Annotated in this window: 55 protein-coding genes (2 of these 55 cut by a window edge); 32 read left to right on the top strand and 23 right to left on the bottom strand. The window is 64.9% G+C overall.

What is annotated here, in order from left to right:
- The 3 genes in view from pyrR to NVV93_RS01570 are tightly spaced (at most 11 nt apart) and all read left to right on the top strand, a layout consistent with a single transcriptional unit that may run on beyond the window.
- Positions 1 to 113 carry the end of a bifunctional pyr operon transcriptional regulator/uracil phosphoribosyltransferase PyrR gene (gene pyrR, locus NVV93_RS01580; RefSeq protein ID WP_258252715.1) on the top strand. It extends 403 nt beyond the left edge of the window, so only the last 113 of its 516 coding nucleotides appear in the window; its start codon lies beyond the left edge, outside the window; its stop codon occupies positions 111 to 113.
- An 11-nt stretch (positions 114 to 124) separates the two neighbouring features.
- The gene (locus tag NVV93_RS01575) at positions 125 to 1,138 is read left to right on the top strand and encodes an aspartate carbamoyltransferase catalytic subunit (protein WP_258252714.1); all 1,014 of its coding nucleotides are present in this window, start codon (positions 125 to 127) and stop codon (positions 1,136 to 1,138) included.
- Positions 1,138 to 2,409 carry a dihydroorotase gene (locus NVV93_RS01570; protein ID WP_258252713.1) on the top strand — a complete coding sequence of 424 codons (1,272 nt, stop codon included), beginning with the start codon at positions 1,138 to 1,140 and terminating at the stop codon, positions 2,407 to 2,409. Before NVV93_RS01575 ends, NVV93_RS01570 begins: the two co-directional genes overlap by 1 nt.
- Before the next feature lie 237 nt (positions 2,410 to 2,646).
- Here NVV93_RS01570 and NVV93_RS01565 read toward each other — a convergent pair whose 3' ends face one another.
- From NVV93_RS01565 to NVV93_RS01555, 3 genes are all read right to left on the bottom strand, one after another.
- On the bottom strand, positions 2,647 to 3,834 hold the full coding sequence (locus NVV93_RS01565) for a cystathionine gamma-synthase (RefSeq protein WP_258252712.1): 1,188 nt from the start codon (positions 3,832 to 3,834) through the stop codon (positions 2,647 to 2,649).
- Positions 3,831 to 5,207, bottom strand: a complete 1,377-nt coding sequence (locus NVV93_RS01560) for a cystathionine beta-synthase (RefSeq protein WP_258252711.1) — start codon at positions 5,205 to 5,207, stop codon at positions 3,831 to 3,833. The genes NVV93_RS01565 and NVV93_RS01560 overlap by 4 nt, the downstream gene beginning before the upstream one ends.
- Positions 5,208 to 5,427: 220 nt before the next feature.
- Positions 5,428 to 5,829, bottom strand: coding sequence for a TM2 domain-containing protein (locus NVV93_RS01555; protein WP_258252710.1), 402 nt, complete (start codon positions 5,827 to 5,829; stop codon positions 5,428 to 5,430).
- Between the two features lie 285 nt (positions 5,830 to 6,114).
- On the opposite strand from NVV93_RS01555, the gene NVV93_RS01550 reads away from it, so the two are divergent.
- Positions 6,115 to 6,714, top strand: a complete 600-nt coding sequence (locus NVV93_RS01550) for a C40 family peptidase (protein ID WP_258254260.1) — start codon at positions 6,115 to 6,117, stop codon at positions 6,712 to 6,714.
- A gap of 46 nt (positions 6,715 to 6,760) precedes the next feature.
- On the opposite strand, the gene NVV93_RS01545 is transcribed toward NVV93_RS01550, so the two are convergent.
- Positions 6,761 to 7,906 (bottom strand): PilT/PilU family type 4a pilus ATPase, encoded by a 1,146-nt coding sequence (locus NVV93_RS01545; RefSeq protein WP_258252709.1) that lies wholly within the window; start codon positions 7,904 to 7,906, stop codon positions 6,761 to 6,763.
- A gap of 62 nt (positions 7,907 to 7,968) precedes the next feature.
- Positions 7,969 to 9,003: a type IV pilus twitching motility protein PilT gene (pilT, locus tag NVV93_RS01540; protein WP_258252708.1), complete on the bottom strand. Its 1,035-nt coding sequence runs from the start codon at positions 9,001 to 9,003 to the stop codon at positions 7,969 to 7,971.
- Between the two features lie 63 nt (positions 9,004 to 9,066).
- On the opposite strand from pilT, the gene NVV93_RS01535 reads away from it, so the two are divergent.
- From NVV93_RS01535 to NVV93_RS01480, 12 genes are all read left to right on the top strand, one after another.
- The gene (locus NVV93_RS01535; protein ID WP_258252707.1) at positions 9,067 to 9,774 is read left to right on the top strand and encodes a YggS family pyridoxal phosphate-dependent enzyme; all 708 of its coding nucleotides are present in this window, start codon (positions 9,067 to 9,069) and stop codon (positions 9,772 to 9,774) included.
- Between the two features lie 11 nt (positions 9,775 to 9,785).
- The gene (gene proC, locus NVV93_RS01530; RefSeq protein ID WP_258252706.1) at positions 9,786 to 10,607 is read left to right on the top strand and encodes a pyrroline-5-carboxylate reductase; all 822 of its coding nucleotides are present in this window, start codon (positions 9,786 to 9,788) and stop codon (positions 10,605 to 10,607) included.
- Between the two features lie 10 nt (positions 10,608 to 10,617).
- On the top strand, positions 10,618 to 11,211 hold the full coding sequence (locus NVV93_RS01525; RefSeq protein ID WP_258252705.1) for a YggT family protein: 594 nt from the start codon (positions 10,618 to 10,620) through the stop codon (positions 11,209 to 11,211).
- 22 nt (positions 11,212 to 11,233) lie between these two features.
- On the top strand, positions 11,234 to 11,527 hold the full coding sequence (locus NVV93_RS01520) for a DUF167 domain-containing protein (RefSeq protein WP_258252704.1): 294 nt from the start codon (positions 11,234 to 11,236) through the stop codon (positions 11,525 to 11,527).
- Positions 11,528 to 11,685: 158 nt separating this feature from the next.
- Entirely contained in the window at positions 11,686 to 13,665 is a 1,980-nt protein-coding gene (locus NVV93_RS01515; protein WP_258252703.1) for a dynamin-like GTPase family protein, read from the top strand.
- A gap of 118 nt (positions 13,666 to 13,783) precedes the next feature.
- A complete protein-coding gene (locus tag NVV93_RS01510; protein WP_258252702.1) occupies positions 13,784 to 14,923 on the top strand; it encodes a homoserine O-acetyltransferase in 1,140 nt (379 codons plus the stop codon).
- A 2-nt stretch (positions 14,924 to 14,925) separates the two neighbouring features.
- Positions 14,926 to 15,546 (top strand): methionine biosynthesis protein MetW, encoded by a 621-nt coding sequence (gene metW, locus NVV93_RS01505; protein ID WP_258252701.1) that lies wholly within the window; start codon positions 14,926 to 14,928, stop codon positions 15,544 to 15,546.
- 23 nt (positions 15,547 to 15,569) lie between these two features.
- Positions 15,570 to 15,989 (top strand): DUF4426 domain-containing protein, encoded by a 420-nt coding sequence (locus tag NVV93_RS01500; protein ID WP_258252700.1) that lies wholly within the window; start codon positions 15,570 to 15,572, stop codon positions 15,987 to 15,989.
- Positions 15,986 to 16,582: an RdgB/HAM1 family non-canonical purine NTP pyrophosphatase gene (gene rdgB / locus NVV93_RS01495; RefSeq protein ID WP_258252699.1), complete on the top strand. Its 597-nt coding sequence runs from the start codon at positions 15,986 to 15,988 to the stop codon at positions 16,580 to 16,582. Before NVV93_RS01500 ends, rdgB begins: the two co-directional genes overlap by 4 nt.
- Positions 16,579 to 17,808 (top strand): radical SAM family heme chaperone HemW, encoded by a 1,230-nt coding sequence (gene hemW / locus NVV93_RS01490; protein WP_258252698.1) that lies wholly within the window; start codon positions 16,579 to 16,581, stop codon positions 17,806 to 17,808. The genes rdgB and hemW overlap by 4 nt, the downstream gene beginning before the upstream one ends.
- A gap of 8 nt (positions 17,809 to 17,816) precedes the next feature.
- On the top strand, positions 17,817 to 18,140 hold the full coding sequence (locus tag NVV93_RS01485; protein ID WP_258252697.1) for a DUF3392 domain-containing protein: 324 nt from the start codon (positions 17,817 to 17,819) through the stop codon (positions 18,138 to 18,140).
- A 42-nt stretch (positions 18,141 to 18,182) separates the two neighbouring features.
- A complete protein-coding gene (locus NVV93_RS01480) occupies positions 18,183 to 18,437 on the top strand; it encodes a hypothetical protein (protein ID WP_258252696.1) in 255 nt (84 codons plus the stop codon).
- A 73-nt stretch (positions 18,438 to 18,510) separates the two neighbouring features.
- Here the strand turns inward: NVV93_RS01480 and NVV93_RS01475 are convergent, their stop codons facing one another.
- From NVV93_RS01475 to NVV93_RS01455, 5 genes are all read right to left on the bottom strand, one after another.
- A complete protein-coding gene (locus NVV93_RS01475) occupies positions 18,511 to 19,851 on the bottom strand; it encodes a DUF1329 domain-containing protein (RefSeq protein WP_258252695.1) in 1,341 nt (446 codons plus the stop codon).
- A 230-nt stretch (positions 19,852 to 20,081) separates the two neighbouring features.
- Positions 20,082 to 20,753: a tRNA (guanosine(46)-N7)-methyltransferase TrmB gene (gene trmB / locus NVV93_RS01470; protein ID WP_258254259.1), complete on the bottom strand. Its 672-nt coding sequence runs from the start codon at positions 20,751 to 20,753 to the stop codon at positions 20,082 to 20,084.
- A 133-nt stretch (positions 20,754 to 20,886) separates the two neighbouring features.
- Positions 20,887 to 21,681 carry a thiazole synthase gene (locus NVV93_RS01465; RefSeq protein WP_258252694.1) on the bottom strand — a complete coding sequence of 265 codons (795 nt, stop codon included), beginning with the start codon at positions 21,679 to 21,681 and terminating at the stop codon, positions 20,887 to 20,889.
- A 224-nt stretch (positions 21,682 to 21,905) separates the two neighbouring features.
- Positions 21,906 to 22,106, bottom strand: coding sequence for a sulfur carrier protein ThiS (thiS, locus tag NVV93_RS01460; protein ID WP_258252693.1), 201 nt, complete (start codon positions 22,104 to 22,106; stop codon positions 21,906 to 21,908).
- A gap of 109 nt (positions 22,107 to 22,215) precedes the next feature.
- Positions 22,216 to 22,590 (bottom strand): DUF423 domain-containing protein, encoded by a 375-nt coding sequence (locus tag NVV93_RS01455; RefSeq protein WP_258252692.1) that lies wholly within the window; start codon positions 22,588 to 22,590, stop codon positions 22,216 to 22,218.
- Between the two features lie 83 nt (positions 22,591 to 22,673).
- Here NVV93_RS01455 and mtgA point away from each other — a divergent pair, with 83 nt between their 5' ends.
- A complete protein-coding gene (gene mtgA, locus NVV93_RS01450; RefSeq protein WP_258252691.1) occupies positions 22,674 to 23,405 on the top strand; it encodes a monofunctional biosynthetic peptidoglycan transglycosylase in 732 nt (243 codons plus the stop codon).
- On the opposite strand, the gene NVV93_RS01445 is transcribed toward mtgA, so the two are convergent.
- From NVV93_RS01445 to ftsY, 5 genes are all read right to left on the bottom strand, one after another.
- A complete protein-coding gene (locus NVV93_RS01445; RefSeq protein ID WP_258252690.1) occupies positions 23,402 to 24,004 on the bottom strand; it encodes a hypothetical protein in 603 nt (200 codons plus the stop codon). The genes mtgA and NVV93_RS01445 overlap by 4 nt on opposite strands.
- Positions 24,005 to 24,065: 61 nt before the next feature.
- Positions 24,066 to 24,923 carry an RNA polymerase sigma factor RpoH gene (gene rpoH / locus NVV93_RS01440; protein ID WP_258252689.1) on the bottom strand — a complete coding sequence of 286 codons (858 nt, stop codon included), beginning with the start codon at positions 24,921 to 24,923 and terminating at the stop codon, positions 24,066 to 24,068.
- Positions 24,924 to 25,028: 105 nt separating this feature from the next.
- Positions 25,029 to 26,042: a permease-like cell division protein FtsX gene (gene ftsX, locus NVV93_RS01435; RefSeq protein ID WP_258252688.1), complete on the bottom strand. Its 1,014-nt coding sequence runs from the start codon at positions 26,040 to 26,042 to the stop codon at positions 25,029 to 25,031.
- The gene (gene ftsE / locus NVV93_RS01430) at positions 26,042 to 26,710 is read right to left on the bottom strand and encodes a cell division ATP-binding protein FtsE (RefSeq protein WP_258252687.1); all 669 of its coding nucleotides are present in this window, start codon (positions 26,708 to 26,710) and stop codon (positions 26,042 to 26,044) included. Before ftsE ends, ftsX begins: the two co-directional genes overlap by 1 nt.
- The gene (ftsY, locus tag NVV93_RS01425; RefSeq protein ID WP_258252686.1) at positions 26,707 to 28,137 is read right to left on the bottom strand and encodes a signal recognition particle-docking protein FtsY; all 1,431 of its coding nucleotides are present in this window, start codon (positions 28,135 to 28,137) and stop codon (positions 26,707 to 26,709) included. The genes ftsE and ftsY overlap by 4 nt, the downstream gene beginning before the upstream one ends.
- Positions 28,138 to 28,408: 271 nt before the next feature.
- On the opposite strand from ftsY, the gene NVV93_RS01420 reads away from it, so the two are divergent.
- Genes NVV93_RS01420 through rsmD form a run of 3 tightly spaced genes read left to right on the top strand, consistent with a single transcriptional unit; the run spans position 28,409 to position 31,888 of the window.
- Entirely contained in the window at positions 28,409 to 29,764 is a 1,356-nt protein-coding gene (locus tag NVV93_RS01420) for a pitrilysin family protein (RefSeq protein WP_258252685.1), read from the top strand.
- Positions 29,757 to 31,292: a pitrilysin family protein gene (locus NVV93_RS01415; RefSeq protein ID WP_258252684.1), complete on the top strand. Its 1,536-nt coding sequence runs from the start codon at positions 29,757 to 29,759 to the stop codon at positions 31,290 to 31,292. Before NVV93_RS01420 ends, NVV93_RS01415 begins: the two co-directional genes overlap by 8 nt.
- Positions 31,292 to 31,888, top strand: a complete 597-nt coding sequence (rsmD, locus tag NVV93_RS01410) for a 16S rRNA (guanine(966)-N(2))-methyltransferase RsmD (RefSeq protein WP_258252683.1) — start codon at positions 31,292 to 31,294, stop codon at positions 31,886 to 31,888. Before NVV93_RS01415 ends, rsmD begins: the two co-directional genes overlap by 1 nt.
- Before the next feature lie 87 nt (positions 31,889 to 31,975).
- On the opposite strand, the gene NVV93_RS01405 is transcribed toward rsmD, so the two are convergent.
- The gene (locus NVV93_RS01405; RefSeq protein WP_258252682.1) at positions 31,976 to 32,914 is read right to left on the bottom strand and encodes a UDP-glucuronic acid decarboxylase family protein; all 939 of its coding nucleotides are present in this window, start codon (positions 32,912 to 32,914) and stop codon (positions 31,976 to 31,978) included.
- 18 nt (positions 32,915 to 32,932) lie between these two features.
- Between NVV93_RS01405 and NVV93_RS01400 the strand changes: the two genes are divergently transcribed.
- The 3 genes from NVV93_RS01400 to NVV93_RS01390 all read left to right on the top strand — a co-directional run bounded on the left by NVV93_RS01400 (position 32,933) and on the right by NVV93_RS01390 (position 36,094).
- A complete protein-coding gene (locus tag NVV93_RS01400; RefSeq protein ID WP_258252681.1) occupies positions 32,933 to 33,862 on the top strand; it encodes a glycosyltransferase family 2 protein in 930 nt (309 codons plus the stop codon).
- On the top strand, positions 33,859 to 35,025 hold the full coding sequence (locus NVV93_RS01395; protein WP_258252680.1) for a nucleotide sugar dehydrogenase: 1,167 nt from the start codon (positions 33,859 to 33,861) through the stop codon (positions 35,023 to 35,025). The genes NVV93_RS01400 and NVV93_RS01395 overlap by 4 nt, the downstream gene beginning before the upstream one ends.
- Before the next feature lie 73 nt (positions 35,026 to 35,098).
- Complete coding sequence (locus NVV93_RS01390; RefSeq protein ID WP_258252679.1) at positions 35,099 to 36,094, top strand: hydrolase; 996 nt, start codon at positions 35,099 to 35,101, stop codon at positions 36,092 to 36,094.
- A gap of 99 nt (positions 36,095 to 36,193) precedes the next feature.
- Here NVV93_RS01390 and NVV93_RS01385 read toward each other — a convergent pair whose 3' ends face one another.
- Positions 36,194 to 36,877 carry a TetR/AcrR family transcriptional regulator gene (locus NVV93_RS01385; protein ID WP_258252678.1) on the bottom strand — a complete coding sequence of 228 codons (684 nt, stop codon included), beginning with the start codon at positions 36,875 to 36,877 and terminating at the stop codon, positions 36,194 to 36,196.
- Positions 36,878 to 37,098: 221 nt separating this feature from the next.
- Here NVV93_RS01385 and NVV93_RS01380 point away from each other — a divergent pair, with 221 nt between their 5' ends.
- From NVV93_RS01380 to ggt, 6 genes are all read left to right on the top strand, one after another.
- Positions 37,099 to 38,544 (top strand): coniferyl aldehyde dehydrogenase, encoded by a 1,446-nt coding sequence (locus tag NVV93_RS01380; protein WP_258252677.1) that lies wholly within the window; start codon positions 37,099 to 37,101, stop codon positions 38,542 to 38,544.
- Positions 38,545 to 38,599: 55 nt separating this feature from the next.
- The gene (locus NVV93_RS01375; RefSeq protein WP_258252676.1) at positions 38,600 to 39,145 is read left to right on the top strand and encodes a twin-arginine translocation pathway signal protein; all 546 of its coding nucleotides are present in this window, start codon (positions 38,600 to 38,602) and stop codon (positions 39,143 to 39,145) included.
- A 46-nt stretch (positions 39,146 to 39,191) separates the two neighbouring features.
- Positions 39,192 to 40,784 (top strand): GMC family oxidoreductase, encoded by a 1,593-nt coding sequence (locus NVV93_RS01370; protein ID WP_258252675.1) that lies wholly within the window; start codon positions 39,192 to 39,194, stop codon positions 40,782 to 40,784.
- Between the two features lie 173 nt (positions 40,785 to 40,957).
- Positions 40,958 to 41,437, top strand: coding sequence for a pantetheine-phosphate adenylyltransferase (gene coaD / locus NVV93_RS01365; protein WP_258252674.1), 480 nt, complete (start codon positions 40,958 to 40,960; stop codon positions 41,435 to 41,437).
- Between the two features lie 245 nt (positions 41,438 to 41,682).
- The gene (locus NVV93_RS01360; RefSeq protein WP_258252673.1) at positions 41,683 to 41,934 is read left to right on the top strand and encodes a YfhL family 4Fe-4S dicluster ferredoxin; all 252 of its coding nucleotides are present in this window, start codon (positions 41,683 to 41,685) and stop codon (positions 41,932 to 41,934) included.
- 94 nt (positions 41,935 to 42,028) lie between these two features.
- Complete coding sequence (gene ggt / locus NVV93_RS01355) at positions 42,029 to 43,750, top strand: gamma-glutamyltransferase (protein ID WP_258252672.1); 1,722 nt, start codon at positions 42,029 to 42,031, stop codon at positions 43,748 to 43,750.
- A gap of 56 nt (positions 43,751 to 43,806) precedes the next feature.
- Here ggt and NVV93_RS01350 read toward each other — a convergent pair whose 3' ends face one another.
- From NVV93_RS01350 to NVV93_RS01335, 4 genes are all read right to left on the bottom strand, one after another.
- Entirely contained in the window at positions 43,807 to 45,660 is a 1,854-nt protein-coding gene (locus NVV93_RS01350) for a Na/Pi cotransporter family protein (protein WP_258252671.1), read from the bottom strand.
- Positions 45,661 to 45,864: 204 nt separating this feature from the next.
- On the bottom strand, positions 45,865 to 46,209 hold the full coding sequence (locus NVV93_RS01345; protein WP_258252670.1) for a multidrug transporter: 345 nt from the start codon (positions 46,207 to 46,209) through the stop codon (positions 45,865 to 45,867).
- 139 nt (positions 46,210 to 46,348) lie between these two features.
- Positions 46,349 to 47,161 carry a bifunctional DNA-formamidopyrimidine glycosylase/DNA-(apurinic or apyrimidinic site) lyase gene (mutM, locus tag NVV93_RS01340; protein ID WP_258252669.1) on the bottom strand — a complete coding sequence of 271 codons (813 nt, stop codon included), beginning with the start codon at positions 47,159 to 47,161 and terminating at the stop codon, positions 46,349 to 46,351.
- A 156-nt stretch (positions 47,162 to 47,317) separates the two neighbouring features.
- Positions 47,318 to 48,130 (bottom strand): HDOD domain-containing protein, encoded by an 813-nt coding sequence (locus tag NVV93_RS01335; RefSeq protein ID WP_258254258.1) that lies wholly within the window; start codon positions 48,128 to 48,130, stop codon positions 47,318 to 47,320.
- Between the two features lie 401 nt (positions 48,131 to 48,531).
- On the opposite strand from NVV93_RS01335, the gene NVV93_RS01330 reads away from it, so the two are divergent.
- On the top strand, positions 48,532 to 49,728 hold the full coding sequence (locus NVV93_RS01330; RefSeq protein WP_258252668.1) for a class I SAM-dependent rRNA methyltransferase: 1,197 nt from the start codon (positions 48,532 to 48,534) through the stop codon (positions 49,726 to 49,728).
- A gap of 239 nt (positions 49,729 to 49,967) precedes the next feature.
- Here the strand turns inward: NVV93_RS01330 and NVV93_RS01325 are convergent, their stop codons facing one another.
- Positions 49,968 to 51,320 carry a sigma-54 dependent transcriptional regulator gene (locus NVV93_RS01325; protein WP_309137391.1) on the bottom strand — a complete coding sequence of 451 codons (1,353 nt, stop codon included), beginning with the start codon at positions 51,318 to 51,320 and terminating at the stop codon, positions 49,968 to 49,970.
- Between the two features lie 8 nt (positions 51,321 to 51,328).
- Positions 51,329 to 53,164, bottom strand: coding sequence for an ATP-binding protein (locus tag NVV93_RS01320; protein WP_258252666.1), 1,836 nt, complete (start codon positions 53,162 to 53,164; stop codon positions 51,329 to 51,331).
- 251 nt (positions 53,165 to 53,415) lie between these two features.
- On the opposite strand from NVV93_RS01320, the gene NVV93_RS01315 reads away from it, so the two are divergent.
- The gene (locus NVV93_RS01315; protein WP_258252665.1) at positions 53,416 to 54,753 is read left to right on the top strand and encodes a dicarboxylate/amino acid:cation symporter; all 1,338 of its coding nucleotides are present in this window, start codon (positions 53,416 to 53,418) and stop codon (positions 54,751 to 54,753) included.
- A gap of 481 nt (positions 54,754 to 55,234) precedes the next feature.
- Positions 55,235 to 55,706, top strand: the beginning of a protein-coding gene (gene ilvD, locus NVV93_RS01310; protein WP_258252664.1) for a dihydroxy-acid dehydratase. The gene runs 1,367 nt beyond the window's last position; 472 of the gene's 1,839 nt are visible here — the first part of the coding sequence; its start codon is at positions 55,235 to 55,237; its stop codon lies beyond the right edge, outside the window.

Raw genomic sequence — 55,706 nt, 5'->3', positions numbered from 1 at the left:
GTCCCGATGTCGTCGGCGCCACGCTGTCGCTGGCGGCCAACGAACGGATAAAATTGCTCGGCCCCGCCCCCCTCGGCCTCGAGCTGCAAACCCTCGCCTCCGCCGCCCACTGAGAACCATCGCGATGACGCCGAATGCCGCCAAGCGCCAGCTGCAGCTCAACGACCAGGGCCAGCTGCGCCATTTTCTGACGCTCGACGGGTTACCCCGCGAGCTGCTCACCGAATTGCTCGATACCGCCGACTCGTTTCTCGAGGTCGGCGCCCGCGCGGTGAAAAAAGTCCCGCTGCTGCGCGGCAAGACCGTGTGCAACGTGTTCTTCGAAAACTCCACGCGCACCCGCACCACCTTCGAGCTGGCCGCCCAGCGGCTGTCCGCCGACGTGATCACGCTGAACGTATCGACCTCCTCGACCAGCAAGGGCGAGACCCTGTTCGACACCTTGCGCAACCTCGAAGCGATGGCCGCCGACATGTTCGTGGTGCGCCACGCCGACTCCGGCGCCGCGCACTTCATTGCCGAACACGTCTGCCCCAACGTGGCGATCATCAACGGCGGCGACGGCCGCCACGCGCACCCGACCCAGGGCATGCTCGACATGCTGACCATTCGCCGCCACAAAGGCGGCTTCGAGAATCTCTCGGTGGCGATCGTCGGCGACATCCTGCATTCGCGGGTGGCGCGCTCGAACATGCTGGCGCTGAAGACCCTTGGCTGCCCGGACATCCGCGTCATCGCGCCAAAATCGCTGCTGCCCATCGGCCTCGAGCAGCAGTACGGCGTACGCGTGTTCACCGATGCCGACCAAGGCCTCAAGGACGTCGACGTGGTGATCATGCTGCGCCTGCAGCGCGAGCGCATGCAGGGCGGCCTGCTGCCCAGCGAAGGCGAGTTCTATCGCCTCTACGGCCTAACCACGCAACGCCTGAAACACGCCAAACCGGATGCTCTGGTGATGCACCCGGGGCCAATCAACCGCGGCGTGGAGATCGAGTCGGCGGTCGCCGATGGGCCGCAGTCGGTGATCCTCAACCAGGTCACCTACGGCATCGCGGTGCGCATGGCGGTGCTGTCAATGGCCATGAGCGGGCAGACCGCGCAGCGCCAACTGAATCAAGAAGCCGAGGAGTCGAACTGATGCGCACCCATATCGTCGGCGCTCGCGTTATCGACCCGAGCAGCGGTCTCGACCAGGTCGCCGACCTTTATATTCAGGACGCCAAGATCGCCGCCATCGGCCAGGCGCCGGCCGGTTTCGTCGCCGAACGGACGCTCGACGCCCAGGGCTTGGTCGCCGCACCGGGCCTCGTCGACCTCAGCGTCGCCCTGCGCGAGCCGGGCTATAGCCGCAAAGGCAGCATCGCCAGCGAAACCCTGGCCGCCGCTGCTGGCGGTATCACCAGCCTGTGCTGCCCGCCGCTGACCAAGCCGATTCTGGATACCCCGGCGGTCGCCGAGTTGATCCTCGACCGCGCCCGCGAAGCCGGCCACACCAAGGTCTACCCCATCGGCGCGCTGACCAAAGGCCTGGCTGGCGAGCAGCTCGCCGAGCTGGTCGCCTTGCGCGATGCCGGTTGCGTGGCCTTCGGCAACGGCCTCACCCAGTTCGACACCAATCGCACCCTGCGTCGCGCGCTGGAGTACGCGGCGACCTTCGACCTGACGGTGGTGTTCCACTCGCAGGATCGCGCGCTGGCCGAAGGTGGCCTCGCCCATGAAGGCCCGACCGCCAGCTTCCTCGGCCTCGCCGGGATTCCGGAGAGCGCCGAGACTGTGGCCCTGGCCCGTGACCTGCTGCTGGTCGAACAGGCCGGCGTACGTGCCCACTTCAGCCAGCTGACCAGCGCGCGCGGCGCCGAACTGATCGCCCAGGCGCAGGCCCGTGGTCTGCCGGTGACCGCCGATGTGGCGCTGTATCAGCTGATCCTCACCGACGAGGCGCTGGTCGACTTCTCCAGCCTCTATCACGTGCAGCCGCCGCTGCGCAGCGCCGCCGACCGCGAAGGCCTGCGCCAGGCGCTGAAGAGCGGGGTGATCACGGCCATCGCCAGCCATCACCAGCCCCACGAGCCGGATGCCAAGCTGGCGCCGTTTGGCGCCACCGAGCCGGGCATCAGCAGCGTCGAGTTGCTCCTGCCGCTGGCCATGACCCTGGTGCAGGACGGCCTGCTCGATCTGCCGACCCTGCTCGCCCGCCTCAGCCACGGCCCAGCCCAAGCCTTGCGCTTGCCGGCCGGCCAATTGGCGGTTGGCCAACCGGCGGATCTGGTGCTGTTCGATCCCGCGGCCTCGACCCTGGCCGGCGAGACCTGGTACTCCAAAGGCGGCAACTGCCCGTTCCTCGATCACTGCCTGCCGGCCGCCGTGCGCTATACCGTGGTCGACGGGCATATCAGCTATCAGACCTGACGGCTCGCCGACGTAGGGGCGAACTCATTGGCGATGGGAGAGATACGCACGCCCATCCGCGAATGAATTCGCTCCTACAACGCTCTTCAGATCTACATCGCCAAGAATTCACCCCACCATCCGTAAGGCGGACCGGAGCGCCGGCCGCTCAGGAGCGCAGCGAACAGTCCGCCACGACCGCCGCGATCGGTGTACTACTGCGCGAGTACGCCCTACGTTGACCTCTTCGCGAACCCGTCAGATCTGCGCCAGCGCCTGGGCCAGGTCGGCACGCAAGTCTTCGACATCCTCGACGCCCACCGACAGGCGCACCAGCGCATCGCCGATGCCGAGCTGCGCGCGGGTTTCGGCCGGGATGCTGGCGTGGGTCATGATCGCCGGATGCTCGATCAGGCTTTCCACCCCGCCGAGGCTCTCGGCCAGGGCGAAGATCCGCACGCTTTCGAGGAAGCGCTTGGCGCCAGCCAAGTCGCTGCGCAAATCGACGGAAATCATTCCGCCAAAGCCGTGCATCTGCCACTGCGCCAAGGTGTGCTGCGGGTGCGAGGGCAACCCGGGGTAATACACCCGCGCCACCTGCGGCTGCCGCTCCAGCCACTGCGCCAACTCCAGGGCGTTTTCGCAATGCCGCTGCATACGTAACGCCAGGGTCTTCACTCCGCGCAGGGTGAGGAAGCTGTCGAACGGCCCGGCGATGGCGCCGACGGCGTTCTGCAGGAAGCCCAGACGCTCGCGCAACTCGGCATTGCGCACCTCGCCGCCGACGATAGCGATACCTCCGATCACGTCGGAATGGCCATTCAGGTATTTGGTGGTCGAATGCACCACCACATCGAAACCCAACTCCAGCGGCCGCTGAATCCAAGGGCTGGCGAACGTGTTGTCGGCCACCGCAATGATCCCGCGGTCCCGGCAGACCCGTGCGACCTCCGCCAAATCGGTCAGGCGCAGCAAGGGATTGCTCGGCGTCTCGACCCAGACCATCCGCGTGTCCGGCTGCAATGCCGCCTCCAGCGCAGCGGGGTCGGCCAGGTCGACGAAGCTGAAGCGCTGCCCGGCGCTGCGCCGGCGCACGCGCTCGAACAGGCGGTAGGTGCCGCCGTACAGGTCGTTGCCGGAAACGATATGCGCGCCGGCATCCAACAGCTCCAGCACCGTAGCGATCGCCGCCAGCCCGGAGGCGAAGGCGAAGGCCTGCGCCCCGCCCTCCAGGTCCGCCACGCAACGCTCCAGCGCCCAGCGCGTGGGGTTGTGCGAGCGCCCATAGTCGAGGCCCTTGTGCACCCCAGGGCTCTGCTGGGCATAGGTGGAATTGGCGTAGATCGGCGGCATCAGCGCGCCGGTCGAGGGGTCCGGCGCCTGGCCGGCGTGGATCACCCGGGTGGCGAAGGCACGCGGCGCGGCGCTGTCATCGTGCTGGCTCATGTGAGGGATCTCCGCAAATGATTGAGCATGTCGACGCGGGTAATCAGCCCATGGAAGCCCGAGGCGTCGGCGATGATCGCCACCAGCCCGCGGTCGAGCTCCGCTTCCAGTTCGGCCAGGCTGGCGCCGGGCGGCAGGGTCTCCAGCTTGTCGGTCATCGCGCTGGCCACGGTCATGCGGAAGTGCGAAGCGTCTGCGTGCACGCCGAGCAGAATATCGGACTCGTCGATCACGCCGACCAGCCGTTGTCCGTCCACCAGTACCGGCAGTTGCGACACGTCGGTCAAGCGCATGCGCTGGAAGGCGGTGAGCAGGGTGTCGTCCGGGCCGACGCTGATCACCCGGCCATCCTCGAAGCGCCGCGCGATCAGGTCGCGCAGGTCGCCGTAGCGCCTGCGCGCAAGCAGGCCCTGATCGGTCATCCATTGGTCGTTGTAGACCTTGGACAGGTAGCGGGTGCCGGTGTCGCAGACGAAGCTGACCACCCGCTTGGGCTCGGTTTGCTCGCGGCAGTAGCGCAGTGCCGCCGCCAGCAAGGTGCCGGTCGAGGAGCCGCCGAGGATGCCTTCGGCGCGCAGCAGCTGGCGGGCATGCTCGAAGCTTTCCTCGTCGCTGATCGAATAGGCCTGACGCACGCTGGAGAGGTCGGCGATGGACGGGATGAAGTCCTCGCCGATGCCCTCCACCGCCCAGGAGCCGGGCGTGCCGAGGCTGCCGCTGCGGCTGTATTCGGCGACCACCGAGCCGACCGGATCGGCCAGCACCATCGCCAGGTCCGGCTGTACGCGGCGAAAGAAGCGGGTCAAGCCGGTCAGGGTGCCGGCCGAACCGACGCCGACGACGATGGCGTCGAGGTGATGCTGAGTCTGCGCCCAGATCTCCGGGGCGGTGCTGCACTCGTGGGCCAGCGGGTTGGCCGGGTTGTTGAACTGGTCGGCGAAGAACGCCTCGGGAATCTCCGCGGCCAGCCGCGCCGCAACGTCCTGGTAGTAGTCGGGATGGCCCTTGCCGACGTCGGAGCGGGTGATATGCACCTCGGCGCCCATCGCCTTGAGGTGCAGGACCTTCTCGGTGGACATCTTGTCCGGCACCACCAGCACCACCCGGTAGCCCTTGGCGCGGCCGACCAGGGCCAGGCCGAGGCCGGTGTTGCCGGCAGTGGCTTCGACGATGGTGCCGCCGGGACGCAGGCGGCCGTCGCGCTCGGCGGTATCGATCATCGCCAGGCCGATGCGGTCCTTGATCGAGCCGCCGGGGTTCTGCGATTCGAGCTTGAGAAACAGCGTGCACAGGCCGGTATCGAAGCGGCTGATGCGCACCAGCGGCGTGTTGCCGATCAGTTCGAGTACGGCAGGGCGGGAGTCGTTCGGCATGTCGTCACCTCGCTGCGGGAATCCGCATGGATGAACAGCAATCTGCGGCGAGCCACTGTGCGGCCTTCGCGAGCAACTCTTCGGGCGCAGGGGAGCCTCGCTTGGACCATAGGCGGGGGCTGCGTCGCTCGCAACCGTGGCCAGCCAGCCGGTCACACCGCGCGCGCCGCCCTGGAACGACAAAGCCCGCCAAGTGGCGGGCTCGAGCCGTGCAGGGCGATCAGGCGCGCTGGGCGTTGCGCACCGAGACCTGATCGTTGAGGGTCCAGAAGTCGTAGAGAACGCCGATGAAGAACAGTCCACCGGTAAACAGGTAAATGATTCCGCTGATCCATTTCCCCTGATACATACGGTGCACGCCGAAGATGCCGAGAAAGGTCAGCAGGATCCAGGCGACGTTGTAGTCAGTCGGCCCAGCGGTGAAGCGCAGTTCCGCCTCGCGATCCATCGCCGGGATCAGGAACAGGTCGATGATCCAGCCGACGAACAGCAGACCGAGGGTAAAAAACCAGATCGTTCCGGTCACCGGCTTGCCGTAATAGAAGCGGTGCGCGCCGAGAAATCCGAAGATCCACAACAGATAACCAATGACCTTGCTGTGGGTGTCCTGCCGCATATCCATGCTTACCTCCTGTCGGGTGAATGCTGCGCAACTGGTGAAACTCTAACCCACCAGCGGCCGGCCCCAAACAGAAAACCACCCCTGACGCCGACCCGCGAGTACGCGTCACACGGGAATTAGCGGGCTTTATTCGACCTTAGGTCATCTCCCTTTAAATCTCAAAAAAAGCAGGAATTTGTCTCTGGCGAGTGGTCAGCAGATAGGGTTTTGGACCGACTAGTGGTCAAAAAATGCGCAAAAAAGCTGATATAAAGTCCGGCGCTATCAACGATGAGCCCTGCCAAAATGCGTTTGATGTACATGATATGGCTAGCCATTTGCCTTTCCTTGCCGCTTGCCGCGCAAGCGAGCAACCGCTATCAACCCCTGCCTGCCGGCGCCACCGGCCAAACCGCCAAGTCCGGCGCTGTCAGCGTGCCGCGGGTGTACAGCGCCTTCGCACAACCCGATTCACTGGCCGCCGCCCATAGCAGCAAAGTGCTCAGCCGCGCGGTGAACATGCTCGGCACGCCCTACCGCTGGGGCGGCAGCAGCCCGAAACGGGGCTTCGACTGCAGCGGCCTGGTCAAATACGCCTTCGGCACCATCGACGAAATCGATCTGCCGCGCACCTCGAATGCCATGGCCCGTAGCGAAGGTCAGAGAATCGCGCGCAACGAACTGGAGCCCGGCGACCTGTTGTTCTTCAACATCAAGAGCCGACGGATCAACCACGTGGCCATCTACCTGGGTAACGACCGCTTCATCCACGCCCCGCGGCGCGGCAAGAAGGTCAGCATCGGCGATCTCAACAAGCCCTACTGGAAGCGCCACTACGCGCTGGCCAAGCGCGTACTGCCAGAGCACGCTCCCGCCAAGGAGCCGCTGCGCCTCAGTCAACGCTGAATCGAGCAGACCATGAAAAACGGCGCCCGCGGGCGCCGTTTTTCATTCAACTAAACCGCCGTCCCGGATCATCTTCGCTGACTTCCAGGCTCAGCCCCTGACTGACGCTGGTCAGGTGCTCGCCATCGGTTTCCGAGCCGAGCTTGATCATCAGGCGCAGGTCGTTGGCCGAGTCGGCATACAGCAAGGCATCTTCGTAGGTGATCTCGCCCTGGCTGTAGAGGTTGTACAGCGCTTGGTCGAAGGTCTGCATGCCCAGCTCGGTGGAGCGCTTCATCAACGCTTTGAGTTCGTGCACCTCGCCTTTCTTGATCAGATCGGCGGCCAGCGGGGTGTTGATCAACACCTCGATCACCGCGCGACGGCCTTTACCGTCCGGGGTCGGAATCAGCTGCTGGGCGACGATCGCCTTGAGGTTCAACGACAAATCCATCCACACCTGCTGCTGCCGATCGGCGGGGAAGAAGTTGATGATCCGGTCGAGCGCCTGGTTGGCGTTGTTGGCGTGCAAAGTGGCCAGGCACAGGTGGCCAGTTTCGGCGAAGGCCACCGCGTGGTCCATGGTCTCGCGGGTACGCACCTCGCCGATCAGGATCACGTCCGGCGCCTGGCGCAGGGTGTTCTTCAGCGCCACTTCGAAGGACTCGGTGTCGATACCCACTTCGCGCTGGGTGACGATGCAGCTCTGATGCTGGTGGATGTATTCGATCGGGTCTTCGATGGAGATGATGTGGCCGCTGCTGTTCTTGTTGCGGTAGCCGATCATCGCCGCCAGCGAGGTGGACTTGCCGGTGCCGGTGGCGCCGACGAACAGCACCAGGCCGCGCTTGGTCAGCGCCAGCTTCTTGAGAATTTCCGGCAGTTTGAGTTCGTCGAGCGTCGGGATGTTGGTCTCGATGCGGCGCAGCACCATGCCCACCAAGTTGCGCTGATAAAACGCGCTGACCCGGAAACGGCCGATCCCGCGCGCGCTGATGGCGAAGTTGCACTCGTGGTTCTCGGCGAAGTCGCGGCGCTGCTGTTCGTTCATCACGCCGAGCACGGTTTCGCGAGTCTGCTCCGGTGACATGGCGTTCTTGGTCACCGGCATGATCTTGCCATTGACCTTCATCGACGGCGGGACACCGGCGGTAATGAACAGGTCGGAACCGCCCTTTTCCACCATCAGACGCAGCAGCTTTTCAAATTCCATGGGTTCTCTCGCCTATCGTGCGACGTGCTGCCTTGACCGACGCGGAGCGCCGGCCACTGCGATCAGAAGTTTTCCGGGTTTTTGGATTTTTCGCGGGCATTCTCGCGGCTGACCAGGCCCTTGGCGACCAGGCCCTTGAGGCACATGTCGAGGGTCTGCATGCCCAGCGAGCCGCCGGTCTGGATCGCCGAATACATCTGCGCCACCTTGTCCTCGCGGATCAGGTTACGGATCGCCGGGGTGCCGATCATGATTTCGTGGGCCGCCACCCGGCCACCGCCGACCTTCTTCAGCAGAGTCTGCGAGATCACCGATTGCAGCGACTCGGAGAGCATCGAGCGAACCATGGATTTCTCTTCCGCCGGGAACACGTCGACCACCCGGTCGATGGTCTTGGCCGCGGAGGTGGTGTGCAGGGTGCCGAATACCAAGTGCCCGGTCTCCGCGGCGGTCAGCGCCAGGCGGATGGTTTCCAGGTCGCGCATCTCGCCGACCAGGATGATGTCCGGGTCTTCCCGCAGGGCCGAACGCAAGGCCTCGGAGAAGCCCAGGGTATCGCGGTGCACTTCGCGCTGGTTAACCAGACACTTCTTCGACTCGTGAACGAATTCGATCGGGTCTTCGATGGTCAGAATGTGGTGGTATTTAGTGCTGTTGAGGTGGTCGAGCATCGCCGCCAGGGTGGTCGATTTACCCGAGCCGGTCGGCCCGGTGACCAGCACCAGACCGCGCGGAACGTCGGTGATCTTCTTGAACACCTCACCCATGCCGAGGTCTTCCATGCTTAGCACTTTGGACGGAATGGTCCGGAATACTGCGCCGGCGCCGCGATTCTGATTGAACGCGTTGACCCGGAAACGCGCCACGCCAGGCACTTCGAAGGAGAAGTCGGTCTCGAGGAATTCCTCGTAATCCTTGCGCTGCTTGTCGTTCATGATGTCGTAGATCAGCGCGTGTACTTGCTTGTGATCCATCGCCGGCAGGTTGATCCGCCGCACATCGCCATCGACGCGAATCATCGGCGGCAAGCCTGCCGAGAGGTGCAGGTCTGAAGCGCCTTGCTTGGCACTGAAGGCCAGCAGCTCGGTGATATCCATGGAACTCCCCAAATACAAGCAAGCAGGTAGAATGCCGCAGACCCTTAGCGGCGGGCGCAAGTAATGTCCACGATAGCGAAGAATATTGCAAAGATCGGTGAGCGTATTCGTGAGGCGGCGCATGCCTGCGGGCGCCCGGCGGAGGCCATCGGCCTGCTCGCGGTGAGCAAGACCAAACCATCGGCAGACATCCGCGCAGCCCATGCGGCAGGTGTGTGTGACTTCGGCGAAAACTACCTGCAGGAAGCGCTGGTCAAGCAAGCGGAGCTGGCCGACTTATCCTTGATTTGGCATTTCATCGGCCCCATTCAGTCAAACAAATGCAAGACAATCGCCGAGCATTTCGCCTGGGTGCATTCGGTGGACCGGCTGAAAATCGCCGAGCGCCTGTCCAGCCTGCGCCCGGCGCAATTGCCGGCATTGAACATCTGTCTGCAAGTCAATGTCAGCGGTGAGGCGAGCAAGTCCGGCTGCACGCCAGAGGAACTGCCGCAGCTCGCCGCGGCCGTCAGCCGACTGCCCGGCTTGAAGCTACGCGGTTTGATGGCGATCCCCGAACCGACCGAGGAGCACAGTGCGCAGCATGCCGCCTTCGCTCGGGTGCGCGGACTGGCCGAGCAGCTGCAGGCCGAACAACAGATTGAACTCGACACCCTCTCGATGGGCATGAGCCACGACCTCGAAGCCGCCATCGCCGAGGGCGCCACCTGGGTACGCATCGGCACCGCCCTGTTTGGCGCCCGCGGCTACCCGGCGTCCACCTCTATATAAGGAAGCTAGTTATGAGCCAACCCCGCATCGCCTTCATCGGCGCCGGCAACATGGCCGCCAGCCTGATCGGCGGCCTGCGTGCCCAGGGCCTGGAGGCCGACGCCATCCGCGCCAGCGAGCCGAATACCGAGCAGCGCGCGCGCATTGCCGCCGAGCACGGCATCCAGGTGTTCGCCGACAACGCCGAGGCCACCCAAGGCGCCGAGATCATCGTCCTGTCGGTCAAGCCGCAGGTTATGAAAGCGGTGTGCCAGGCTCTGGCGCCGAGTCTGTCCGGCAACCCGCTGATCGTCTCGATCGCCGCCGGCATCAGCTGCGCCAGCCTGGAAAACTGGCTGGGCACCTCGCGCGCCATCGTGCGCTGCATGCCCAACACCCCGGCACTGCTGCGCGAAGGAGTCAGCGGCTTGTACGCCAACGCGGCGGTATCCAGCGTCCAGCGCGAGCAGGCCGAACAGCTGCTGTCCGCCGTCGGCCTGGCGCTGTGGCTGGATGAGGAACAGCTGATCGATGCCGTCACCGCCGTCTCCGGCAGTGGCCCGGCGTATTTCTTCCTGCTGATCGAGGCGATGACCGCCGCCGGTGAACAGCTCGGTCTGCCGCGCGACACTGCGGCCAAACTGACCCTGCAGACTGCCTTGGGCGCCGCGCGCATGGCGGTGGCCAGCGATGTCGACGCCGCCGAACTGCGCCGCCGGGTGACCTCACCAGCCGGTACCACCGAGGCGGCGATCAAAACCTTCCAGGCCGGCGGTTTCGAAACCCTGGTCAAACACGCACTGGACGCCGCCGCACACCGCTCGGCGGAGCTGGCCGAGCAGTTGGGCCAATAAGGAGCTAAGCATGACCGGACTGAATACTGCACTTATCTACATCATCCAGACCCTCGGCAGCCTGTACCTGCTGATCGTGCTGCTGCGTTTCATCCTGCAACTGGTGCGCGCCGACTTCTATAACCCGCTCAGCCAGTTCATCGTCAAGGCCACCCAGCCGTTGCTCAAGCCGTTGCGCCGCGTGGTGCCGGGCTTCGCCGGTCTGGATCTGGCCTCGCTGGTGCTGGCGATTCTGGTCCAGCTGCTGCTGATGGTGGTGACCCTGACCCTGATGGGTTACGGCGTGGCCGGCTACATCTTGCAGGTGCTGATCTGGTCGATCATCGGCGTCACCTCGCTGTTTCTCAAAGTGTTCTTCTTCGCCCTGATCGTCAGCGTGATCCTTTCCTGGGTGGCACCGGGCAGCTACAACCCGGGGGCGCAACTGGTCAACCAGATCTGCGAACCGCTGCTGGCACCGATTCGGCGCTTCCTGCCGAGCCTCGGCGGCCTGGATCTCTCGCCGATCTTCGCCTTTATCGCGCTGAACCTGCTGGACATGCTGGTGATCGGCAACCTGGCGGCAATGACCGGCATGCCGAAGATGCTCAGTCCGTTCCTGTGACTGGCCGCGCCCGGAGCCGAGGATGAGCTGGTACCGTTGGGACGGCGCCGACCTCATCCTCGACTGCCACCTGCAGCCCAAGGCCAGCTGCGACGAGTTCGCCGGGCTGCATGGTGAGCGGCTGAAGATCCGCCTTACCGCCCCGCCGGTGGAAGGCAAGGCCAATGCCCAGCTGTTGGCCTTTCTCGGCAAGGCCTTCGGTGTGGCGAAAAGCCAGGTCAGCCTGGAAAGTGGCGAGCTGAACCGACAGAAACGCGTGCGTATTCGCAGCCCCAAGCGCTTGCCCAATGAACTGCACCTCGGCGGCCCCAACTGACCGCCCAGCCCGATTGACCGACCTTAGGGCGGCGCTGGCAGGTGGGCCAATTGACGCTGCCAACGCCTCCCGCATAATGCCCGGAGCACGCGCCCGGCGTGCGTTGCACCGAGTTCCGCCATGACCCGCAGGATGCGCAGCCAATCAGGAGAGCCAGGATGAGCATGGAACGTCTCAGTCAACAAGTGACTGCCTACGTCGCGTGGAAGCGCGAGCTGATGCGCGAAATCACGCGCTACCGCAGTTGGCTGGCGCACAACCGCCTCAACTCCGAGGCGATGGAAACCCGTCTGGAACGGGCCATGCGCCTGCTGCGCACCGACCACATCACCCTGGCTTTCGTTGGCGAATTCTCGCGCGGCAAGACCGAGCTGATCAACTCGCTGTTCTTCTCCCAATATGGCCAGCGCATGCTGCCCTCGCAGGCCGGGCGCACCACCATGTGCCCCACCGAGCTGTTCTTCGACCCGCGCTCGGAACGCTCCTACATCCGCCTGCTGCCGATCGAAACGCGCCTGGCCGATGCCAGCGTTTCGCAGTTCAAACGTATTCCCCGGCACTGGGTGAACATTCCCCTGGACCTCAGCGACCCGGCCAACATGGTCCAGGCCTTCGCCCAGGTGGCAAAGACCAAACCGATGCCGGTCGAACAGGCGATCCAGCTTGGTTTCCACCCGGACATGCTGGAAAGCGCCGGCAAACCTGGGCTGGTTTTGGTGCCGGCCTGGCGCCATGCGATCGTCAACTTCGATCATCCGCTGCTGCGCCAGGGCCTGCGCATCCTCGACACCCCGGGCCTGAATGCCCTCGGCAGCGAGCCGGAACTGACCCTGTCGATGCTGCCCAGCGCCCAGGCGATCATCTTCCTGCTGTCGGCCGATACCGGGGTGACCGCCAGCGACATGGAAATCTGGCAGAACCACATCCGCCAGCTCGACGAAGACACCCAGACCAGCCTGTTCGCCGTGCTCAACAAGATCGACGTGCTGTGGGACGACCTGGCCGGCGAGACGTTCGTGCAGAACGCCATCGCGCAGATCCAGAGCGCCACCGCCAAACAGCTCGGTATCGCCCAGACCGAGGTGCTGCCGCTGTCGGCCAAGCAGGCGCTGCTGGCCAAGGTGCGCGGCGACGCCGCCCTGCTCAAGCGCAGCCAGATGGAAAACCTGGAAAACCTGCTCTGCGAACGCATCGTCGCGCAGAAGGAGCGCCTGCTCGAACAGCGTGTGGTCAATCAAGTGCTGGCCCTGGTGCAAAACAGCCAGCACGTGCTCAACCTGCGCCTGGAAAAGGTCCGCGAACAACAAGGCCAGCTGTCCAGCCATCAGCAGGACAACGGCCAACTGCTGTTCGAGATGACCGCCAAAACCAAGGACGACCACAGCCAGCACCACAAACGCCTGCTCAGCCTGAAAACCAATCAGCGCCTGCTCAAGCGCCAGGGTGATCTGCTCTGCGCCGCGGTGAATGCCGAGCGCCTCGAAGAGCATGTGGTCAAGGTGCGCGAGAACCTCAGCGGCAGCTGGACCACGCTTGGCATCAATCAGGCGATCCTGCATTTCTTTCGTTCGGTCGACCACGACCTGCACAGCCTCGGCCAGGAAGCGGAAATGGCCAACAAGATGGTCAGCGCCATCTATCGACGGCACAACGAAGAGAATCCGTTGAACGGCATCGATGCGCCGTTGTTCGAGATCCAGCGCTACCAGCGTGAGCTCAAGCAGCTGCGCGTTAAGGCCGACCAGTTCCGCCTGCAGATGAAAACCCTGCTGACCGAGAAGCGCGTGCTGACCCGACGCTTCTTCGCCACCCTGGTGCAGGAACTCATCGGCCTGCACATGCGCCTGCGCCAGGACGCCGAACAGTGGGCACACGATGCGCTGATGCCGCTGATGCAATACACCCTGGAACACAAGCAACTGCTCGAAAGCCACATGCTGCGCCTCAAGTCGCTGGCCCAGGACACCCAGCAGGCGCGCGTGCGCGGTGAGCAATTGCTGCGCTACAGCGGCGAGCTCGAGCAACAGTTGCAGCAGGCCGCGGAGATACTGCGCACCTTGCGCCGCCCGGCGCCGATCCAGCGCCAGGGCAAGGTCGTGACCTTGCCGGTGGCCAACTACCAGCAAGGCACCGACTGATCCCCCAGCGCCGTTTTTTGTAGCGTTTTTTCAAGGCATTAGCCCACCGCCCCGATTGCTTGCCGCACGGGGCGGTGCTCTTTAGACTGGCGCCCTCCCCCGATAAAGAGCAGGGTCGATGCCCACCGTCTTTCCCGAAGACTCCGTCGGCCTGGTGATTCCCCAGGTTGCCGATTTCCCTGAACCCTTGTCCCTGGCCTGCGGTCGCAGCCTGGCCGATTACCGGCTGGTGTACGAGACCTATGGCCAGCTGAACGCCGCGCGCAGCAACGCCGTGCTGATCTGCCACGCGCTCTCCGGCCATCATCACGCCGCCGGCTATCACAGCGCCGACGAGCGCAAGCCCGGCTGGTGGGATAGCTGCATCGGTCCCGGCAAGCCAATCGATACCAACAAATTCTTTGTCGTCAGCCTCAACAATCTCGGCGGCTGCAACGGTTCGACCGGCCCGTCGAGCGTCAATCCGGCGACCGGCAAACCGTTCGGCGCGGATTTCCCGGTGATGACCGTGGAAGACTGGGTCAACAGCCAGGCGCGCCTGGCTGACCGCCTCGGCATCGGCCAATGGGCCGCCGTGGTGGGCGGCAGCCTGGGCGGCATGCAGGCGCTGCAATGGAGCATCAGCTACCCGGAGCGCATCCGTCATTGCCTGGCAATTGCCTCGGCGCCCAAGCTCTCGGCTCAGAACATCGCCTTCAACGAAGTGGCGCGCCAGGCGATCCTCACCGACCCGGAGTTTCATGGCGGGCATTTCCAGGAACAAAACGTGATCCCCAAGCGCGGCCTGATGCTGGCGCGCATGGTCGGCCATATCACCTACCTGTCGGATGACGCCATGGGCGAGAAATTCGGCCGCGGGCTGAAGAGCGAGAAGCTCAATTACGACTTCCACAGCGTCGAATTCCAGGTCGAAAGCTACCTGCGCTATCAGGGCGAAGAGTTTTCTGGGCGTTTCGATGCCAACACCTACCTGCTGATGACCAAGGCGCTGGACTACTTCGACCCGGCCGCCGCTCACGATGGCAATCTGGCCAAGACCCTGGCCGGTGCGCAGGCGGACTTCTGCGTGATGTCGTTCACCACCGACTGGCGCTTCTCGCCGGCCCGCTCACGCGAGCTGGTCGATGCGCTACTCGCCGCGCGCAAGAACGTCTCCTACCTGGAGATCGACGCGCCACAGGGCCACGATGCCTTCCTCATCCCGATCCCGCGCTACCTGCAGGCCTTCAGCAGCTACATGAACAGGATTCTGGTGTAACCATGCGTGCCGACCTGGAAATCATCCAAGACTGGATCCCCGCCGGCAGCCGCGTGCTCGACCTCGGCTGCGGCAACGGCGAACTGCTGGCCTGGCTGGGCGAGCACAAGCAGGTCAGTGGCTATGGCCTGGAAATCGATCCGGCCAACATCGCCGAGTGCATCGACAAAGGCGTCAATGTCATCGAGCAGAACCTCGACGAAGGGCTGGGCAACTTCGCCAGCAACAGCTTCGACGTAGTGGTGATGACCCAAGCCCTGCAGGCCGTGCACTACCCGGACCGGATCCTCGAAGAGATGCTGCGGGTCGGCAAGACCTGCATCATCACCTTCCCCAACTTCGGTCACTGGCGCTGCCGCTGGTATCTGGCGCGCAACGGACGCATGCCGGTGTCGGAATTCCTCCCGTACACCTGGTACAACACGCCGAACATCCATTTCTGCACCTTCAAGGATTTCGAGGCACTGTGCCGCGAGCGCCAGGTCAAGGTGCTCGACCGCCTGGCCGTCGACCAGCAACACCGCGACAGTTTCGCCAGCCGGCTTTGGCCTAACCTGTTAGGTGAGATCGGCATCTATCGCGTCAGCGGACCTGGCGTGCTGGATCACCGCATCGCCGTCTGACCTGCCCGTACAAGGAGAATCCCATGCGTCGCCTCATCCTGTTTTTCTGCGCCCTGTGCCTGGCCCTGCCGGCGCTGGCCGAGCGCAAACAAAGCTTCGGCGATCTGGACGTGCATTACAGCGCCTTCAACTCCAGCTACCTGCAACCCGATACGGCCGCCGCCACCGGCCTGACCCGCAGCAAGACCCAGGGCGTGCTCAACATTGCCGTGCTCAAGGCCGGCAAGGCCAGTACCGCGACTGTCAGCGGCTCGGTCACCGATCTGCTCGGCAAGGCGCGGCCACTAACCTTCAAGCAGGTCAACGACAGCGGCGCCATCTACTACCTGGCGCAGTTTCCCTTCGATCAGCAGGAAATGCTGCGCTTCCGCGTGCAGGTGCAAGTCGGCGCCGGCGCGCCGCACAGCTTCGACTTCAGCCAGGAGTTCTTCCCCGATCCATGAAACCGCTCAGCCAACTGGTGCTGGCCAGCCATAACGCCGGCAAGCTCAAAGAACTCCAGGCCATGCTCGGCGAACGCATCGTGGTGCGCTCGGTCGGCGAGTTCAGCAGTCACGAACCGGAAGAAACCGGCCTGACGTTCATCGAGAACGCGATCCTCAAGGCCCGCCACGCCGCCAAGGTGTCTGGCTTGCCGGCGCTGGCCGACGACTCGGGGCTGGCGGTGGATTTCCTAGGCGGTGCACCCGGCATCTATTCCGCCCGCTATGCCGATGGCCAGGGCGATGCGGCCAACAATGCCAAGCTGCTGGAAGTGCTCAAGGATGTCCCGGACGCCGAGCGCGGCGCGCAATTCGTCTGCGCCCTGGCGTTGCTGCGGCATGCCGACGACCCCCTGCCGATTCTCTGCGAAGGCCTCTGGCACGGGCGCATCCTGCATGCCGCCAGCGGTGCGCATGGCTTCGGCTACGACCCGCTGTTCTGGGTGCCCGAGCGCAACTGCTCGAGCGCCGAACTGACGCCCGCCGAGAAGAACCAGCTCAGCCACCGGGCGCGGGCCATGGCCCAGCTCAAGCAACGCCTGGGCCTGGCATGAACGAGCAGCCTGCTGGCGGCGTGCAAACGCTGCGGATTGTGCCGTCTGCGGACGGGCGCGAGGACCGCTCCGATGCGCGGCCCAACGGCTTCCAGTTGCCGCCGTTGTCGCTGTACATCCACATTCCCTGGTGCGTGCGCAAATGCCCGTACTGCGACTTCAATTCCCACGCCGCCGGCCCCGAACTACCCGAAGCCGCCTATGTCGACGCCCTGCTCGCCGATCTGGATGCCGATCTGGGCCACGTGCATGGCCGGGAGCTGACCTCGATTTTCTTTGGCGGCGGCACGCCCAGCCTGTTCAGTGCCGACGCGCTGGGCCGTTTGCTGGCCGGCGTCGAGCAACGCATCCGCTTCGCCGGCGACATCGAGATCACCCTGGAAGCCAACCCCGGCACCTTTGAACAGGCCAAGTTCAGCGCCTACCGGGCGCTGGGCATCAATCGCCTGTCGATCGGCATCCAGAGCTTTCAGGAAAGCCAGCTCAAGGCGCTCGGACGGATCCACGATGGCGCCGAGGCGATCCGCGCCGCCGATATGGCGCGCGCCGCCGGCTTCGATAATTTCAACCTTGACCTGATGCACGGCCTGCCGGGGCAGACAGTCGAGGACGCCCTGGCCGACCTGCGCACCGCCATCGCCCAGGCGCCGACCCATTTGTCCTGGTACCAGCTGACCCTGGAGCCGAACACGGTGTTCTGGAGCCAGCCGCCGCTGCTGCCAGAGGACGACATCCTCTGGGACATTCAGGAAGCTGGTCAGGCGCTGCTCGCCGAGCATGGCTATGCCCAGTACGAAGTCTCGGCCTATGCCCGCGAGGGTCGCCAGGCCCGGCATAACCTGAATTACTGGAGCTTCGGCGACTTCCTCGGCATCGGCGCCGGCGCCCACGCCAAGCTGAGCAGCCCGGATGGCCATATCCAGCGCAGCTGGAAGACCCGCTTGCCCAAGGACTATCTCGACCCGGCCAAGCGCTTCCAGGCCGGCGAGCGCCAGCTGGGCGCCGACGAGCTGCCCTTCGAATTCCTGATGAATATCCTGCGCCTCAGCCAGGGTGCGCCGGCCGCGCTGTTCGCCGAACGCACCGGCCTGCCGCTGGCCAGCCTTGATGCCGCGCGCCGCGAGGGCGAAGCCCGCGGGCTGCTGCTGGCCGATCCCGAACGTCTGGTCGCCAGCGCCAAGGGCCAACTGTTTCTCAACGACCTGCTGCAACTCTTCTTGCCCTAAGGACGCACATGGACCTGCTACTCGATCTGATCGCCACCCTGTCTCGCTGGACCCGCGGGCACCTCTACGACATCTCGCTCGCGGTGATGGCCACCCTGCTGGTGCTGTTCGGTCCGGGCATCAACAGCTGGATCCAGCAGCGCATCGGCGGCCTGAACTTCATCTTCCGCACCCTGCTGTTCGTGCTGATCTGCGCGGTGGGCTACGGCCTGGCGATGATCTACCTGACCCCCTGGCTGGCGAAAGGGCTGGGGTATTTCAACAACTACACCCTGGCGCCGGTGCTGCTACTAGTCTTCTTCCTGATCGGCGTGATCGCCGATCGCAACTAGGTAGATGGCCCTCCTTGGCTGTCGCCAGCCAAGGAGCGCGTCATGAAGCCACTCAAACACCTGTACCTGTATTTCCAGGACGGCCAGCACCTGACCCTGCGCTTTCCGCAGCAGAGTGAAGACTTAGTAGCCATCGCGCGCGGCCTGCGCAGGCAGCTGGAGTCGCCGTTTCTGAGCATCGAAGTGGACGGCGACTTGCTGCTGATCCCGCGCGAGAGCATCAAGTACCTGCAGATCAGCCCGGCACCCATCGCCTTACCGGAGCCGACCATCGTCGGTGCCGAACTGGTCGATTGAGTCTGCCCACGAGGCTGCTGGTAGGCAGGCATAAAAAAACCGCCAGAAGGCGGTTTTTTCTTGGGGGGTAGACTCAGTTGCCTTCGCGGCGCAGCGCTTGCGGGGTGAAGTCGCGCGGGCTGAGCGGGGCCCGGAAGTCGTACATCGGCTCGTTGTTGTCCAAGCCGTCGGCGAAGTAACGATCACCCGGAAAGTCGTAGATGGTTTCCAGGGTGCTGCCGAACATCGGCGCATCGTAATAGCTGATCGGATGACTTTCCTGCAGGCCGACCAGCGCATCGTGCTTGTCGTATAGATCGACGGCGAGGATCTGCCAGCTGTCTTCATCCAGATAGAAACGCCGCTTGGCATACGGATGGCTGAAGCCGGTGCGCAGCTGCGCCTCGACCACCCAGACGCGGTGCGGCTCGTAGCGCAGCAGCTCGGGATTGACGGTCTTGCGCTTGAGGATCGTCTCGTAGGCGATGCCCTGCTGGTGCACGGCGTAGCTGTTGTAGGGCACGAGCATTTCCCGCTTGCCGAGCAGCGTCCAGTCGTAGCGGTCCGGCGCGCCGTTGTAGGAATCGACCATGTCCGCGGTGGCCATGCCGTTGGTGTCCGGCTGCAGGCTATCGAAGGCCAGCATCGGCAGACGGCGCACGCGCCGCTCGCCACGGTTGAAGCGCCAGGCCTTGCGGATCGACAGCACCTGATCGAGGGTTTCCTGCACCACCAGCGCCGAACCGGCCAGCTTGGCCGGCGCGACGATCTTGTACTTGTAATAGAACAGCGTGTTGTCCAGGCCCTTGGGGGTGATGCCGTCGCGGCCGTAGACGAAGTAGATCTCACGATCCAGCTTGAGCAGGTTGTAGCTGCCGTTGGCGAGCACCGCCGCCTGGTTGGTGATCAGGTGGATCTGCTCACCGCGATAGCGCATCACGTGGTTCCAGATCGCTTCCTGGCCGGTCTTCGGCAGCGGGAAGGGAATCCCCGCGGCAGCACCCTCGACGCCGTTGCCGCCGGAAATCAGCTCGGCATTCAGGGCGTTGAAGCGCGTCGCGTCGTAGATCCGTTGCGGCGCCGCGGCGCTGCGGTGGCTGGGCATGACGCGCAGGTAGTAATCCGGATGACTGGCCAGCAACTGCTGCATGCCCGGCGTTAGCAGCGCCTGGTACTGCGCCTGATTGGCCTGGTTGACCACGTATTGCACAGCATCGGCGGCATATGGGTCGGGATGATGCATGCCCGGCTGATAGCCGGCGATCGGCGTGGCCAGACCGCCCTCCCAGGCGCCGATGGTGCCGGCAGCGTTGCCGGCGCGCTCACCGCCCAGCGGCGTGAGATCCTCACCGAGCCGAGCGGCCTGCTGGCTATCGACCTTGGCCTGCGCCGGCAATGCTGCCAGCGCCAACAATAGAACTGCTAACGATTTCAAAGCGGATTCTCCTCGCCGCGACGTGACGACGTCGCTCCAGCACCTGCGGGCTGGTGGGTTGCTCTCAGAAGGCCTGCCTGGCGAGTCCCGGCAGCGGCCGGTCGAGGTGCATCCATGCGCGGCCGGCGAGCGGCCGGGGCGCATGGTAGGGCAGTCGCCGCACACTGTCTTGTGACACAGCGCACAGTTACGCAGTCGCCAATACGCAGTCGCCAAATATGACCGAACAGTCAGTCGATGCGGGCGAACTTGAGGTCCCAGACGCCATGCCCGAGGCGCTCGCCGCGGCGCTCGAACTTGGTCACCGGGCGCTCTTGCGGGCGCTCCACGCAGCGCCCGTCGGCGGCCAGATTGCGGTAGCCGGGCGCCACGTTCATCACCTCGAGCATGTGCTCGGCGTAGGGCTCCCAGTCAGTGGCCATGTGCAACACGCCACCAACCTTGAGTTTCTGGCGGATCAGCTCGGCGAACGCCGGCTGGACGATGCGCCGCTTGTGATGGCGGGCCTTGTGCCAGGGATCGGGAAAGAACAGCAGCACGCGGTCGAGGCTGGCGTCGGCGACGCACTGGCGCAACACGTCGAGGGCGTCGCAGCTGTACACCCGCAAGTTGCTCAATTCGAGTTGCTGGACGCCCATCAGCAGCGCACCGACCCCCGGTTTGTGCACTTCGACGCCGATGAAGTCCTGCTCCGGCGCGGCCTTGGCCATCTCCAGGGTGGAGTGGCCCATGCCGAAACCGATCTCGAAGGTGCGCGGCGCCTGGCGGCCGAACACCGCGTCGAAGTCCGGCGCGCCCGCTTCCAGTTCCAGGCCGAACTTCGGCCAGCCTTCGTCGATGGCGCGCTGCTGGCCTTCGGTAATGCGTCCGGCGCGCATCACGAAACTCTTGATGGTGCGCAGGTGCGGTTGCGGTTCAGCGGGGATCTGGCTGTCGGTCATAGGATGGCTCGGTGTCAATGGGTAGGAGCGGATTCATTCGCGATGGGGCAACACCCTTTCGCGAATGAATTCGCTCCTACGAAAGCGGTGGTGATTACTGGATCAGGCCGTCGAGCGGCGACGAGGCGCTGGCGTAGAGTTTCTTCGGCATGCGTCCGGCCAGATAGGCGAGACGTCCGGCTTCGATGGCGTACTTCATCGCCTGGGCCATCAGCACCGGCTGCTGCGCATGGGCGATAGCGCTGTTCATCAGCACCGCCTCACAACCCAGTTCCATGGCGATGGTGGCATCCGACGCGGTGCCGACACCGGCATCGACGAGCACTGGCACGGTGGCTTCTTCGAGGATGATGCGCAGGTTGTAGGGGTTGCAGATGCCCAGCCCGGTGCCGATCAGGCCGGCCAGCGGCATCACCGCGATGCAACCCATCTCGGCCAGCTGGCGGGCGATGATCGGGTCATCGCTGGTGTACACCATCACGTCGAAACCATCCTTGACCAACACTTCGGCGGCCTTGAGGGTCTCGATGACGTTGGGGAACAGGGTCTTCTGGTCGGCCAGCACTTCCAGCTTGACCAGCTTGTGACCGTCCAGCAGCTCCCGCGCCAGGCGGCAGGTGCGCACCGCCTCCTCGGCGTTATAGCAACCGGCGGTGTTCGGCAGGATGGTGTAGCGCTCCGGCGAGATCACCTCAAGCAGGTTCGGCTCGCCGGGATTCTGGCCGATGTTGGTGCGGCGCACCGCCACGGTGACGATTTCGGCGCCGGATGCCTCGATGGCCGCGCGGGTCTCGTCGAGATCCTTGTATTTACCGGTGCCGACCAGCAGGCGCGACTGGTAGGTACGGCCGGCCAGGGTAAAGGGCTTGTCGCTGCGAATCTGGCTCATCAGAAACCTCTTGCTTGACGGATATACGGGGCGGAGCAGCTTGCCGGGGAGCGTAGCGAGCGACGGCTAGGCAAGGCGCAACGACCAACGGAAGTAACAGCCAAAGGCTGGCCCGAAGGGGGAGCGCCAGCGAATAAATCAGCCGAGGAAGCGGAGTTTACAACTGTAAATGAGCATTCCGAGGCTGATTTCAACGCGGCATAGCCGAGCGCAGTAGCTTTCCCCTAACCACCACCGATGGCATGCACTACCTCGATCTGGTCGCCTTCGCGCAGGGCGGTGGCGACGTGCTGGCTACGCGGCACGATGTCCAGATTGAGTTCGACCGCAACGCGTTTGCCGGTCAGTTCCAGACGTGCGAGCAGATCGCCGAGGGTATTACCATCGGGCAGCTCGTAGGGTTCACCGTTCAATTGAATGCGCATGACGGGCGATCACAACTGGAGAGGGGCCGGCATTCTAGCGCCATCGCCGGCCGGCGACCAAGGCAAACTGCCGGTCATTCGTCTCGAAGCTGACGCATGAGTCAGGTTGTCAGCGAGTCAGATTCCAGGCTGCGATACCCAGGCTCAGCCAGCCGCCCAGAAAGGCCAGGCCGCCGAACGGAGTAACGATGCCCAGACTGCGGATGCCGGTCAGGCTGAGCAAGTACAGGCTGCCGGAAAACAGCAGGATGCCGAGTACGAACAAGCCACCAGCCACGCCCAATGCGCGGCCCGGCACATGCAGGCTAAGCAGCGCCAGGGCCAGCAAGGCCAGCGCATGGACCATCTGGTAATGCACCCCGGTCTGAAACACGGCCAGGTAATCGGCGGTCAGTTGACTCTTCAAGCCGTGGGCGGCGAAAGCGCCGAGCGCCACCGCGGTGAAACCGAAAAACGCGGCGAGCAACAACAGGGGGCGCAACATGGACACTTCTCCGTGGGCCAGTGCCAGACAGACGGCACGCGGTCGTTATAATGGCCGCCTATCGCGCCCGGGCCAAGCCATCCATGCCACGTCTGCTTCGTCGTCTCGTCAAATTCCTGCTCTGGGCCATGGCCGCCAGCGCCGCGCTGGTCCTGATACTGCGCTGGGTGCCGCCGCCAGGCACGGCGCTGATGGTCGAGCGCAAGGTCGAATCCTGGATGGATGGCGAGCCGATCGACTTGCAGCGCGACTGGCGGCCGTGGAAGGAGTTGCCGGACACCCTCAAGGTGGCGGTGATCGCCGGCGAAGATCAGCGCTTCGCCGAACACTGGGGCTTCGACTTCACCGCGATTCGCCAGGCGCTCGCGCACAACGAGCGCGGCGGCTCACTGCGCGGTGCCAGCACGCTCAGCCAGCAGGTGGCCAAGAATCTGTTCCTGTGGTCCGGCCGCAGCTGGCTGCGCAAAGGCCTGGAGGCCTGGTTCACCGGCTTGATCGAGCTGTTCTGGCCGAAGCAGCGGATTCTTGAGGTGTATCTGAACAGCGTCGAGTGGGGCGATGGGATATTCGGCGCCGAGGCCGCGGCGCGTCACCACTTCCGCATCGGCGCGCCGTACCTGTCGGCCCAGCAGGCCAGCCTGCTCGCCGCGGTGCTACCCAATCCGCACCGCTGGAACGCCGGTCGGCCCAATGCCTACGTCAACCGCCGTGCCAGCTGGATCCGCCAGCAGATGCGCCAGCTCGGCAACGGGCATTACCTGCTGCAACTGCCGGCCGGCCATCCGGCTTGGCTGGCCGCCATGTTCGGCCGCTAGCGGCGCTTGATCGGCAGGTTCTGCAGTAGCTGTAATTGCCCATCACGCAGATACAGGGTCAGGCCCTGCTCGGGATACACCCAGGCTTCGCCGCCCTCTTCCACGCCCAGGCGCACGCGCGGCGGGCCGAGGCTGGCGATCACCCGCTTGTCGGCGACTGCTGCCACCGGCTTGAGCAGCAGACTGGCGAAATGATGCTGAGCCAGCTGGCCTAGCAGTTCCTCGCTCAATTCCTGCTCAGCGGCACTGGCCGCGATGCCGGTCGCCGCCAGCAGGCTGTCGCGCTCCTTCTGAGTCAGCGCCAGTTCGGCTTCCAGCTGCCAGGCCAGGTCATTGGCCTGCCAGTCGGCGCGGTACAGCAACCGCGGTCCTGCTTCGCCCTGCGGCTGAATCCACAGCGCACCCGGCGCCAGGGCGCGCAGCTCCTGCACGCTGAGGCGCTCTTCGGCCAGCGGGGTGAATACCTGCTGTTGCCAGTCGACCAGCCACGGCAACGGCTCGCCCGGTTGCTGCGCGCGTAACGTCCACAGACTCCAGGCGCTGACCGCGACCACGGCGGCGTAGATCAGCCAACGAAACGAGCGTAATTGCGGCGCCATGCATTCTCTCCGGACAGAAAAAAGCCGCACTCGCGTGCGGCTTTTTCGGGGTGGTTCAGGATCAGGCGGCGATCGCGCCTTTGAGCTTGTTCATCGCGTTCTTCTCCAGCTGGCGGATACGCTCGGCGGAGACGTTGTACTTGGCAGCCAGCTCATGCAGGGTGGCCTTCTCGTCGGTCAACCAGCGTTGCTGGAGAATGTCACGGCTGCGCTCGTCCAGGCCTTCCAGCGCTTCGTGCAGGTTGGCGTTGGAGCTGTCGCTCCAGTCGGAATCCTCCAACTGCCGCGCCGGGTCGTAGCGATGGTCTTCGAGATAATGCGCCGGCGACTGGAAGGCGCTGTCGTCATCGGCATCGGCGGCCGGGTCGAAGGCCATGTCGTGGCCGGTCAGACGGCTTTCCATCTCGCGCACTTCGCGCGGCTCGACACCCAGGCTTTCGGCCACGGCATGCACTTCGTCGTTGTTCAGCCAAGTCAGGCGTTTCTTCTGGCTGCGCAGGTTGAAGAACAGTTTGCGCTGCGCCTTGGTGGTCGCGACTTTGACGATCCGCCAGTTACGCAGAATGAATTCGTGGATCTCCGCGCGAATCCAGTGCACCGCGAACGACACCAGGCGCACGCCCATTTCCGGGTTGAAGCGCTTGACCGCCTTCATCAGGCCGACGTTGCCTTCCTGAATCAGGTCCGCCTGCGGCAGCCCATAACCCGAGTAGCTACGGGCGATATGGACGACGAAGCGCAGGTGCGCGAGAACCATCTGCCGGGCAGCCTCGAGGTCCTGCCGGTAGAAAAGATTGCCGGCCAATTCGCGCTCCTGCTCGACGGTCAGCAATGGAATGCTGTTTACCGTGTGCACGTAGGCTTCCAGGTTCGCACCGGGAGCCAGGGCATAGACAGGTTGCAAAGAAGTGGTGGTCATGCAAATCCTCCGATTCATGAACTCTTGAGTTCAGTATTGTCAGTCTGACACAAAACCTGACTCAACGTTCAGAAACAGCTGTTACTCAAGCGGAGCAAGAAGGTACTACTTCGGCGCCAGCTCGTTCAAGTGTCGGGCGACCGCCAGCCAGGCGCCGATGTAACCAAGCAATACCGCACCCAGTAACAGCGACAAACCATCACCGGCCGGCACGCCGCCGAGCGAGAAGTCACTGCCGTACAACCCGGCCAGACGCACCACCGCACCATTCAGCCAGTCCAGACCAAAGGCCAGCACCAGCCAGGCCAGCACGCCGGCCGCGCAGCCGTACAGCGCGCCCATATAGAGGAACGGACGCCGCACATAGCCATCGGTGCCGCCGACCAGCTTGATGACCTCGATCTCGTTGCGGCGATTCTCGATATGCAGACGGATGGTATTGCCGATCACCAACAGCAGCGCCATCACCAGCAGCAGGGTCAGGCCGAAGACGAAACGCTCACCGAGCTTGAGGATCGCGCTGAGCCGCTCGACCCACAGCAGATCGAGCTGCGCCTGCTGCACCTTGGGCAACTCGCTGAGGCGCTGGCGCAGCGCTTCGAGACGCGCCTTGTCGATTTCCTTGGGCGTCACCAGCACCACGCCCGGCAGCGGATTCTGCGGCAGTTCCTTAAGCGCTTGACCGAGCCCGGACTGTTGCTGGAACTCGGCCAAGGCCTGTTCGCGGCTGATCCATTGCGCTTCGGCGACTTCCGGCATGGCGGCGATCTGGTCGCGCAGCTGCGCGCCCACGGCGTCGCTGGCATCCATCTGCAGATACAGGGAGACCTGCGCCGCGCGCTGCCAGGAGCCGCCGAGCCGCTCGATATTATTCAGCAGCAGCGACAGGCCCATCGGCAGGCTGAGGGCGATGGCCATCACCAGCGCGGTGAAGAAACTGCCGATCGGCTGCTGAGCGAGACGGCGCAGGCTGTCGATCAGGCTGGCGCGATGACTTTCCAGCCAGGCATGCAGCTGACTGCGGAAATCCGGGCCTTCGTCATGGCGACTGGCGGCCGCTTTGCCGACGCCGCCGCCAACCCGCTCGGCGGCCTTGGGATTGCGTTGCTGTTCGCTCATCAGGCAGCCTCTCCGTCACCGATCAGGCGGCCGCGTTGCAAGGTCAGCATGCGGTGGCGCATGCGCGCGATCAGCGCCAGGTCGTGGCTGGCGATCAGCACGGTGGTGCCGAGGCGATTGATGTCTTCGAACACGCCCATGATCTCCGCGGCCAGGCGCGGGTCGAGGTTACCGGTCGGTTCGTCGGCCAGCAGCAGGGCCGGACGATGCACCACCGCCCGGGCGATGCCGACGCGTTGCTGCTGCCCGGTGGACAGGTCGCCGGGAAACAGTTCGGCTTTATCCGACAGCGCCACACGCTCCAGCGCTGCACCGACACGCTTGGCGATCTCCGCCTTGGACAGGCCGAGAATCTGCAGCGGCAGGGCGATGTTGTTGAACACGGTGCGATCGAACAGCAGTTGGTGGTTCTGGAACACCACGCCGATTTGCCGGCGCAGGAAAGGAATCTGCGCGTTGGTGATCTGCGCCAGATCCTGGCCAGCCAGGAGCAGATTGCCGGTGCTGGGCCGCTCCATCGCCAATATCAGGCGCAGCAAGGTGCTCTTGCCGGCGCCGGAGTGGCCGGTGACGAACAGGAACTCGCCGCGGCGCACGCGAAAACTCAGTTCATGCAGGCCGACGTGGCCATTGGCATAGCGCTTACCAACCTGCTCGAATCGAATCATGCATGCTCCCGCTCGGCGAAAAGGGCCCGGACAAAGGCCTCGGCTTCAAAGGTCCGCAAATCGTCGATGCCTTCGCCGACACCGATATAGCGAATCGGCAAGCCGAACTGCTTGGCCAGGGCGAAGATCACCCCGCCCTTGGCGGTGCCGTCCAGCTTGGTCAGCGCCAGGCCGGTGAGGCTGACGGTCTGGTTGAATTGCTTGGCCTGGTTGATGGCGTTCTGCCCGGTGCCAGCGTCGAGCACCAGCAGCACTTCGTGCGGCGCGGTATCGTCGAGCTTGCCAATCACCCGGCGAACCTTCCTCAGCTCTTCCATCAGGTTGTCTTTGGTGTGCAGACGCCCGGCCGTGTCGGCGATCAGTACGTCGATGCCGCGCGCCTTGGCGGCCTGCACCGCATCGAAGATCACCGAGGCGGAATCGGCGCCGGTGTGCTGGGCGATCACCGCAATGTTGTTGCGCTCACCCCACACCTGCAGCTGTTCGACGGCCGCGGCGCGGAAGGTATCGCCGGCAGCGAGCATGACCTTCTTGCCATCGAGTTGGAGCTTCTTGGCCAGCTTACCGATGGTGGTGGTCTTGCCGGCGCCGTTCACGCCGACCACCAGAATCACATAGGGCTGCTTGTCGGCGGGAATCCGCAGCGGCTGTTCGACCGGTTTGAGCAGGGCCACCAGCTCCTCCTGCAGCGCCTTGTACAGTGCGCCGCTGTCGGCCAGCTCCTTACGCGCCACGCGCTTGGTCAGGTTGCCGACGATCGCACTGGTCGCTTCGACGCCGACATCGGCGGTCAGCAGGCGGGTTTCCAGCTCATCAAGCAGATCGTCATCGATGGCCTTCTTGCCGAGAAACAGACTGGCCATGCCCTCGCCGAGGTTGGCGCTGGTTTTTGACAGGCCTTGCCGCAGACGGGCGAAGAAGCCCAGTTTGGTTTCCGCGCTGGCGGCGGGGGCGGCTAGCGGCTCAGCCGGCGCGAGCTCGACCGCACTGGGCGTGGGCTCGGCCGGGGACTGCGGGGCGGGTGGCACCTCTACCGGCGCTGGCGCAGGGGCGACATGCGCCACTTCGCTGCCGATGTTCAGGCGAAAGCGCGACGGCGCAGGCGCGGACACCGGCTCGGCAGCGGCAAGCGCTTCGGCGGGCGCAGCGATCTCGGTGGCTTCGGCAACGGCTGGCGGCGCAGGCAGTTCTGCCGGAAGCTCAACCGGAGCAGCTACAGGAATATTTTCAGGCGCGGACGGCACGCTCTGGGCGGTGCTATCCGGCACGGCCGGCATGGCCTCAAGGGGCGCAGGGGCAGCAGGCACATCGACCGTCGGCGCGTCGTCAACCGGCGCTTCTTGGGGCTTTTTGCGCATCCAGCCAAACAGGCTTTTCTTCTCCCCGGCCGGCGCCGGAGCTTTCTTGTCGTCGTTGGAACCAAACATAGAGACGGCTATCTCAAGGAGCGACGCGCCAGCAGAAGCGGCTTTCAAATTAGGCGAGCACAGGTCAGGCAAGGAAGAAGTGGCCAAGGAAGCGCAGTTTACGACTGCTAAGTGAGCATTCCGAGGCCATTTCTGACGCAGCCTCACCGAGGCGCAGCCAATTTGAAAACAGCTTCCAGGCGTGGCCGCCAGGAAAACGGATTAGTATCCTAGCACCTCCTCGCCCGCCGACGCTAAGTCCAAGCGGGCCGCCCGACAGGTCGCCCCATCGATGAAAATGATTGCCCGTCATGCCGCCGGTCTCGTGCTTGCGGTCCTCTGCCTGCCACTTGCAGCTCAGGCCGCCGAACCGCAACCGACCCACGAATTCGTCCTCGACAACGGCCTCAAGGTGGTGGTCCGCGAGGATCACCGCGCCCCGGTGGTGGTCTCGCAGGTCTGGTACAAGGTCGGCTCGAGCTATGAAACCCCCGGCCAGACCGGCCTGTCCCACGCCCTCGAACACATGATGTTCAAGGGCAGCAACAAACTCGGCCCGGGCGAAGCGTCGCGGGTCCTGCGTGAGCTGGGCGCCGAAGAGAACGCTTTCACCAGCGATGACTACACCGCCTATTACCAAGTGCTGGCGCGCGATCGCCTGGCCGTGGCCTTCGAGCTGGAGGCCGATCGCATGGCCAGCCTGCGCCTGCCGCCGGAAGAGTTCGCCCGGGAGATCGAGGTGATCAAGGAAGAGCGGCGCATGCGCACCGACGACAAGCCCAATGCGCTGGCCTATGAGCGCTTCAAGGCCCTCGCCTACCCCGCCAGCGGCTATCACAGTCCGACCATCGGCTGGATGGCCGATCTGGAGCGGATGAAGGTCGACGAACTGCGCCGCTGGTACGAAACCTGGTACACGCCGAACAACGCCACGCTGGTGGTGGTCGGCGATGTCGGTGTCGACGAAGTCCGCGACCTGGCCAATAAATACTTTGGCGCCGTACCGCGACGCGACGTGCCGGCCGCCAAAGCGCCGCTGGAACTGGCCACGCCCGGCGAACGGCGCACCACCTTGCACCTGCGCACCCAATTGCCGAGCCTGTTGATGGGCTTCAACGTGCCAGGTCTGGTGACCAGCCAAACGCCGCGCGAGGTGCATGCGCTGCGCCTGATCGCCGCCCTGCTGGATGGCGGCTACAGCGCCCGCTTGCCGTCGCGCCTGGAGCGCGGCGAGGAACTGGTCGCCGGCGCCTCGGCCTCCTACGACGCCTACAGCCGTGGCGACAGCCTGTTCACCCTGTCGGCGACGCCCAACGTGCAGACCGGCAAGACTCTCGCGCAAGCCGAAGCCGGTCTGTGGCGCCAGCTGGAAGACTTGAAGAAAACCCCGCCGAGCAGCGAAGAACTGCAACGCGTGCGCGCCCAGGTAATTGCCGGACTGGTCTATGAGCGCGACTCGATCAGCAGCCAGGCCAGCGCCATCGGCGGCCTGGAAAGCGTCGGCCTGTCCTGGCGCCTGATGGATCAGGAGCTCGCCGAGCTCGAAGCGGTCACCCCCGCCGACATTCAGCAGGCGGCCAGCACCTACTTCACCCGCGACCGCCTGAGCGTCGCCCACATCCTGCCTCTGGAGGCATCCCATGAGTGAGCGTAATGGCTTGCGCTTTGCCCTGGTCGGCCTGCTCGTCCTGGTGTTGATCGGCGTCCTGGTGCTGGTGGCCGGTCGCTCGGCCTCCAACCCCGAGCCGGCCGCCACGCCTGTGGCCAGCAGCAGCGCGCCGGCAGCGTCCGCCCCACCAGCCGCGACGCCGCCCGCGGCCAGCTCCTTGAGCTCGCTGGCCGCGCTCAAGGATCAGGCGCCGAGTCGCCGCGAGCTGCAGATTCAGACCTGGCAGACCGCCGAAGGCGCCAAGGTGCTGTTCGTCGAGGCCCACCAGCTGCCGATGTTCGACCTGCGCCTGACCTTCGCCGCCGGCAGCAGCCAGGACGGCGCTGCGCCGGGCCTGGCCATGCTGACCAACGCGATGCTCAACGAAGGCGTGCCGGGCAAGGACGTCAGCGCCATCGCCGCGGGCTTTGAAAGCCTCGGCGCGGATTTCGGTAACGGCTCGTACCGCGACATGGCGATCGCCAGCTTGCGCAGCCTGAGCGCGGCCGAGCAGCGCGAGCCGGCGCTCAGGCTGTTCGCCGAGGTGATCGGCCAGCCGACCTTCCCGCAGGACTCGCTGGTGCGGATCAAGAACCAGGTGCTGGCCGGCTTCGAATACCAGAAGCAGAACCCCGGCAAGCTCGCCGGCCTGCAGTTGTTCGAACGCCTGTACGGCACACATCCCTATGGCCATCCGAGCGAAGGCACCGAGCAGAGCATTCCGCCGATCAGCGTCGCCCAGCTGCACGCCTTCCACGCCAAGGCCTACGCCGCCGGCAACGTGGTCATCGCCCTGGTCGGCGACCTCGACCGACCGGCAGCCGAGGCGCTGGCCGCGCAGGTTTCCGCCGCGCTGCCGAAAGGCCCGGCGCTGCCCGCCGTGGCGCAGCCGCAGCCGCCCAAGGCCGGCCCCAGCCATATCGAGTTCCCCTCCAAGCAAACGACTTTGCTGCTCGCCGAACTGGGCATCGACCGCCGCGATGCGGATTACGCGGCGCTGACCCTGGGCAACCAGATCCTCGGCGGCGGCGGCTTCGGCACTCGTTTGATGGAAGAAGTGCGCGAGAAGCGCGGCCTGACCTACGGCGTGTATTCGGGTTTCAGCCCGATGCAGGCGCGCGGGCCGTTCATGATCAGCCTGCAGACCCGCGCCGAGCAGAGCACCGGCACCCTCAAACTGGTCCAGGACATCCTGCGCGACTACCTGAGCAGCGGTCCGACCCAGAAGGAACTGGACGACGCCAAACGCGAGCTGGCCGGCAGCTTCCCGCTGACCACCGCGAGCAACGCCGATATCGTCGGCCAGCTGGGCTCGATTGGTTTCTACGGCCTGCCGCTGAACTATCTGGAAGACTTCATGGCGCAGGTGCAGAGCCTCTCGGCCGAGCAGGTCAAAGCCGCCATGAGCAAACACCTCGACCCCAACGCGTTGATCATCGTCAGCGCCGGCCCGACCGTCGAGCAGCAACCGCTGCCGGCGCCCAGCGACAAACCCGTTGAGCAGCCGCTCGGCGTCCCGGAGCATTGATGCCTCGTCCAAGTAAACCCTCGAACGTCCCCGCCCACGGCGGCCTCGGCCAGCTGCGGATCATTGGTGGCGAATGGCGCAGTCGCCAGTTCAGCTTCCCGATGGCCCACGGCCTGCGCCCGACGCCCAACCGGGTGCGCGAAACGCTGTTCAACTGGCTGGCGCCCTATGTGGTCGGCGCCCATGTGCTCGACCTGTTCGCCGGCAGTGGCGCGTTGTATCTCGAAGCGCTGTCGCGCGGCGCCGCCGACGCCTTGGCGCTGGACACCAACCGTGCGGCGATCGCCAGCCTGCGCGAGACCCTGGCCACCCTGAAATGCGAAAACGGTCAGCTATTGCTCGGTGACGCGCTGCGCCATCTGGAGAGCCAAGCGCCGACGCCCTACGACCTGGTGTTTCTCGATCCGCCGTTCGGCCAGAACCTGCTCGAGCCGACCTGCGCCTTGCTGGAAGACAAGGGTTGGCTGGCCGACGAGGCATGGATCTACACCGAAAGCGAAGCGCCGCCGTCGAGCCTGAGCATACCCGCCAGCTGGCGCCAGCATCGCGAGCAGAAGGCCGGAAAGGTGTATTACGCGCTGTGGCAGCGCGGCTGACTCTGAGCGGCTCAGCCGACTAGCGGCGAGCCGGCCTCGGCCAGCTGACGGTCCGCACCCGACCAGCGGCTTCGCCCGGCACCTTGGTCAGACGCGCCCCAAGACCTGGCGGAAGTAGCTGATGGTCGCCTTCAGGCCATCTTCCAGCGCGACCTGCGGCTGCCAGTTCAGACGTTCCCGGGCCAGGCGTATATCGGGCTGGCGCTGCCGTGGATCATCCTCGGGTAAGGGCTTGAATGACAGTTTCGACGCCGAACCACACAGGCCAAGAATGGTTTCGGCGATCTCGCCGATACTGTATTCCGCTGGATTCCCCAAGTTCACCGGCCCGACAAAGTCCGCCGGACTGTCCATCATCGCGAGCACCCCTTCGACCAGATCCGAGACGAAGCAGAACGAGCGGGTCTGCGTGCCATCGCCATACAGGGTGATATCTTCGCCCCGCAGCGCCTGAACAATGAAGTTACTCACCACCCGACCATCATGCAGTTGCATGCCGGGCCCGTAGGTGTTGAATATGCGCACCACTTTTATATCCAGCGCATGCTGCCGGTAATAATCGAAGAACAACGTTTCAGCACAACGTTTGCCTTCGTCATAACAACTTCTAATCCCGATGGGATTGACCCGCCCCCAATAGCTTTCCGGCTGCGGATGGGATTCAGGGTCGCCATATACTTCCGAGGTGGACGCCTGCAGAATTCTGGCCCCTGTGCGCTTGGCCAGACCGAGCATATTCATCGCGCCAATCACACTGGCCTTAGTTGTTTGCACCGGATCGCGCTGATAGTGTACGGGCGATGCTGGACAGGCAAAGTTGAAGATTCGATCAACTTCCACATACAGCGGAAAACTTACATCATGACGCATGGCCTCGAATCGCGGATTCACCAACAAGTCATGAATATTCTGCCGACTGCCGGTGAAATAATTATCCACCGAAAGTACTTCATGGCCATCCGCCAACAACCGTCGACACAAATGTGAACCGATGAATCCCGCCCCGCCAGTGACCAGAACTCGCATATTCAACCCTGAGATTTTATGTATCCAATTGCCTTCATAACGACCTGCAAAGGCCGTCTGCACCACATTAAGCAGACGCTTGCGACAATTGCAGCCGAGTCGCCGGCAGAGATAATTCTGGTGGATTACGCCTGCCCTGACAACACAGGCGACTGGGTCGAAGAAAACTTTCCCGAGGTTAAAGTCATCCGTGTTAATGACGACCCTGGATTTTGCCTGCCCCGCGCCCGCAACATCGGCGCGGCTAACTCATCCGCGCCGTGGTTATGTTTTATTGATGCCGATATACGAATAAGTAGCGGTTGGCTCGAGTGGATGCAACAGAACCTAAATACCGATTGCTTTTATTTGGTCGGCCCGGCCGCCGACAAACAATTGGAGGAAGCAGCAGGCACCGTAATATGCACACGCGCCGCGTTCGAAGGTGTCGGTGGTTACGATGAAGTATTTCGCGGCTGGGGCGGAGAAGATACCGATCTCTATACCAGACTGGCCGAAAGAGTTAATGCGCGGGCTGAACATTATCCAGCCCAGTTCGTTAATCCCATTTCCCATGCGGACGATGAACGCACAACGTTTCACGCCATCAAGAATGTCAAACTGCAAAGCCTGATCAATCGCTGCTACATCCGAACCAAGGCCCATCTGTACACCAACGGCGTACGCGACATACCGTTCGAGACGCGCCAGCACCTGCTGCAGACGATCAGCGACAGCCTGACGCACTCCCCCTCGCCGCCCAAGACCTTCACGATTCGGCTACACGCCAGCAACCTGGTCACAGGCGACGGCAAGCGGCTTGATCTCTTGATCGAAGTTACCCGGCGGCGGCGCTTTGGTTTTTTTGGTCCACGCCAAACCAGCGTGCGCACCCTGAGTCAGGCTGACCTGCACGGCGCCGGCGACCACCCGCGCAAGCCGCTGACTGGTCAAGGCGCTGAGCGATGAAAATTGCCGTCGCCGGCACCGGCTACGTCGGCCTGGCCAACGCCGTCCTGCTCGCCCAGCAGCACGAAGTGGTCGCCCTGGACATCGATGCCGACAAAGTGGCGATGCTCAACCGCCGGGAATCACCGATTGCGGACCCCGAGCTGGTGGACTATCTCCTCCACCAGCCCCTCAACTTTCGCGCCACGCTGGACAAGCACGCTGCCTATGCCGGTGCGGACTATGTGCTTATCGCCACCCCGTCCGACTACGACCCGCACACCAACGCCTTCAACACCCTCGCCATCGAGGCCGTGATCCGCGACGTGATGGCCATCAATCCGCGCGCGATGATGGTCATCAAGTCGACCGTGCCAGTGGGCTACACCCACCACATCCGCCAGCAACTGGACTGCGACCGGCTGCTCTACTCGCCGGAATTCCTGCGCGAAGGGCGTGCGCTCTACGACACCCTGCACCCCGCGCGTATCGTGGTCGGCGAACGCTCGGCCCGCGCCGAAGCCTTTGCCAGGCTGCTCCAACAAGGCGCGCTGAAACCGGACATCCCGGTGCTGCTCACCGACGCCACGGAAGCGGAGGCCATCAAGCTGTTCGCCAACGCCTACCTGGCCATGCGCATCGCCTACTTCAACGAACTCGATACCTATGCCGCTAGCCACGGCCTGGATAGCCGGCAGATCATCGAGGGCATCGGTCTCGACCCACGCATTGGCAGCCACTACAACAACCCCTCCTTCGGCTACGGCGGCTATTGCCTGCCCAAGGACACCAAGCAGTTGCTGGCCAACTACGCCGACATCCCGCAGGACCTGATCCACGCGATCGTCGAATCCAACAGCACACGCATGGACTTCATCGCCGCGGACATTCTTAGACGCCGGCCGCAGGTGGTCGGCATCTACCGCCTGATTATGAAAAGCGGCTCGGACAACTTCCGCGCCTCCAGCGTCCAGGGCATCCTGCAACGCCTCACAACCGAGGGCGTCGAGATCATCATCTACGAGCCGGTTTTGCATCAGGACGAGTACCATGGCTGCCGAGTGATCAGCGACCTTGCCCGTTTCAAGCAAGAGACCGACCTGATCCTCAGCAATCGCCTGCACGCCGCCCTCGACGACGTGCTCGGGAAGGTCTATACCCGCGATCTGTTCGGCCGCGATTGAGCAACCCCGGGGCTTTCCCTGCAGCGAGCCGCCCCGGCCCAACTAGCCCCCGAGCACGGTGAGCCCGCAGCAGATGTCCACGACCTTTCAACCCGCCTGGTGGCTGCCCGGCCCGCATCTGCAAACCCTGTGGACTTCGCTATGCCGCCGCCCGCCGCAACTGCAACGCCAGCGCGAGCGCTTGTGGTTGGAGGATGGCGACTTTCTCGATCTCGACTGGCATGGCCCGCATGAGGCCCGCGCGCCGCTGGTGCTGGTCCTGCATGGACTGACCGGCTCCTCCGATTCACTGTACGTGCTCGGTCTGCAACAGCGCCTGGCCGCTCAAGGTTGGGCCAGCGTAGCGCTCAACTGGCGCGGCTGCTCGGGCGAGCCGAACCTGCTGCCGCGCGGCTATCACTCGGGAGTTAGCGAGGATCTGGCCACCGTCATCGCCCACCTGCGCGCCCAGCGGCCGCTGGCGCCGCTGTACGCGGTAGGTTATTCGCTGGGCGGCAACGTGCTGCTCAAGCATCTCGGCGAAAGCGGTGCGGGCTGCCTGTTGCAGGCGGCGGTGGCGGTGTCGGTGCCGTTCCGCCTGGACCAGTGCGCCGACCGCATCGGCATCGGCTTCTCGCGGGTCTACCAGCGCCATTTTATGAGCGAGATGGTCGCTTACGTGCGGCGCAAGCAACAGCTATTCACGCAGCAGAACAAGGCCGAGCACCTGGCCGCCCTGCATCAGCTCGGGCCGCTGGATGGCATGCGTACGTTCTGGGATTTCGATGGGCGGATCACTGCGCCGCTGCATGGCTTTGCCGATGCGGACGACTACTACCGGCGCGCTTCCAGCCGCTATTACCTGGGCGCGATCCGCACGCCGACGCTAATCATCCAGGCCGCCGACGACCCCTTCGTGTTCCGTCACAGCCTGCCGGAAAGTGCCGAACTGGCGCCCGGGGTGGAGTTCGAACTGCATGCCCATGGTGGCCATGTCGGCTTTATCGACGGCTCACCGCGCCAACCGGGTTATTACCTGGAACGGCGCATTCCGGCCTGGCTCAGCGCCCAGGCACGCACGCTTGTGTAGGTTGGGCTGAGGTGCGCAGCGACGATGCCCAACAGGCCTGACGTCACTGTTCGGCAAGGTTCGAGATCGACGTTGGGCATCGCTGCGCTCAGCGCCAACCTACGAAATTGCATCTGCGCTGGGTGGGATGATCTGCTCCAGCGGCACATACAGCTTGGCGTACAGCGCCTGCACCGCATCGTCCGCTTCCGGAGCGAGGTAGCCGCCTTCCAACGCCAACACCTGATAGATCCCGCGACGCAGCAGGTCTTCGTTGAGGTCGCCGGGATCGCCGCGGGTGGTGCACAAGAAGCGCACCCAGGAGGTCATGATGATCCAGCTGTTGAGGGTCAGCGCCTCGATCTGCGCGGCGTTCATGCGCAAGATGCCGGCCGCGACGAAACCCTGGTAGATCGCCGTGGCATGACTCAGGCAGCGCTGCGAAAAGCTGCGGTACTGCGCAGCCAGCGCGGGATCGGCCTCCAGCAGATGCTCGAGGTCACGGTGCATGAAACGAAACCGCCACATCGCCGCCAGCAGCGCCTCGAGGTAGAAGGTCTTGTCGTCGATGGTCAGGGCGCGGACCTCGGGTACGCGCAAAAAGGTGTCGACGTGGCTTTCGTACTCGGCGAATAGCTCGGCGATGATCGCCTGCTTGTTGCGGAAGTGGTAGTACAGGTTGCCCGGGGAAATCCCCAGGTGCGCGGCGATATGGTTGGTGGTCACGCTGCGCTCGCCCTGGCTGTTGAACAGTTCCAGGCTGGCTTGAATGATGCGCTCGCGGGTTTTGATTTGTGCGGCCATGGCTCGTATCTAAATGAAGCGGCGGCGTCCCCGCCAATTCGGCAAAGGTACAGGCTTGACCGCTGCAGGTGTTACTGGGCGGAGCACGCCGGAGCAGCGCCCGCTTTTGGTTGGGCTGCCACTCGACGCGGCAACCGGCAAGCTGTTTGACAGATTAGAGCAATTGCTCTAAAAATCCAGCGACTGCACAACAACAAACGGTCCGCCGAGGAGCCGCAACAATGGTCGCCACAATCGCCTCTCCCTTTCTCGACAGCGTGCAATACAGCCAGCAGCAGAGCAGCGAGCTGGACAGCCTGTTCCAGCGCCAACGCGCCGCCTTCCGGGCCCAGCCGATGCCGTCGGCGCAACAGCGCATCGAGTGGCTGCAAGCCCTGCGCGTACTCCTGCGCAACGAGCAGCAGGCGCTGATCGAGGCGATTTCCAAGGATTTCAGCAATCGCTCCGCCGACGAGACCCTGCTCGCCGAACTGATGCCCAGCCTGCTCGGCATCCATTACGCGAGCAAACGCATCAAGAAATGGATGAAGCCGTCCAAGCGCGCGGTCGGCGTGGCATTTCAGCCGGCCAGCGCCAAGGTGGTCTATCAGCCACTCGGCGTGGTTGGGGTGATCGTGCCGTGGAACTACCCGCTGTTCCTCGCCGTCGGCCCGCTGGTCGGTGCGCTGGCGGCCGGCAACCGGGTGATGATCAAGATGAGCGAGTCGACCCCTGCCACCTCGCTGCTGTTCAAGCAGCTGATGGCGAAGATCTTCCCCGAGGACCTGGTCAGCGTGGTGCTCGGTGAGGCCGAAGTCGGCATGGCCTTCTCCAAGCTGCCGTTCGACCACCTGCTGTTTACCGGCGCCACCAGCATCGGCAAGCACGTGATGCGCGCTGCAGCGGAGAACCTCACCCCGGTGACCCTGGAACTGGGCGGCAAATCGCCGGCCATCGTCTCCGCCGACGTACCGCTGGCCGATGCCGCCGAGCGCATCGCCTTCGGCAAGACGGTCAACGCCGGGCAGACCTGCGTGGCGCCCGACTACGTACTGGTGCCCAAGGACCGCGTCGACGGCTTCGTCGAGGCCTATCGCCAGGCAGTGCTGGGTTTCTACCCGCAGCTCACCGACAACCCGGACTACACCGCGATTATCAACGAGCGCCAGGTCCTGCGCCTGCAGGGCTACCTGAGCGACGCCGAGGGCAAGGGCGCCAAGCTGGTGCCGCTCTACCCGCAAGCCCAGGGCCGGCGCCTGCCACACACCCTGGTGCTGAACGTCAACGACGAGATGAAGCTGATGCAGGACGAAATCTTCGGCCCGCTGCTGCCGATCGTCCCCTACGAGCGCATCGAGCAGGCCTTCGCCTACATCAACGAGCGCCCGCGGCCGCTGGCCCTGTATTACTTCGGCTATGACAAGGACGAGCAGCAGCGCGTGCTCGAAGAAACCCACTCCGGCGGCGTATGCCTCAACGACACCCTGCTGCATGTGGCCCAGGACGACATGCCGTTCGGCGGCGTCGGCCCTTCCGGCATGGGCCACTACCACGGCCACGAAGGCTTCCTGACCTTCAGCAAGGCCAAAGGCGTACTGGTCAAACAGCGCTTCAACGCCGCCAAAACCATCTACCCGCCGTATGGCAAGGCGCTGCAGAAACTGGTCTACAAACTGTTTATCCGTTGATACCGCGGCAGCGCCTGCCCGCTGCCGCGATAAAACCGCCCTGGTGATAATGACAATGACAGACACCACCCTCCCCTCGCCGCAGCTGTCGCGGCGCGGACTGCTGAAAGTCGGTCTGCTCGGCTCGGCCCTGCTGACCACTGCCGGCCTCACCGCCACGCTGAGCGGCTGCTCGGCAAGCACTTCCGCAAGCGGTTTCGCCGTACTGCGCGAGTCCGACCTGACGTTCTTGCGCGCGCTGATCCCGGTGATGCTGGCCGGTGCGGTGGCAAGCGAGCAGATGCCGCAGGCGCTCAAGGGCACCCTCGAAAGCCTCGACTACAGCCTCAACCATGTATCCCCGGAACTGCTGAAGCAGACCCAGCAGCTCTTCGATCTGCTCGCTCTGCCGATCACCCGCGGCCCGCTGACCGGGGTCTGGGGCAGCTGGGAAAAGGCCCCAGCCGCCGACGTGCAGGCCTTTCTGCTGCGCTGGGAAAACAGCTCGCTGAATCTCCTGCGCATGGGCCATGCGGCATTGCTGCAACTGGTGATGATGGCCTGGTATGGGCGCCCCGAATCCTGGGCCCACTGTGGCTACCCCGGCCCGCCGACGGTCTGAACCACCCGCTACGTCCCCAATAAGAATCTGCCTGAGAGCGCCCGATATGCCTGTACCCGATCTGTTCCGCGAGGGCCTGGCCCGCGGCTGGAAAACCTACGATGGTTCGCGCCTGGAGCAGGACCTGACCCTGGAAGCCGACGTGGCCATCATCGGCAGCGGCGCCGGCGGCGGAACCACGGCGGAGATCCTCAGCGCCGCCGGCTTCAAGGTCCTGCTGATCGAGGAAGGGCCGCTGAAGACCAGCTCCGACTTCAAGATGCAGGAGGCCGAGGCCTACCCGAGCCTCTATCAGGAAGGCATCGGGCGGATGAGCAAGGACGGCGCCATCACCATCCTCCAGGGCCGCGCCGTGGGCGGCACCACGCTGGTCAACTGGACCTCAAGCTTCCGCACCCCGGAACCGACCCTCGAGCACTGGGCCAAGGAGCACAACGTCAAAGGTCATGGCGTCACCGAAATGGCCCCGTGGTTCGAGAAGATGGAACAGCGCCTGGGCGTCGCGCCGTGGATGATTCCACCCAACCCCAACAACGACGTGATCCGCAGCGGCTGCGAAAAGCTCGGTTATCCCTGGAAAGCCATCCCGCGCAACGTGCGCGGCTGCTGGAACCTGGGCTACTGCGGGATGGGCTGCCCGACCAACGCCAAGCAATCGATGTTGGTCACGACCATTCCGGCGACCCTCGATAAAGGTGGCGAGCTGCTCTATCTGGCGCGTGCCGAACGCTTGCTGGTGGACGGCGACAAGGTCAGCGGGATCGAGTGCGTCGGTCTCGACGAGCGCTGCGTGGCGCCGACCGGGCGCAAGATCACCGTCAAGGCCAAGCACTACGTGCTCGCCGGCGGCGGTATCAACAGCCCGGCGCTGCTGCTCCGCTCGCAAGCACCAGACCCGCACGGACGGCTGGGCAAGCGCACCTTCCTGCATCTGGTGAACTTCTCCGCCGCGCACTTCGAGCAGGTCATCAACCCGTTCTACGGCGCGCCGCAGTCGATCTATTCCGATCATTTCCAGTGGGACCAAGGCGCCAGCGGGCGCATGTCCTACAAGCTCGAAGTACCGCCACTGCACCCGGCGCTGACCTCCACCCTGCTCGGCCGCTTCGGCGTCGACAACGCCCTGCGCATGGAGCAGCTGCCGCACACCAACGTAGTCCTCGCGTTGATGCGCGACGGCTTCCACCCGGACAGCGCCGAGGGCAGCGTGGAGCTGCGCGGCGACGGCAGCCCGGTGCTCGACTACCGGATGACCGACTACACCTGGAACGGCGTGCGCCGCGCGTTCCACAGCATGGCCGAGATCCAGTTCGCTGCAGGCGCTAAAGCGGTGATGCCGATGCACAACGATGCCGGCTTCGTGAAAACTCTCGGCGAAGCGCGTCAGTTGATCGACGGACTGAGTCTGGAGCTATATCGCACCCGCCTGGGCAGCGCCCACGTGATGGGCGGCTGCGCAATGGGCGAGGACGCCAGCCTGGCGGTTGCCGACAGCCTCGGTCGCCATCACCAGCTGGAGAACCTGTCGATTCACGACGGCTCGCTGTTCCCCACCAGCATCGGCGCCAACCCGCAGCTGTCGGTCTATGGCCTTACCGCCCAGTTGGCCACGGCGCTGGTCGAGCGTCTGAAAGCGTAGGATGGGGCGCCTAGCCTGAGCGCCGCGATATCCATCGCCCCGGCAACGATGGGTATCGTCGCTGCGCGCCTCGACCCATCCTACGTCCAGCCGCGCTTCCTCCTGCGGCTTGGCCCCAGCCACCTCGCTGCGCTACCATCCGACTCCCCCACGGACTCCGCCAGGACGTCACGATGAATCGAGTGCTATACCCAGGTACCTTCGACCCGATCACCAAGGGTCACGCTGATCTGATCGAGCGTGCCTCACGACTGTTCGACACGCTGATCATTGCGGTTGCCGCCAGTCCGAAAAAGAATCCGCTGTTCTCTCTCGAGCAACGCGTGGAACTGGCCCGTGAAGTCACCAAGCATCTGCCGAACGTCGAAGTGGTGGGCTTTTCCACCCTGCTCGCGCATTTCGCCAAGGAACAGAACGCCAATGCATTCCTGCGCGGCCTGCGCGCGGTCTCGGACTTCGAATATGAATTCCAGTTGGCCAACATGAACCGCCAACTGGTTCCTGACGTGGAAAGCATGTTCCTCACGCCGTCGGAAAAGTACTCCTTCATCTCGTCGACCCTGGTGCGCGAAATCGCCGCGCTGGGCGGCGATATCAACAAGTTCGTCCACCCGGCAGTCGCCGCGGCCCTGGCCGAACGCTTCAAGCGCTAAGAACCTGTTTACGATCTCGCGAGCTAGGGCCAGACAAGGCGAAATCGGGCGAAGAAGCGCAGTTTACGCGTTGTAAATGAGCATTCTGAGCCCGATTTCAACGCCGTATGGCCAACGCGCAGCAGATCGTAAGCAGGTTCTAAGTGCAGGACGTCCGCCCGGCGTGCAAGCCGGGCGGCGATGCGGCACAATTTGCCCATTGTGTTCCCAATGCCATGGCCGTCCGGCCTGGCAGGAGTTGTTCGATGTCCCTGAAAATCACTGACGACTGCATCAACTGCGACGTCTGCGAACCTGAATGCCCAAACGCGGCGATCTCCCAAGGCGAGGAGATCTACGTGATCGACCCCAACCTGTGCACCGAGTGCGTCGGCCACTACGACGAGCCGCAGTGCCAACAGGTCTGCCCGGTGGATTGCATCCCGCTGGACGATGGCCATGTGGAAAGCAAGGACGAGCTGATGGAGAAATACCGCAAGCTCACCGGCAAAGCCTGATCCGCCTCCGCACGTGCCCGCACCGCCGTCGGCGTGCCAACCAAGCCGGCACCTTCGGCCATACTGCTGTGACCGCCACGCGCCTGGATCGACGATGAAGCGCCTGCCCCTACTGTTCCTCCTCCTGCTGACCACCGCCACCACCTGGGCCGCCGAGGCGCCGGGCAAGGTTGCGGTGGCCAGCGCGCACCCGGCGGCCACGGTGGCTGGCCTGGAAGCCCTGAGCAGCGGCGGCAACGCCTTCGATGCGGCGGTGGCCGTCGCGGCCGCCCTGGCGGTCGCCGAACCCTACGGCTCCGGCCTCGGCGGCGGCGGCTTCTTCCTCCTGCGCCAGGCCGGCACACCGCCGACCTACCGCTTCATCGACGCCCGCGAACGCGCGCCGCAGGCCGCCCACGCCGACCTCTACGTGCGCCAGGGCAAAGTGGTGCGCGAGCTGTCGCTGAACGGTCCGCTGGCCGCGGCGATTCCCGGCCTGCCGGCGGGGCTCGTCCACCTGGCGTCCAACTACGGCAAGCTGGCGCTGATCGACAGCCTCGGCCCGGCGATCCGCCTAGCGCGTGACGGCGTGTCGATCGACCGGGTGTACCGCGAGCGCGCCCTCGCCCGCCTCGAGGCGCTGCGCGCCGACCCGGAAAGCGCACGGCTGTTCCTCGTCGACGGCCAGGTGCCCGAACAATGGGGCTACCTGCAGCAAACCCAGCTGGCGCGCACCCTGGAACGCCTGGGGCGCTACGGCCGCAGCGGCTTCTACGCCGGCGAGACGGCGGAGAAGCTGGTCAGCGGCGTGCGCGCCGCCGGCGGCATCTGGACCCTGGCCGACCTGGCCGGCTACAAGGTGGTGGAACGCACGCCGCTGCGCTTCGCCCTCGCCGATGGCCGCGAGCTGATCAGCGCGCCACCGCCCTCGGCCGGTGGCGTAGCTCTGGCGCAGAGCCTGGCGATGCTCCAGCAGCTGCCGTGGCGCGACGCCGACCGCGTGCAGCGCGCCCACTATGTGATCGAAAGCCTGCGCCGCGCCTACCGCGACCGCGGTCTGCTCGGCGACCCCGACTTCGTCGCCAACCCACTGCCGCAACTGCTCGCCCCGGACTACCTCAAGCGCCTGGCCGCCAGCATCGACGCCCAGCGCGCCACGCCGAGCAGTGCCCTGCCGGGCGCCCCGGCTTGGCACGAGGGCGACCACACCACACACTTCGCGGTGATCGACTCGGACGGCAACGCGGTGGCCGCCACCCTGTCAGTCAACCTGCCGTTCGGCGCGGCCTTTACCGTGCCGGGCACCGGGGTGCTGCTCAACGACGAGATGGACGACTTCGCCGCCGAGCCGCAGGGGGTCAACGCCTACGGCCTGAGCGGCAGCCAGCCCAACCTGATCGCCGGCGGCAAGCGGCCGCTGTCGAGCATGAGCCCGAGCTTCATCGAGAGCGCCGAGCAGCTCGCGGTGTTCGGCACCCCCGGCGGCAGTCGCATTCCAAGCATGGTGCTGTTGGCCATGCTTGCTTACCTCGACGGCCAGCCAACCAGCCAGTGGCCGGTGGTGGCGCGCTACCATCACCAGTATTTGCCCGACGTGGTGCAACACGAGCCCGGCACCTTCAGCGCCGCCGAAGTCCAGGCCCTGAGCCAGCGCGGCTACACCCTGGAGAAGCTCGCCAGCCGCTACGGCAACCTGCAGGCGCTGCGCTGGGACAAACGCAGCGGCGACCTGGAAGCCGCCAGCGACCCGCGCGGCATCGGCGAAGCCAGCGTGCTGCTGCCCTGGCCGCTACCCCAGGGCGCCGCCCCGGCCAAGCAGGCACAGCCGACACCCTGACGCCATCGTCGTACCTGCTGTGCGGCAGATGCGCTGCGTGAGCCGATGCGCGCGATTCAGCCCTGATGCCCCGGCACGACGATCAGCGTTTCGTCGCCCGCCTCGATCCGCCGCAGCGCACGCAGCGGCTCCTGGCCCTCGCCAAGCAGCAGCACATTGCGCAGGCTCTGGAAGATACGACTGACGTAGCCCAGGTCGTTCATCAGCGAGCTGGTTTGCAGGCCATCCAGCCGCTGCTGACGGACCAGGGTGAACAGCTGCTCGCGAAACCTCGCATCGAACACCGCGGCCTGCTCGTCGAGACGCTGCAGGTGCGCACTCCAGGCTTCGTCGCCGAGCTCCGCGCGCACCAGTTCGTCGATCTGATGCAGCAGCGCGAGCAGGTGACCGCGCAGCTCGACATAAGCCTGACGCACGGTCGACGGCTCCTCGCGCAGGTAATGGCCGAGATTCTTCTGCAGGTGCTTGGCGTCCTTGACCGCGTCCACCAGCTGCAAAGCCGCCACCTGGCAACTGGTCCAGAACTGCTGATGAGCCTCGTCCAGCGACACTTCCAGGCGGCCCATGAAGCTCAGCAGATCGCCATACACGCCCTTGATATGGTGTTGGTAAAGCGCCTCGGCATCCAGACCATGGGGCTCCGGCCGGGCCTGCAGCAAGGCGCTATCGACTTGCACGCGGGCCAGTTGGTCGACCGGCAGGTACAGCGCGTGGCAAATCACCTCCAGGCTCAGCCGACCCAGGTGGCGCAGCTCCTGGACCACCGCGCTGGCAGCGGCATCGGCGGAATCCAGCGCGCGCTCGCTGAGGTAGCGCGCGCGGGTGCGTTCGGGCGGGCGATCATCCAGTGCCAGTTCGGTGATCAGCACCTGCGGCTCCGGTCGATCCGGCAGCAACCGCGTCAGCAGCGTCGCCAGGTAGCCCTGCCAGGGCCAGAACAGCAGCACCCCCGAGGCGTTGAACAGGCTGTGGAACAGCGCCAGCTGGATCAGGCTGTTGTCGCCGAGGCCGACTTGCGCGGTCAGCCATTCGACCAGCCGGGCCAGCGGAGTCAGCAGGATAAACGCCAGGCTGGCGGTGACCACATTGAACAGCACGTGGGCCAGAGCCAGGCGCTGACCGCTGCGGTTACCGCCCAGCGAGCCGACGAAGGCGGTACTGACGCTGCTACCGACGTTCGAGCCGATGGCGATGGCCAGGCTCTGGCCGAGCTGCAGATCCCCAGCCGCGAGCGCCGCCAGGGTCAGAATCAGGGTCGCGTGGCTGGACTGCAGGATTACCGTACCGATCAGGCCGACGGCGGTGAACAGCAGGTGGCCGGCGACGCCGTCGAGCTGGTACTGGCTCATGTCCAGGCCGCCGCCAAAGCTGGTGAAGCCGTCCTTGATCTGGTCGATGCCGAGGAAGATGAAGGCGATGCCCAGCACGATGCGCCCGGCGGCCTTGCTCTTCGCTCCGCTGAAGCTGGCGAGCACGCCGAACACCAGCAACGGCAGGGCCAGCGGGCTAAGGCTGAGATTCTGCCCGGCCAGCGCCAGCAGCCAGATGCCGCTGGTGGCGCCGAGGTTGGCGCCGAACAGGATGGCGATGCCGCCGGCCAGCTGGATCAGTCCGGTGCTGATGAAGGCGATGGTGAGCAGCGAAACCAGGGTGCTCGATTGCAGCAGCATGGTGCCGCAGACACCGAACATCAGGCCCTTGAACGGCGTTGCCGTGCTCTTGCCGAGCAAGTGCTCGAGCTTACTGCCGGCCAGCTGGCGCAGCCCCTCTTCCAGGCATTGCATGCCGAACAGGAACAGCGCCAGACCGGCGCACAACTGCAGCCAGCCGGCGCTGGACCAGAACGAATAGACCAGCCCGGCACCGACCAGTCCCAGCAAAATGATGCGCAAGTAGTGCTTCACGTCCATGCCACTCCGTTAACAGGAACGGCCAATTAGAGCACAACCCACTGTCCCGACAGGCAGCGCCTCACGCTCGGCGCCTGGACGCGCGCACGACGGTGGCATGGAGGCGCTTCGCTGTGCCACCCGGCTCCGGAACTGGCGCCAGCAAATCGCACGCAATAAAAAGCCCCGGGCTCATCACCCGAGGCTCGCGAAGCTGCTGGCGAGTTACTGGCGCTTGTTGTAGCCGTCGCCGGTGCAGCCCAGGCAACGCACGAACGCGGCCTTGCCGGGCTCGACCACCAACGCGCGGCCGGCAGCCCCAATGCCACCACCCGTCGCAGCGAACGGCAAAGCAACCACAAAGGCCGCCGCGCCGATCACAGTGGCGCCGATCAGCAGCGGACGGGCAATCAATAGATCCGCCACCATCGAAAAAGCATCCGGCGCATTGGCGGTGTAGAGCGGATCACCGCTGACATTCTGCTGCATGGCCTCCTGCGCCTGAGCCGGCAACGCCAGCAGGCCAGTGGTCAGAGCCAAGACAACAGCGGTTGCGCGGAACAGGTTCATGGGGATGGTCCTTCAAAGGTTTTATTGATTATAGGTTGGCAGTGGCGATAACTATAACAGCGCTTGCCGGCTTGTCAGCGTGACGCCCTTCAATCGCTGAACAACGCATATCCCCTGGCTTGCGCGGCTGGCGTGGCGCTCAACGCTGACAGCGTGGGCAATAGACACTGGCGCGCTGGCCGAGTTTGACTTCCCGCAAGGTGCTGCCGCAGCTCTTGCAGAATTCACCGCCACGCCCGTAGACGAACAGCTCCTGCTGGAAATACCCGGGCTGGCCATCGCCACCGACGAAATCACGCAAGGTGGTGCCGCCCCGTTCGATGGCATGCGCGAGGATCCGTTTGATCTCCTGCGCCAGGCGCACATAGCGCGCCCGCGACACGCTACCGGCGGCGCGACGCGGATCGATGCCAGCGGCGAACAGCGCCTCGCTGGCGTAGATGTTACCGACCCCGACCACCACCGCGTTGTCCATGATGAACGGCTTGATGGCGATGTTCTTGCCGCGCGCCAGCTGGTACAGGCGCTCGCCATCAAACAGGTCGGTCAGCGGCTCGGGGCCCAATTTGCGCAGCAACTCGTGGTTGAGCGGATCGTCGCTCCACAGCAGCGCACCGAAGCGCCGTGGGTCGGTGTAGCGCAGCGCCAGACCGGACTCCAGTTCGATGTCGACATGCTCGTGCTTGGCCGCCGGCAGGCCCTGCTCGATCAGGCGCAGGCTGCCGGACATGCCCAGATGGCTGATCAGCGTGCCGACTTCGGCACCGATCAGCAGGTACTTGGCGCGCCGCTCGACGCTGACAATGCGCTGGCCGGACAGGCGCACGTCGAGGTCCTCGGGAATCGGCCAGCGCAGCCGCCGCTCGCGGACGATCACCCGGCTGACGCGCTGGCCCTTGAGGTACGGCTCGATGCCGCGGCGGGTGGTTTCGACTTCTGGAAGTTCGGGCATGGCAGTCATTCAACGCTATATCAGGTTAGGAGCTCCCCTCGCCCGCCCTTCTTTTATAGAGAGGGGGGAGAGGGGCTGGGGGAGAGGGCCAGCGGCAACGAGAACGTCCGCCCCTCTCCCTAACCCTCTCCCCGGAGGGGCGAGGGGATAAACAAGCTAGAAGCGTCCCAGATCGCGGATGCTTTCCTTGAGGTTATCGAAGTCGTAGCCGGACAGGCCGACATATTCCAGCACCGGGGCGCGCAGCGTTTCCCATTCGAGGTCGACGTCCTGGTCGCCGAGCACCCGGTACGACTCGCAGATATGCTCGGCCATCTTGAGGATCGCCAAGAGGTTCTTCAGCTGCACGTCGCGGCCGGAGTCGTCTCCGAACAGCGACAGGCAGTTGTGATGGCTGGCAATCGCCTCGCACAGGTGCTGCGGCAGGTTCCACGAGCGCGCGGTGAAGTAGCCAACCACCGCATGGTTGGTATTCAGCAGGCGGTTCTCGGTGTCGACGATGCGCCGCTCGGCACTGGCACTGGCGTAGGACTCCTCGAGCACGCCCATGTACTGGGGGAAGCGCTTGAGCATCAGCGGGATGCCGCAATTGTGGAACAAGCCGAGGGTGTAGGCCTCGTCCACCGCCTCGCAGCCGATGCGTTTGGCCAGGGTCAGGCAGGTCATCGCCACGTCCTGGGCGTTGTCCCAGAAGCGGTTGAGGGTGACGATGGTCTCGTCGTTCATCTCGCCCTTGATCGACAGCGCATTGATCATGTTGATCACCGAGCGACTGCCGAGCAGGTTAACCGCGCGCTGGATCGAGCTGATCTTGTTGGCCAGGCCGAAATACGGCGAGTTGACGATCTTCAGCAAGGCCCCGGACAGCCCCGGGTCCTGGCCGATCAGGCGGGCGATGGTCTTCAGATCGGGGTTGGGCATGACCTGCTCCATCTGCAGGTCGACCATGATCTGCGGCTGCGGCGGCACGCTGATGCCCTGCAATACCTGTTGGATCTGTTCGGCGGAAAGTTCCTGGTTCATACGCTAACGACTGCTCGACGTTGAGCACGCAGTCTAACCTGCGTGCAGGCACCGCAGGATGGCCAATGTGGCCGGCGGCGGACGAATGAAGCTGAAACCTTGTCGGCCGCGACGGTCGGAAATTGAGTATCCGACGCGACGCCCCGGTCGGAAGTGATCCGGGACGGCAACCTGATCGGCAACCGCAAACCGGACGATCTGCCGGCCTTCAATCGCCAGCTGCTCGAACTGCTCGCCGCCTAAAGCCACTGCGGTTGGCTGGCCGACGCTCGCGCCGCCTGACCGGGCGGCCAGCGGCGGCTGGGTGCGCTGGGCTATACTCGCGCTCTTTTTTTCGGAGCGCCCCCATGTCCCTGCCCAGCCTGCGCCTCAAAGCCAACGCCGATCGCCGCCTGCGCGCCGGTCATCTGTGGGTCTACAGCAACGAAATCGACGTCGCCGCCACCCCGCTCGCCGCCTTTCAGGCCGGCGACCAGGCGATCCTCGAAGCCGCTGGCGGCAAGCCGCTGGGCATCGTCGGCATCAGCCCGAACAACCTGATCTGCGCGCGCCTGCTGTCGCGCGATTTGAAGCACGTGTTCGATAAGTCGCTGCTGGTGCACCGCATCAATGTCGCCCTGAGCCTGCGCGAGCGGCTGTTCGATCAACCGTGCTACCGCTTGGTGTATGGCGACTCCGACCTGCTACCGGGTCTGGTGGTCGACCGTTTCTTCGACATCCTGGTGGTGCAGATCGCCTCGGCGACCATGGAGCGCCACAAGGACGAGGTGCTCGCCGCCCTGATCCAGGTCCTCAAGCCACGCGGCATCCTGCTCAAGAACGACTCCGCGGCGCGCGATGCCGAAGGTCTCGAGCGTTACGTGGAAACCGTGTTCGGCGTGGTCCCCGAATGGGTCGCGCTGGAAGAGAACGGCGTCAAATTCGAAGCGCCGGTGGTGGCCGGGCAGAAAACCGGCTGGTTCTACGACCACCGGATGAACCGCGCGCGCCTGGCCCCTTACGTACAGGGCAAGCGCGTGCTCGATCTGTTCAGCTACATCGGTGGCTGGGGCGTGCAGGCGGCGGCGTTCGGCGCCAGTGAAGTGATGTGCGTGGACGGTTCGGCGATGGCCCTGGACGGCGTCGAGCGCAACGCCGCCTTGAACGGCGTGGCGGAGAAACTGGTGTGCGTCGAAGGCGACGTGTTCGAGGCGCTGAAGGAGCTCAAGGCCGCCGAGGAACGCTTCGATGTGATCGTCGCCGACCCACCCGCGTTCATCAAACGCAAGAAGGACCTGAAGAACGGCGAAGCCGCCTACCGCCGCCTCAACGAACAGGCCATGCGCCTGCTCAACAAGGACGGCATCCTGGTCAGCGCCTCCTGCTCGATGCACCTGCCGGAGGACGATCTGCAGAACATCCTGCTGTCCAGCGCCCGCCACCTCGACCGCAACATCCAGCTGCTCGAACGCGGCGGCCAGGGCCCGGATCACCCGGTTCACCCGGCAATCGCCGAGACCCGCTACATCAAGAGCCTGACCGTACGCTTGCTGCCCAACGCCTGACGGCCGTAGTGCCGAGGTGCCGAGGCACGCGCGCCGTGCCGAATCGCGGCCGACGGCGAAAGGTGTGTCTCGGGCGCTCGTAGCAGCCACATCACGTAGGGCGGGTGAAACCCGCGGGTTGCACCCGCCCTACCCGTCTCACCAATACCCGTTGTAGGAGCGAATTCATTCGCGATCCCGGCCACCGCCATCGCGAATGAATTCGCTCCTACTGCCGTAACCCTGGCGCCGATGACGGCCTATTCGGCGTCCTTGCGCCCGGCGTATTCGGCGCGGTCGATGCCGTGGCGGGCCAGTTTGTCGTAGAAGGTCTTGCGCGGGATGCCCAGCGTTTCCAGAGTGGCGCGCACGTCGCCGGCGTTGGCGGCCAGCGCCTGGCGGATCAGCTCGGCTTCGTAGGCTTCCAGACGCTCCGGCAGGCTCGCTTCGAGCGGCACGTCGACCAGCGCTGCGGACGCCGCGCTGGGGTTGAGGCCGAGCACGCAGCGTTCGGCGAAGTGCGCCAGCTCGCGCACGTTGCCCGGCCAGTCGTGCTGAAACAGCTGGCGGCGCAACTCGGCGCTCAGTTCCGGAGCGCCCAGCTTGAAACGTGCCGCGGCGCGCTGGCTGAAGTGCGCGAACAGCAGCGGGATATCGTCCTTGCGCTCGCGCAGCGGCGGAATGCTCAGGGTCACCACGTTCAGCCGGTAGTACAGGTCCTCGCGAAAATCGCCGCGCTGCGCCGGGTCGCCGAGGTCGATCTTCGCCGCCGCGACCACCCGCAGGTCCAGGGCGCGGTGTTCATTGCTGCCCAGCGGCACCACCTCGCGCTGCTCGAGTACGCGCAGCAGGCGCACCTGCGCTGACGCCGGCATGCTCTCGATCTCGTCAAGGAACAGCGTGCCGCCACTGGAATGCTCGATGCGGCCGATACGCTTTTTCTGCGCGCCGGTGAAGGCACCGGCCTCGTGGCCGAACAGCTCGCTCTCGATCATGGTCTCCGGCAGCGCGCCGCAGTTGACCGCGACGAAGTGCCCGCGGCTGCGCCGGCTCCAGTCGTGCAGCAGGCGCGCCACCACCTCCTTACCGCTGCCGGTTTCGCCGGCGATCAACACGTCGACGTCGGTGTCGGCGATGTGCCGCAGGGTGCGCCGCAGGTGCTGCATGGCCGGGGTCTGGCCAAGCAGCGGCAGGCTTTCCTCGGCGCTCTCGGCGGCCAGGCGCAGCGCGCGGTTCTCCAGCACCAGGCGGCGCTTCTCGGCGGCGCGCGCCACGCTCTGCACCAGGCGCTCGGCGCCGTAGGGCTTGGCGATGAAGTCATAGGCGCCGTTGTGCAGCGCTTCCACCGCCATCGGGATGTCGCCATGGCCGGTGATCAGAATCACCGGCAGGTCGGGGTCGAGCGCCTTAAGGCGGGCGAACAGCTCCAGGCCGTCGATGCGCGGCATACGTACGTCGCTGACCACTACTCCCGGAAAGTCGGCATCCAGGGCGGCCAGCGCGCTTTCCGCGTCGGCGAACGGCAGCACCTCGAAGCCGGCCAGCTCCAGGCTCTGCTGATTGGCGGCGCGCAGTTCGGCATCGTCGTCGACGAAGGCCACGAGTGAACGGATATCCATGGTCAGACGGCCTTCTGCAAATACACGGTGAAACGGCTACCGGCGGCGCTGCTGGCGACCTCGATGCGCCCGCCAAACTCGCTGACGATGTCCTTGCAGATCACCAGACCGAGCCCTAGGCCGCCCTCCTTGGAGGTGTTGAACGGGGTGAACAGCGCCGCCAGGATCGCCGCCGGGATGCCCGCACCGTTGTCACTGACGATCAGCGCCACGCGCTCATCTTGCTCACTGACGCTGACTTCGATGCGCCCGTCCGGATGGCTCTCCACCGCCTCCAGGCCGTTCTGCAGCAGGTTGATCAGCACCTGCTCGAGGCGAATGCTCGTGCCCATCACCCGCAGCTCGGCCGGCGGCATGGCCACTTCAATGCGGCCGTAGCGCTGGCGGAAGCGACTGCCGAGTAGCAGCAGCGCGCCGTCGATGACTTCGACCAGGCGGATCGGCTCGATTTCGCGGCGGCCCTTGCGCGAAAAGTTGCGCAGCTCGTCGGTGATGGTGCCGATACGCTCGGTGAGGCTGGCGATCTGCTCCAGGTTGCGCGCAGCCTGCTCGCCGTTGTCGCGGCTGAGGAAGGTGCGCGCGTTGTCGGCGTAGCTGCGGATCGCTGCGACCGGCTGGTTGATCTCGTGGGCCACGCCGGCGGCGACCTGGCCGAGAATCGCCAGGCGGTTGGCCTGCACCAGCTCCTGCTGCACCGACTGCAAGCTGGCCTCGGTCTTCAGGCGCTCGTCGATCTGCTCCTGCAGCTGGTCGCGGGCGCTGCTCAGCTCACGGGTGCGCTCGATCACCCGGCGTTCCAGTTCCTGACGCGCCGCTTCCTGCTCGGCGGCGCGCTGGATCGCCTTCTGCCGCCGGTAGAGGACGACTGCGGCGAGGCCGAGCAGCAAACCCAGGCCGAACAGCGCCAGGCTGCGGCTCTCGCGCATCGCGCCCTGCACCGCCGACGCGGTCGGCACCAGCAGGTGCAGGCGCCAGTTGGTCGCCGGCACCGCGGTGCTGACCCGCAGGAATTCGGCCGGCGCCGCGGCGCCCGGCAGCTGCGCGCGCACCACGTCCGGCTCGCCCTGCGGAGTGCGCGGCTCGATCGGTAGCGGCGCCAGCGAGGCGGCGCCGAACTGCAGGCTCTCGCGAATCGCCCCCTGCTGCTCGGCGGCGACCGGCGCCAGGGTCATGAAGCGCCACGCCGGCCGGCTGGTGATCAGCACGATGCCGTGCGCATCGGTGACGTAGCTGCTGTCGCCGGCACGCTGCCAGTCCAGCTCGACCTGATCGAACTCGAGCTTGACCACCACCACACCGAGCATCCCCGACGGCCCTTCCACGCGCCGCGAGATGTACAGGCCCGGACGCTGGCTGACGCTGCCCAGCGCGTAGTGCTCGGCGCTGCCGCCGGCCGCAGCCTGGCGGTAGTAGGCGCGGAAGTCGTAGCGCGAGCCGACGAAACTGGTTGGCTCGCGCCAGTTGCTGGACGCCACGGCCAGGCCGCCGGCATCCAACAGGTAGATCACCGAGGCGCGGGTGCCGGCCAGCAGGCTCTCGAACTTCTGGTCGATGCGCCGCAGCGCGGCGGCATTGCGCGACACCAGGGCGTCGCGGATGTCGCGATCCTGGGCGAGCACGAAGGGCAGCGAGCGCTGCTTCTCCAGCACGGTGCGCAACACCACGCTGTTCAGGTCGGCATCGCGGCGCGCGCGTTCGCCGAGCTCGGTGTAGGCCTGACGGCGGCCGTACTCCCCGGCCAGCCACAAGGTCAGCGTCGCCAGCAGTACGGCGAATAGACCGAACAGCAGCCAGGCGCGCCGTCGTCCGTACCGGGTACTTGCATCGAATCCACTCATGGCCAGTCGCCGCGGGAAGGGGGAGGCGAAAGTCTGCGCCGAATTCCGCACAAAGCCCAACACCTCTGTGCGGATATCCGCCCAACAGCAGCCGCCACTCGCCTCAAAACTCCATACAAACAACTTATATATCAACAACTTAACCGTATAACGAAAAGCTGGCGCGGCCCTTGCTCAGGACTTGCTCAACGAGGTCACGGCTTCGTCACCGTTCGACTACCTGGGCCTGGCAGGCCCCCGGAGATATAACAATGAGCCTTGTACAATTCACCGCCGACCTCGCGCCGGCCAAGAAAGCGCCTCTTTACAGCCACCTGTACTTCCAGGTCCTGCTGGCCATCTTCATCGGCATCCTGCTCGGGCATTTCTACCCGCAGCTCGGTGAGGCGATGAAGCCGCTCGGGGATGCCTTCATCAAGCTGGTGAAGATGATCATCGCCCCGGTGATCTTCCTGACCATCGCCACCGGCATCGCCGGCATGAGCGACATGAAGAAAGTCGGCCGCGTCGCCGGCAAGGCGATGCTGTATTTCCTGACCTTCTCGACCCTGGCCCTGGTGATCGGCCTGATCGTCGGCAACGTCGTCCAGCCGGGCGCTGGCATGCACATCAGCGCCGCCTCGCTGGACCCCAAGGCGGTCGCCGATTTCGCCGCCAAGGCCCATGAGCAGAGCATCGTCGGCTTCCTCAGCAGCATCATCCCGACCACTATCGTCGGCGCCTTCGCTTCTGGCGACATCCTCCAGGTGCTGTTCTTCTCGGTGCTGTTCGGGATCTCCCTGGCGCTGGTCGGCGACAAGGGCACCCCGGTGGTGAACTTCCTCCAGGCGTTGGTCGCACCGATCTTCAAACTGGTGTCGATCCTGATGAAAGCCGCACCGATCGGTGCGTTCGGCGCCATGGCCTTCACCATCGGCAAGTACGGCATCGGCTCGGTGGCCAACCTAGCCATGCTGATCGGCACCTTCTACCTCACCGCGCTGCTGTTCGTGGTCGTGGTGCTCGGTGCGGTGGCGCGCTACAACGGCTTCTCGATCTTCGCGCTGATCCGCTACATCAAGGAAGAACTGCTCCTGGTGCTCGGCACCAGCTCCTCGGAAGCGGCGCTGCCTACCCTGATGGACAAGATGGAGAAGGCCGGCTGCAAGCGTTCGGTGGTCGGTCTGGTGATCCCCACCGGCTACTCGTTCAACCTCGACGGCACCAACATCTACATGACCCTGGCCGCGCTGTTCATCGCCCAGGCCACCGACACGCCGCTGGCGCTGAGCGATCAGATCCTTCTGCTGCTGGTCGCCATGCTCAGCTCCAAGGGCGCGGCGGGGATCACCGGCGCCGGCTTTATCACCCTCGCCGCGACCCTCTCAGTGGTGCCGGCAGTGCCGGTTGCCGGCATGGCGCTGATCCTCGGTATCGACCGCTTCATGTCCGAATGCCGCGCGCTGACCAACCTGGTCGGCAACGCGGTAGCGACCATCGTCGTGGCCCGCTGGGAAGGCGAGCTGGACAAGGACCAGCTGGCCGACGCCCTGCGTCGCCCGAGCGCCTCGCCCATTGCGGCCGCCCCGACGCTGTCGCAAGCGGCCTAAGCCCGAGCCTTCACTCCTCTCTCGATCACGACAGAGGAGCCTTGGCGGCCAGCGTGGTGAGAGGGTCGCACCGCCACCCCTCTCCCTAGCCCTCTCCCCAGAGGGGCGAGGGGATAAAAGCAGTCCACGGTGGCATGAGCGCAGGTAGCCCGGATGCAATCCGGGAGCAGCACGCACGGGAGCCGAGCCGGCGGGAACAAGGCCCGTGGGACTCCCAGATTGCATCCGGGCTACGGGGCTGGGGAAAGCGGAGGCACCGAACCTCGCGGACGCCACCGGCCGACCGTCAGCCTTTCCCCAGTGGGCGCCGGCGGCGTAGAATCGGCCTATCCCTCGCCAATCATCCTCGGCGGGCTTGTGAGCCCGGGCGGTGCGGACGGTGATCCCGTCTCGACCAACGCCCCTCGCGTCGCGCGACGATCCACCGCTGACCCAGCTCGCAACACATCAATGCTTCCCTGATTAGCCGCAGGAATCCGTCATGCCTGATTACCGTTCGAAGACCTCCACCCACGGCCGCAACATGGCCGGCGCCCGCGCCCTGTGGCGCGCCACCGGGATGAAGGATGAAGACTTCAAGAAGCCGATCATCGCCATCGCCAACTCCTTCACCCAGTTCGTGCCCGGCCACGTGCACCTGAAGGACCTCGGCCAGCTGGTCGCCCGCGAGATCGAGAAGCACGGCGGCGTGGCCAAGGAATTCAACACCATCGCGGTCGACGACGGCATCGCCATGGGTCACGACGGCATGCTCTATTCGCTGCCGAGCCGCGAGATCATCGCCGACTCCGTCGAGTACATGGTCAACGCCCACTGCGCCGACGCCATCGTCTGCATCAGCAACTGCGACAAGATCACCCCCGGCATGCTGATGGCCGCGCTACGCCTGAACATCCCGGTGGTGTTCGTCTCCGGCGGGCCGATGGAAGCCGGCAAGACCAAACTGGCCAGCC

It is taken from the genome of Pseudomonas sp. LS44 (assembly GCF_024730785.1).
GTDB lineage: Bacteria > Pseudomonadota > Gammaproteobacteria > Pseudomonadales > Pseudomonadaceae > Aquipseudomonas.
This window is presented reverse-complemented; position numbering and strand designations above follow the sequence as displayed.

Coding starts and splice junctions, on each gene's coding strand:
- NVV93_RS01575 (WP_258252714.1), top strand. CDS start 125: ATGACGCCGAATGCCGCCAAGCGCCAGCTGCAGCTCAACGACCAGGGC.
- NVV93_RS01570 (WP_258252713.1), top strand. CDS start 1,138: ATGCGCACCCATATCGTCGGCGCTCGCGTTATCGACCCGAGCAGCGGT.
- NVV93_RS01565 (WP_258252712.1), bottom strand. CDS start 3,834: ATGAGCCAGCACGATGACAGCGCCGCGCCGCGTGCCTTCGCCACCCGG.
- NVV93_RS01560 (WP_258252711.1), bottom strand. CDS start 5,207: ATGCCGAACGACTCCCGCCCTGCCGTACTCGAACTGATCGGCAACACG.
- NVV93_RS01555 (WP_258252710.1), bottom strand. CDS start 5,829: ATGGATATGCGGCAGGACACCCACAGCAAGGTCATTGGTTATCTGTTG.
- NVV93_RS01550 (WP_258254260.1), top strand. CDS start 6,115: ATGCGTTTGATGTACATGATATGGCTAGCCATTTGCCTTTCCTTGCCG.
- NVV93_RS01545 (WP_258252709.1), bottom strand. CDS start 7,906: ATGGAATTTGAAAAGCTGCTGCGTCTGATGGTGGAAAAGGGCGGTTCC.
- pilT (WP_258252708.1), bottom strand. CDS start 9,003: ATGGATATCACCGAGCTGCTGGCCTTCAGTGCCAAGCAAGGCGCTTCA.
- NVV93_RS01535 (WP_258252707.1), top strand. CDS start 9,067: ATGTCCACGATAGCGAAGAATATTGCAAAGATCGGTGAGCGTATTCGT.
- proC (WP_258252706.1), top strand. CDS start 9,786: ATGAGCCAACCCCGCATCGCCTTCATCGGCGCCGGCAACATGGCCGCC.
- NVV93_RS01525 (WP_258252705.1), top strand. CDS start 10,618: ATGACCGGACTGAATACTGCACTTATCTACATCATCCAGACCCTCGGC.
- NVV93_RS01520 (WP_258252704.1), top strand. CDS start 11,234: ATGAGCTGGTACCGTTGGGACGGCGCCGACCTCATCCTCGACTGCCAC.
- NVV93_RS01515 (WP_258252703.1), top strand. CDS start 11,686: ATGAGCATGGAACGTCTCAGTCAACAAGTGACTGCCTACGTCGCGTGG.
- NVV93_RS01510 (WP_258252702.1), top strand. CDS start 13,784: ATGCCCACCGTCTTTCCCGAAGACTCCGTCGGCCTGGTGATTCCCCAG.
- metW (WP_258252701.1), top strand. CDS start 14,926: ATGCGTGCCGACCTGGAAATCATCCAAGACTGGATCCCCGCCGGCAGC.
- NVV93_RS01500 (WP_258252700.1), top strand. CDS start 15,570: ATGCGTCGCCTCATCCTGTTTTTCTGCGCCCTGTGCCTGGCCCTGCCG.
- rdgB (WP_258252699.1), top strand. CDS start 15,986: ATGAAACCGCTCAGCCAACTGGTGCTGGCCAGCCATAACGCCGGCAAG.
- hemW (WP_258252698.1), top strand. CDS start 16,579: ATGAACGAGCAGCCTGCTGGCGGCGTGCAAACGCTGCGGATTGTGCCG.
- NVV93_RS01485 (WP_258252697.1), top strand. CDS start 17,817: ATGGACCTGCTACTCGATCTGATCGCCACCCTGTCTCGCTGGACCCGC.
- NVV93_RS01480 (WP_258252696.1), top strand. CDS start 18,183: ATGAAGCCACTCAAACACCTGTACCTGTATTTCCAGGACGGCCAGCAC.
- NVV93_RS01465 (WP_258252694.1), bottom strand. CDS start 21,681: ATGAGCCAGATTCGCAGCGACAAGCCCTTTACCCTGGCCGGCCGTACC.
- thiS (WP_258252693.1), bottom strand. CDS start 22,106: ATGCGCATTCAATTGAACGGTGAACCCTACGAGCTGCCCGATGGTAAT.
- NVV93_RS01455 (WP_258252692.1), bottom strand. CDS start 22,590: ATGTTGCGCCCCCTGTTGTTGCTCGCCGCGTTTTTCGGTTTCACCGCG.
- mtgA (WP_258252691.1), top strand. CDS start 22,674: ATGCCACGTCTGCTTCGTCGTCTCGTCAAATTCCTGCTCTGGGCCATG.
- NVV93_RS01445 (WP_258252690.1), bottom strand. CDS start 24,004: ATGGCGCCGCAATTACGCTCGTTTCGTTGGCTGATCTACGCCGCCGTG.
- rpoH (WP_258252689.1), bottom strand. CDS start 24,923: ATGACCACCACTTCTTTGCAACCTGTCTATGCCCTGGCTCCCGGTGCG.
- ftsX (WP_258252688.1), bottom strand. CDS start 26,042: ATGAGCGAACAGCAACGCAATCCCAAGGCCGCCGAGCGGGTTGGCGGC.
- ftsE (WP_258252687.1), bottom strand. CDS start 26,710: ATGATTCGATTCGAGCAGGTTGGTAAGCGCTATGCCAATGGCCACGTC.
- ftsY (WP_258252686.1), bottom strand. CDS start 28,137: ATGTTTGGTTCCAACGACGACAAGAAAGCTCCGGCGCCGGCCGGGGAG.
- NVV93_RS01420 (WP_258252685.1), top strand. CDS start 28,409: ATGAAAATGATTGCCCGTCATGCCGCCGGTCTCGTGCTTGCGGTCCTC.
- NVV93_RS01415 (WP_258252684.1), top strand. CDS start 29,757: ATGAGTGAGCGTAATGGCTTGCGCTTTGCCCTGGTCGGCCTGCTCGTC.
- rsmD (WP_258252683.1), top strand. CDS start 31,292: ATGCCTCGTCCAAGTAAACCCTCGAACGTCCCCGCCCACGGCGGCCTC.
- NVV93_RS01405 (WP_258252682.1), bottom strand. CDS start 32,914: ATGCGAGTTCTGGTCACTGGCGGGGCGGGATTCATCGGTTCACATTTG.
- NVV93_RS01400 (WP_258252681.1), top strand. CDS start 32,933: ATGTATCCAATTGCCTTCATAACGACCTGCAAAGGCCGTCTGCACCAC.
- NVV93_RS01395 (WP_258252680.1), top strand. CDS start 33,859: ATGAAAATTGCCGTCGCCGGCACCGGCTACGTCGGCCTGGCCAACGCC.
- NVV93_RS01390 (WP_258252679.1), top strand. CDS start 35,099: ATGTCCACGACCTTTCAACCCGCCTGGTGGCTGCCCGGCCCGCATCTG.
- NVV93_RS01385 (WP_258252678.1), bottom strand. CDS start 36,877: ATGGCCGCACAAATCAAAACCCGCGAGCGCATCATTCAAGCCAGCCTG.
- NVV93_RS01380 (WP_258252677.1), top strand. CDS start 37,099: ATGGTCGCCACAATCGCCTCTCCCTTTCTCGACAGCGTGCAATACAGC.
- NVV93_RS01375 (WP_258252676.1), top strand. CDS start 38,600: ATGACAGACACCACCCTCCCCTCGCCGCAGCTGTCGCGGCGCGGACTG.
- NVV93_RS01370 (WP_258252675.1), top strand. CDS start 39,192: ATGCCTGTACCCGATCTGTTCCGCGAGGGCCTGGCCCGCGGCTGGAAA.
- coaD (WP_258252674.1), top strand. CDS start 40,958: ATGAATCGAGTGCTATACCCAGGTACCTTCGACCCGATCACCAAGGGT.
- NVV93_RS01360 (WP_258252673.1), top strand. CDS start 41,683: ATGTCCCTGAAAATCACTGACGACTGCATCAACTGCGACGTCTGCGAA.
- ggt (WP_258252672.1), top strand. CDS start 42,029: ATGAAGCGCCTGCCCCTACTGTTCCTCCTCCTGCTGACCACCGCCACC.
- NVV93_RS01350 (WP_258252671.1), bottom strand. CDS start 45,660: ATGGACGTGAAGCACTACTTGCGCATCATTTTGCTGGGACTGGTCGGT.
- NVV93_RS01345 (WP_258252670.1), bottom strand. CDS start 46,209: ATGAACCTGTTCCGCGCAACCGCTGTTGTCTTGGCTCTGACCACTGGC.
- mutM (WP_258252669.1), bottom strand. CDS start 47,161: ATGCCCGAACTTCCAGAAGTCGAAACCACCCGCCGCGGCATCGAGCCG.
- NVV93_RS01330 (WP_258252668.1), top strand. CDS start 48,532: ATGTCCCTGCCCAGCCTGCGCCTCAAAGCCAACGCCGATCGCCGCCTG.
- NVV93_RS01320 (WP_258252666.1), bottom strand. CDS start 53,164: ATGAGTGGATTCGATGCAAGTACCCGGTACGGACGACGGCGCGCCTGG.
- NVV93_RS01315 (WP_258252665.1), top strand. CDS start 53,416: ATGAGCCTTGTACAATTCACCGCCGACCTCGCGCCGGCCAAGAAAGCG.